Origin of the sequence: Streptomyces sp. NPDC020742 (assembly GCF_040641675.1) — a bacterium.
In the GTDB taxonomy this organism is placed as follows: Bacteria; Actinomycetota; Actinomycetes; order Streptomycetales; family Streptomycetaceae; genus Streptomyces.
Window position 1 is genome coordinate 100,495 of the sequence record NZ_JBFAEA010000015.1, and the last position, 57,671, is coordinate 158,165.

The window sequence follows — 57,671 nt, forward strand, 5'->3', positions numbered from 1 at the left end:
AGCCAGTCGGCCGCCCAAGTGTGCGCGAACCTGGGTGGGATGGGGCGTCGCCACGGCTGACGCCGGTCCGGCCGGCCGGGCGCGTGGGGCCCGTCAGGAAGAGCCCTCGGCCGGCCGGATCGGCTGTTGCGCAAGGAACGTAACACCCTTGCAATGTCTTGCGAAAGGTCTTGCACGGCGGAATCGTCGCGGCTAGAACCATGACCCATGTCCTCCACCCCACGCCGGTCCCCCTGGTCCCGGTCCGCCGCGCGCCGGTTCGCCCCCCGTCGGTCCGGCCGGCGCCTGGCCGCCGCCCTCGCCCTGGTCGTCGGCGCGGCGGGCCTGCTCGTCTCCTCCCCGCTGCCGCCTGCCCAGGCCGCTCCGTCCGCCCCGTCCGCCCCGTCCGCGCCGGGCGGGGCGCTGGCGCAGTGGATCGACCGCGACACGGTGGTCTGGAAGGGCGCCGAACGCAACGCCGCCCAGCTGGAGTTCGGGGACGGGGACGGGGACGGGGGCGGGGACAAGGGTGAGGGTGGCGAGCGGGCCGCGGCGGGGGAGCGGCGGATCCGGCTCACGCCCGGCACCCTCACCCCGGCCGAACGCACCGCCTTCCCGCACCTGACGGGCTACCCGGCCTTCACCGTCGACCCCCGGGACCGCGCCCTGGCTCCGGCGGCGCTGCGCGGACGCCTGCTCGCCGCCCAGCGCACGGCGGACGGCAGCCGCACCACCACCGGCGTACAGATACCCGGCGTGCTGGACGACCTCTACGGCCGCCGCGCCCAACGCGCCCGGCTGGGGCCGGTCTTCGACCACGGCCGCCCCACCCTCTCCGTCTGGGCGCCCACCGCCCGTACCGTCGCGTTGGAACTCGACGGCCGTACGGTCCCGATGCGGCGGGACGACGCAAGCGGCGTCTGGCACGTCCGGGGCGGACGCGACTGGGCCGGAAAGTCCTACCGCTACCTCGTCACCGTCTGGGTGCCCACGGCCGGGCGGACCGTCACCAACAAGGTGACCGACCCCTACTCCACCGCCCTGACCGCCGATTCGGCCCGCAGCCTGGTCACCGACCTCGACGATCCGCGCCTCGCGCCCCGGGGCTGGGGGCGGTTGCGCAAGCCCGCCGCCGTCCCGCTGCGCCGGGCCCGGATCCAGGAGCTGCACGTCCGTGACTTCTCCGCGGAGGACCGCACCTCCCGCCACCCGGGCGGCTACCTCGCCTTCACCGACGACCGTTCCGACGGCATGCGCCACCTGAAAGACCTTGCAGCGGCCGGCACCTCCCACGTCCACCTGCTGCCGGTCTTCGACGGTGCCACCGTCCCGGAGAAACGCACCGACCAGGACCGTCCCGACTGCGACCTCGCCTCGTACGCGCCCGACTCCGACCGCCAGCAGGAGTGCGTCGGCCGGACCGCGGCCCGCGACGCCTACAACTGGGGCTACGACCCCCTGCACTACACCGTCCCCGAGGGCTCCTACGCCTCCGACCCGGAGGGCCCCGCCCGCACCGTCGAGTTCCGCCGCATGGTGCAGGGCCTCAACGGTGCCGGGCTGCGCACCGTCATGGACGTCGTCTACAACCACACCGCGGCCGCCGGCCAGGACCCGCACTCCGTCCTGGACCGCATCGTGCCCGGCTACTACCAGCGGCTACTGGACGACGGCAGCGTGGCCACCTCCACCTGCTGCTCCAACACCGCGCCCGAACACACCATGATGGGCAAGCTCGTGGTGGACTCCGTCGTCACCTGGGCCAAGGAGTACAAGGTCGACGGCTTCCGCTTCGACCTGATGGGGCACCACCCCAAGGCCAACATCCTGGCCGTCCGCAGGGCGCTGGACGCGCTGACCCCGGCCCGGGACGGGGTGGACGGCAAGGCGGTCATCCTCTACGGCGAGGGCTGGAACTTCGGCGAGGCGGCCGATGACGCCCGCTTCGTCCAGGCCACCCAGCGGAACATGGCCCGCACCGGCATCGCCACCTTCAACGACCGGGCCCGGGACGCGGTGCGCGGCGGCGGCCCCTTCGACGCCGACCCCCGCGTCCAGGGCTTCGCCTCCGGTCTGTACACCGACCCCAACTCCTCGCCCGCCAGCGGGAGTCCGGCCGCCCAGCGCGCCCGACTGCTGCACGACCAGGACCTCCTCAAGGTCGGGCTCACTGGCAACCTCGCCGACTACACCTTCACCGACAGCGCCGGCCGCCGCGTCACGGGCTCCCAGGTCGACTACAACGGCGCCCCGGCCGGCTACGCCGCCGCGCCCGGAGACGCCCTCGCCTACGCCGACGCCCACGACAACGAAACCCTCTACGACGCGCTGGCCTACAAGTTGCCGCAAGGGACCGACGCCGCCGACCGCGCCCGCATGCAGGTCCTAGCGCTCGCCACCGCAACCCTTTCGCAAGGGCCTGCGCTCTCCCAGGCCGGCACCGACCTGCTCCGCTCCAAGTCGCTGGACCGCAACTCCTTCGACAGCGGCGACTGGTTCAACGCCGTGCACTGGAACTGCGCCGACGGCAACGGCTTCGGCCGCGGACTGCCCCCGGCCGCCGACAACAAGGACAAGTGGCCCTACGCCAAGCCCCTGTTGGCCGACCCCGCGCTCCGCCCCGACTGCGGCCCGATCCGGCACGCCGCCGCGGCCTACCGCGACCTGCTCCGCATCCACGCCACCGAACCGGCCTTCGACCTGTCCAGCACCGCCGCGGTCCAGTCCCAGCTCTCCTTCCCGCTCTCCGGGGCGGACGAGACCCCGGGCGTGCTCACCATGCGCCTCGCCGACCTGGTGATCGTCTTCAACGCCACCCCGCAGCAACAGCGCCAGACCGTCGGTGACCTCGCCGGCCGGCCGTACGCGCTGCACCCCGTCCAGGCCCACGGCGCCGACCGCACCACCGCCTCCGCCTCTTACGACCGCACCTCGGGCACCTTCACCGTCCCGGCCCGCACGGTGGCGGTCTTCCGCCACCGCTGACACCGGCCCGGCGCCGGCCGAGCCCGGGTGCGGCACCTGCGCCCTCGTCACCTCGACCGCAGGTGCCGCACCGGGAGCCGGTCCCGCCGCGCAGGTGCCGCACCGGGAGCCGGCCCCGGCCCCCTTGGTGTTCCCTTTGCCACTCCATTGCCCGGGTGGCCGCCCCGCCCCCGTACACCCGGGGTGGGTACAGTGCAGCCAAAGCAACCGTCCTGATTGCGTAAAGACTTGGCATGGGGCGGGTGCCGGTCCGGCATTGCCACGGGGAGGACACATGGGCGGTACGGGGTACGACGTCGAGAGCAGCGCCCTGCGGCGCTATGCGAACGCCGCGGACGACGCGGCGGACCAGGTGGAGAAGATCCGCACCCGGATCTCCCGACTCCAGCTGTCCAGCGGGGTGTTCGGGATGCTGGCGGAGTCCGACAGCCTCAAGGCGGACTACGACGCCCAGTCCGAGGAGGCAGTGAAGGACCTCCACGACGTCAAGGAGTCGCTCAACGGGCTGGCCGACGGCGTCCGGCTGAGCGCCGAGGCCTACGACACCAACGAGGACGACCAGGTCCGGTCGTTCGGGGGTGGTCAGGCATGAGCAGCGCCGCGTTGGAGCGCATCGGGTTCGACGTCGACTGGAGCAATCCGCTGGCCGGGGCGCTGGACTCGGTCATCCGGGGCGCCATCAAAGACCTCGGACTCGACGAGTACCTGGAGAAGGTCAGCGGTGACAACGAGAAGCTGAGGGAGACCGCCCGGGAGTGGCGGGCCGCGGCCCGCGACATGGAGGGCGTGGTCGACGACCTGCGGGCCGAGCGCCGGACCCTGCAGGACTCCTGGACCGGTGAGGCCTCCGAGGCCTTCGGCGGCGTGATGTCCGAGTTCGAGAAGGCCCTCAAGGCCGAGGCCGAGGACATGGTCACGGTCGCCGAACTCCTGGAGATGGCCGCGGAATCGTGCACCGAGGCCGAGGAGACCATGGTCGAGCTGATCACCGAGATCGTGGAGGCGCTGCTGGTGGCCGCCGCGACGGCAGCGATCGTGGCGCTCCTGACCGCCGGCATCGGCGCCGCGATCGGCCCGCTCATCGGCGCTGCGGGCGCCGCCCACCGCGCGATGAAGGCGGTACGGATCACCGCCAAGCTGGCCGACAAGCTCAAGGACCTCGCCGACCGGATGCGGGCGGTGCAGAAGCTGCGGCGGGCGCGCATCAAGGCCAAGGCGCTGTGGCGGAACAAGAACGCCCGCAAGAAGATCAACACGAACGTCAAGCGGGTGCTCAAGAAGGCCGCGGGGGCCAAGGCCGTCGGCGCCGTGGTGGGCGCGGGGCCGCTGGCCGGCAGCGTCATCGAGCACGCCACCGGGGTCGACATCGGGGAGAAGGTCGGCGCTGCGGGCGACCGGGCCGAGCGCGTCATCCATGACGCCACGGGCCTCGACTGGGTCAGCGTCGGTGGCAAGAAATGGGACCTGGAGCACCAGACGTCCGGCAAGGACGAGGGCCCGCAGACCGAGCAGCAGAAGCAGTACGCCGAGCGGCCGGAGCCCCAGGGCTTCGACGAGCGCCTGGCCGAGGCCGTTCCGCGGTCGAAGCCGGTCCGGGAGGTCTTCGGATGAGCCTGCGGGTCGCCTGGGGCAGGGTGCCGTACAAGGAGGCCAGGGAGCGGGCGGCGACGGCGCTGCCGGCCGGGGAGCGGCTGGTGGCGAACGAGGTCGCCCTCCCCGGACGGAAGCTGCCCAAGCCGTGGCGGTGGAACCGTCCCCGCGTCCTGGTGGGGCACCGTCTCCCGGGCGACCGCTGGGAGGGCGCCAAACGGTTCTTCTGGCGGATCTACTGGCGGGCCGACGCCATCCTGGAGCCGGTCCCCGAACTCTTCGGCGGCCGGCGCCCCAAGGGCAAGGCGCTGCAGGGCGGCTGGGGCAGTCTGGCGGGCGGGCTCGCCACCGCGCTGTGGCCCCGGGTGCCGACCACCGACGCGCTGCCGGTGCTCCAGCTGACCGAGCGCTCGCTGTACCTCAGCTACGTCCAGCGGGGCCGGCGCCGTGGCGAACTCGGCCACGTCGAGCCGGGCTGGAGCGTGCCGGCGGACCGGGTCGCCCAGGTCCGGCACCGTACCGACATCGACGCCGACACCTTCGAGTTCGGCTTCACCGACGGGTCCTGGGCCCGGGTGGAGCTCCGCAGCCAGCACGCCGGGTACTTCACGGAGTGCTTCCCACGGGCCGAGGCGGGCCGGCCCAGCTGAACGGGCCGCCCGCACGGCGGGAGAGCCGACCACGTGGGGCGGCCGACCACGGCGGAGACCGCCGGCCGGACTGACCGCGGAGACCGCTGGTCGGACCGTCTGCGAAGAGCGCCGGCCGGACCGCCTGCGGAGACCGCCGGCCGGACCGTCTGCGGAACACGCTGGCCGGGCCGCTCACCGAGACCGCCGGTCAGACCGCCTGTGGCAACGTCATCAGCCGGCCCACCAGGTCCGCGAACATCCCGTCGGCCGGTTCGTCGGCCAGCATGCGGCGGACCACCTGCGCCATCCGCTCGTCGTAGGCGGCGCTGACCGCGGCCAGCGCCGCGAAGTCGTGGACCAACTGCCGTTGCAGCTCCGCGCGCGGGATGCCGCGGCCATCCAGCCACAGCAGCGCCGTGGTCTCGGCCAGGGAGATCCAGGAGCGGACCACCAACTCCAGCCGCGGGGGCGGGTCGAGCACGCCGAGGTGGGCGATGATCTGCTCGTAGGCGGCCTGCCGGACCCCGTCGATCATCGCGCCGGCCCGGCTCGAGCCGATGGCCGGACCGCCGCGCATCAGGGCCGAGAAGCCGGGGCCGTGCTCGTCGACGAAGTCGAAGAACCGTTCCATCACCCGCAACAGCCGGGCGCCGAGCGGGCCTTCGTGCGGTTCGAGGAAGCGGGCGGTCAGCTCCTCGGCGGCGCGCCGCAGCGCGGCCTCGTACAACTGCTGCTTGCCGGGGAAGTAGTGGTAGACCAGCGGACGGGAGATCCCCGCCGCCTCCGCGATCTCGTCGATCGACACATCCTCGGGGGAACGGTGGCTGAAGAGGTCGAGGGCGACCGCGATCAGCTGATCACGCCGCTCCTCGACGCCCATCCTGCGGCGCGTCCCGGTCGTCATGCGGACACCCTAACCACCCCGGGCGCGGCGCGAGATCACAGATCAAGAACGAGGCGCTCGCCGCCGTGCGCCCGGGAGACGCAGATCAGGAGGGAGTCGGCGCGTTCGGCGTCGGTCAGCAGGGCGTCGCGGTGGTCCACCGCGCCGGCCAGCACCCGCTGTCGGCAGGTGCCGCAGAACCCCTGCTCGCAGGAGTACGGAAGATCCGGCAGCGCCTGCTCGCGGACCGCCCGCGCCGGGCTCAGCGCAGCGCCCCGATCCGCCCGCCGTTGGCCAGCCGGCCGGCCAGCTCCGCCCGGTCGCCGGCCTTCGCGGGCAGCGACAGCAGACGGCCCGGGGCCTGACCCCGCACCCCGCCGGTCGCGCTGATCGACGTGAGCTGCTCGCTGCCCGCCGCCAGCAGCCACCAGCGGCCCGCGGGCGACTTCCACAGGACCCCGGACAGCGCCTTCGGCGACCGCGGGCCGCAGGCGGTGCCGCCCTCGGCCTGGGCCGTCACCGCCCCGGTCGCATACGGCTGCCCGCTCGGCGCCGGGGTCTGGATCTGCGCCGTCGTCCGGCTGCCCGCGCCCCGCCAGGTCTCGGCGCGGGTGCACAGCCAGGCCGCGGTCCCCGCGCCGCCGGGGAGCGGCTGCCGGGCGAACTCCCAGGAGTTGACCGCCCGGACGCCCCGCCCGCGGACCGCCGCCAGCTGGCAGGCGCTCCGCGCCCACGCCGTCCGGGCCTGCGGGTCGTTCACCTCGCCGGGCCTGCGCGGGGTGCCGTACGTCAGCCGGGTCGGGGTCAGCTCGCCGAGGTCGGTCAGGAGGTGGCCGCCCATCCGCAGCGCCGGCCAGCCGGTGCACTTCTCCGCGGCCTGCGGCGAGGGCACCGGGTCCGTCAGCCCGTTCGCGTCCAGGTGCGCCGGCTGGGCCGCCGCGTCCGGCTTCAGCAGGTCCACCAGGTGCGCCGACGTCACCCAGGGCGCGGTCAGATAGCGGACGTTGCCCTGGGTGCGGGCCACCACCAGTGCGCTCGCCGAGTCGGCCGCCGCACCGTCCGTCCGGGCGAAGTCCAGCGCCGCGCCGGTGTCGTCGGCCTGGCCCTCGCCGTCCGCGGTCTCGGCGTACCGCACCACCCGCAGGCCGTCGTGGAACAGCACCACCACGGCGTGGTCGACCACCCCCGCGAACAGCAACTGGGCCGGGCCGGCGGCCGGCCCGGACGGGGTGCCCGGGGTCGCCGAGACCTGCACCCCGGCACCGGGCCGCGCCCAGACGGCCAGGGCGCGGCGGAGCAGCGCCTTGTCGTGGATCCGGTCGCCGCGGGCCGGCCAGGCGGCGAAGTCCTGCCGGGCCGCGGTCTTCCACGCCGTCGCCGAGGTCACCGTCAACCTGCCCGGCTCCAGGGCCGCTTCGGCCGCCGCATTGCGGGCGTACGGCGGGGCGGCGGCGCCGTCCGGGCCCCAGCCGTCGCCCGGCATGCCCAGCAGCGCCCCGCTCACCAGCAGCGCGACACCCGCCGCCAGCACCGCCCGGCCGTGCTGCCGCCGCCGGATCAGGTCCGTCGGGCGGGCCTGCAGGGCGCACGGGTCGAACTCCGGCGACTCCAGCAGCGAGCGGTCCCGGCTGCCGGCCGGCAGCGCCGCCTGCTCCGCCTCCACCAGCGCCTCCCGGGGATCGGCCACCCCGGCGGCCTCCAGCACCCGGCGCACCTCCGGCACGCTCAGCCGCTCCAGATCCCGCAGCACGAACGCCGCCCGGGCCGGCCCGGACAGCGCCGACAGCGCCTGGTCCAGGGCGAGTTCATCGGCGCCCCCGGAGCGCGGGAACAGCCGCAGCCCCCACACCTGGGGGAACAGCGGCGGCCGGGCAGGCAGCCGGCGCCGGCTGCGCCCGGCGGCCAGGGCGCTGCGCAGCACCCGCATCCGGACGAAGGCGTAACCGGGGTCGATGGCCGCGTCGGTCCCGGACCGCTGGGCGGGCAGCCCGAGCCCGCCGGCGGAGGCGCGCTGGCGCGGCAGGGTGCGCTGCACCACGCCGTGCGCGGCCAACACCCGCCGGCCACGGCTGCGGCCGGCGGGCAGTACGAGGTAGGCCAGCCGGACCAGCCGGGGGTAGTGCTCGACCAGCGCCGCCTCGGCCTGCTCGACGTCGATGACGTCACCGGGAGCGGCGGGGCCGCCGGGGGAGGTGCGGTCCGGACGGTGGGAGGTCGCCTGCTGCTGCTTCACGTTCGGTGAAACGAGTGAATCCTGTGATGGTCACCGGGCCCCGCCGGCCCGCCCGGAGGCGCCGGCACGGTGCCCGCAACGGACCGCGGCCCGCGCGGAAGGGTTCCGCGCGGGCCGCAGGTCCAACGGGCCCACCCCGCCTACCGCTTGGGGCAGGGTCACTGCTGGAGGTCGAACTCACCGTCCCGCGCACCGAGCACGAAGGCCCGCCACTCGGCCTCGGTGTAGCGCAGTACCACATCGGGGTCCGTGGAGTTGCGCATGGCGACCGCACCGCGCTCCAGGAAGGCGATCTCCACGGCCTCCTCGGCGTCGCCGGGCGCGCGCTGCCAGGTGGCGTCGGAGATGTCGAGGGCGTAGAGCCACTCCTTCTCAGCTGCGGCACTCATACCGTGGGTCCCCTCGCTCGTGGTCGTTCCGTGGTCCGTGCCGGTCAGCGTACGCGGCTGCCAGGAGAGCTGCCAGTGACCGCCCAGCGGCGGAACGTGGCCGTACCGCGCTCCCCGGTCCCGGAGTTGGCCGCGCACTGGTGCAGCCCGGTGTCCTGGCGGGCCGCCGCTCCCGGCACGGTCACGGTGCCAACCTCCCGCCAGGTGGCGCCGCCGTCGGTGGAACAGGAACCGGTGTACGTGCCCGAGCCCGCGCCGTCCCGGCCGCGGGCCAGTCGCAGCAGCACCGGGGCGGACCCGCCGGCGAGCCGCCGGTAGGTGTCCAGGGCGCCGTCGCCGTTCGCGTCGTAGGACAGCACCACGCCGTTGCCGGGCGTCACCGAGAGGTTGAGGAAGCCGCGGGCGTCCGGGGAGCCCGGTGCGGGCGGCCCGGCCAGGCGGTTGCGGACGATGATGCCGGCCCGGGCCCAGGGGCCGGTAGCGTCCTGCCCGGTCACCTCGACCGTCACCGAGCCACCGGCGGTCAGCGCGCCGGGCCGGTAGACCGCGCCGAACTCCGCGGTGCCCTTCCACAGGTCCGCGCCCGCACCGTTCACCGCGAAGCGGTCGTCCAACTGCCCGAAGACCGCCGCGTTGGTGGTCACCGTGCGCAGCCCGGCGTCCAGCGGCCCGGCCACGAAGAGCGTGCCGGGCCGCGCGGCCCGCACCCGCGGCTCGCCCCGGGGGCCATAGTCGACGGTCAGGTCGTAGGGCAGCGGGCGCAGCGGAGCGTCCAGGGGGCCGGGCGGGGCGGTGACCCGCCAGCGGGCCGTGCCGCTCCCGCCGGGCGGGACCGAGGGCAGGGAGACCGGGCCCGCGGCGGTGGCGTCCACCCCGCGCAACGCGAAGTCGACCCGGCCGGTGGCGCGCAGGCCGTTGACATTGCGCAGCGTCGCGCCGACGGTCGCCGTCCCGCCCGGCGGTAGCCCGGCCGGGGTGGCAGTGACCGTGACGGTGCCCTGGTAGGGGGCCCCGGCGAGGGTGTCGTGGACGCGCTGCGCGGTGCGGTGCGGATCGACGGTAGGCCGTAGCGGATAGGCCTGGTGCGCGTGGGTCCAGGGCTCTTCCCTGGCGTACCAGTCGAAGGTCTTCGGCGGCCGGTCCGCGGCCAGCGCATCGGCCAGCTCGTCCAAGTACGCCTGCCACTGCGGGAGGTGGACGTCACCGATCAGGCCGTGCCAGTCGCGGTTGGCGTAGTTCGCCAGCGAGCCGCCGTCCGCGGTGGCCCGGTCCGCCCAGGTGGTGATCAGTGCACGGGCGCTGTGCTCTAGTTGGTCCGCCTCCGCGGGGTCGGACGCCATGGCCCGGGCGTCGGCCAGCCAGGGCCCGAGCAGGAACCGCCGGTGCGCGCCGGTGACCTCCTCGCTCAGCCGCATCAGCCGCAGCCACAGCCGGGAGAGCGCGCCGAACGCGGCCCCGTCCTTGCGCCGGTAGGCGTCCTGGAGCTGACCGATCAGCTGCCAGGAGCGGTTGGCCAGGGCCTGCCGGGCGGCGTCGGTGAGGTCGTGGCGGTAGGCGTCGCTGTCGCGCAGCGCCGGGCGGACCGCGAGCAGCGCGGCGAAGGCGGTGTCGAACGCCGCCGGGTCGAACGCCGGGGTGTGGGTGGCGTAGACGGTGCCGGAGCGGGCGGTCAGGTTCGGGCGGGCCGCGAAGATCGAGTCGTGCGGCCGGCCGTCCGCGCTGGAGATCTGGTACGCGCTGGTGCGCAGCGCGGCGAACGCGGCCCGGGCCTGCCCGTCGCGGGCGCCGTAGCGCAGGTCGGCGTAGCCGTCGAACCACGCCGCGCGGTCCACCGGGCGCTCCCGCCACGGCAGTTCGGAGAACAGCTCGAAGGCCGCCGGGTCCCGCTCCGCGGCCTCGGGCATGTACGCCGTGCCCACCAGCCGGCTGCCGGGCTTGTCGCGCCAGGCCCAGAAGCGCTCGGCCCACACGTGGGTCTTGGCACCGACGGTGGTGCGGCCCCCGAAGTTGGGGATGGAACCGAAGGCGTAGGGCACCCCGCCCCAGTCCCGCTCCCGGTCGGTGACCGTCTCCAGATCGCTGAGCCCGTCGACGACCAGCATCCGGTCGTGGTCGACGGCGTCCAGCAGATCGCGCCGCGGGTTGCCCTGCCAGCCCAGGATGACCCAGGTGGCACCGGGGCGGGCGGTGCGCAGCGCCTTCTCCACGGCGCGGGCGGCGGCCGGCACCGGGACGTCACCGGGGTCGCCGCCCTCGTGCAGCAGGTCCATCTTGAAGTGGTCGGCGGGGCCCAGGAGGTGTTCCTGGTGGTGGTAGAAGGCGGCGGCCACCTCGGCGAAGACCGCGGTCCGCGGGTCGAGCCAGTCCGGGCGCTGCAGACCGGACCAGGTGCCCTGGGGGACGGTGCGGGCGCCGGGGTTGCGGGCGGCGAACCCGTCCGGGACGGTGCCGAAGTAGCCGGGCAGCACCGGGTGCATCCCCAACGACCGCAGCCGGTCACAGATCTTCCGTCCCAACGCGGCCCGCTTGTGCAGCAGTTCGGGGCTCATCGGGCCGCCGTAGCCGCTCATGTTCTGCAGTAGCCACCACGGCTGGTGGGAGGGCGCCGGCAGCCAGCCGCGGGCCTCGGCGTCGGAGTAGCCGAAGCCGGTCAGCAGCCGGTGGTAGACGGCCTCGGCGCCCGGGGTGACCAGCACCTCGTTCACGCCGCGCAACGCCAGCACGTCGATCAGCCGCTCCCAGCGTGCCCAGTCGGCGTACGGGGCGGTGTAGCCGTCGTGGGTGTCGTTGAGCGCGAAGCGGTGCCGCAGCGCGGTGGCCCGCTCGACGGGGGTGTGGGGGGCGGGCAGCTCGGCGGGCAGCGCCACCTGGTCGCCGGCCCAGGACAGGTGGGTCCGGCAGGTGTACTTCAGGTACCAGTGGACGCCGGTCAGCAGCACCGCGGGGGTGGTCCCGGCGACCGTGATCCGGCCGGTCCGCCCGGTCACCCGGAAGCGGTCACCGCCGTCCCGCACGGCCAGCGGCACCAGCGTGAACCGGTCGGCGTGGCCGGGCAGCAGCCGGGCCAGCGCCGCCCGCGCGGGCGCGGTGTCCCAGTCCGCACCGGACGCGGGGCCGGCCGCCGCCCGGTGCGCGCCGCGGCCGGGGGAGGCGCCGGCGGTCCCGCCGAGCACCGCCCCGGTACCGATCGCTCCGGCGGTTCCCAACAGTGCACGTCGTGACGGTCGGTTCACCTGTGCCCCCACGGTTCGGTGGTTACGGACGGACCCGTGCGCAGGGCACGCTAACGGCCGCCCCGCCGCGCTCCAAGGGGGCGGGTGGCGCCGGGGCGGGCGGTGCGCAGCGCCTTCCCGACGGCGCCGGCGGCCTCCGGCGCCGCTGCCAGCACCGCTTCCGGCGGCACGGGAGCGCTCCCCGGCCCCGCGGCCCCGCCCGTCCCCGGGCGGCGGCAACCAGTGTTCCGCGGACCCTCATCCGTTCGCTCCCTGGGCTTCACGCGCCCGGCCGTCGGGCCCGGGAACAGTCTGCCGCGTAGGAAAGGGCCAGGTCATGGGGGACGCCCCCGGTCGGGTGTACCCGTACGCGGAGCGGTACCGCACGCCCCGCACAGCCCACCGCAGTGTCCCCCCGCCCGTCGACTCGCACAGCCTCCCCACTCCCCATGGAGGGCTCCCATGAGCATGGCAACGACCGCCTCCGTCGCCGTCCCCGCTCCCACCCCGGCACCCGCTCCCACCCCCGGCGCGGGCGCCGCTCCCGCCCCCGGCTACACGGCGCAGATCGCCGACACCGTCGAGCAGATCCGGGCCGCCCAGCGGCTGCGCCACCAGGTCTTCGCCGGTGAGCTCGGCGCCACTCTGCACACGCCGCTGGCCGGCCACGACATCGACGCCGTCGACGAGCTCGCCGACCACCTCGTCGTCACCCACACCGCCACCGGCGACCTCGTCGGGACCTACCGGCTGTTGCCGCCCGGCCGCAGCCCCCGGCTGTACTCCGACGGCGAGTTCGACCTCGGTGCCCTGGAGGCGCTGCGCCCCTCGCTCATCGAGGCCGGCCGCTCCTGTGTGCACCCCGACCACCGCACCGGTGCGGTGATGACCCAGATGTGGGCCGCGCTCGCCCGGTACACCCTGCTCTCCGGCCACCGCTACCTGGCCGGCTGTGCCTCTGTCCCGCTGGCCGACGGCGGCACCGCTGCCGCCCACGCCTGGGAGCTGGGCCGCACCCGCTACGCCGCCCCGCCCGAGCTCGGGGTCACCCCGCACCACCCCTGGCACCCCACCGTCCCCGCCCCCGCCCGCCCCAGCGCCGCCCAACTGCCCCCGCTGCTCCGCGGCTACCTGCGCATCGGCGCCGTCATCTGTGGCGCGCCCGCCCACGACCCCGAGTTCGACGTCGCCGACTTCTTCGTCGTACTGGACATGGAGCGGCTCGACGACCGCTACCGGCGCTACTTCCTGGGGGAGCGGTGAACGGCCCCTTCGACGTCTGGTCCGACTGCACGCCGGACTGCGCCGCACCCGCCCTGCCCCGCGTCCCGGCGGCCGACGTCGCCCGGCGCTCGGCGGTCTTCGCCCACTGGGTGCGCCGGGCGCTGACGGACGGCGAACGGATGGCCGATCCGCCGCGGCTGCGGGCGCACGCCGGCGCGCTGCTGGACGCCCTGGGCATCGGGCTCGACGGCCCGGAACCGGGCGCCGGCGCGCTCACCGCCGGGGGCGACGGGCCCGGCACCCTCCTGGTCGTCAACCACATCTCCTGGCTCGACATCCCCGCGCTGCTGGCCGTCGAGCCGGTCACCCTGCTCGCCAAGCGGGAGGTCGGCACCTGGCCGGTGGTGGGCGGGCTGGCCCGCCGGGCCGGTACGCACTTCATCGACCGCAGCAGCCCCCGCCGGCTCCGTGCCACCGTGCAGGAGGTGGCCGAACTGCTCGCCGTGGGGCGCTCGGTGGCGGTGTTCCCGCAGGCCACCACCTGGTGCAGCGCCGAGGCGGGCACCTTCCGCCGGGCCGTCTTCCAGGCCGCCCTGGACGCCGGCGCTCCGGTCCGGCCGGTGACCGTCGAGTACACCCAGCAGGGCCGGCCCAGCACGGTCGCCGCCTTCTGCGGCGAGGACACCTTCCTCGCCTCGCTGCGCCGGGTGCTCGCCGCCCGGGCGCTGACCGTCCGCGTCACCGCGCATCCGGTGCTGACGACGGCCGAACCGGGCCTGGACCGGCGGGAGCTGGCGGCCCGCGCGGCCCGGCTGGTGCGCGGCGGGCGGCGGACGGCGGGCGCGGCGACGCAGGCGGTGCCGGCGGTGGCCCTGCCGGCAGCGGCCGTTGCGGCATCGGCCGGGCCGTCAGTGGCCGTTCCGGTAGCAGCCGGGCCGGTAGCAGTGCCGGCGGTGGCCGCGCTGACACGGGCCGTACCGGCGCAGGCGGCTCCGCCGGCCGGGCTCACAGGGGAGCCGGCCGCGGCGCCCGTGGGGCACACGCCCGCCCATGTCTGACGAACTGGACGCCCATGTCTGACGAAGCGGACAGCCATGTGTGACGAGGCGGACGGCCATGTTTGACGAGCTGGACCAGCTGACCGGCTCACTGCAGGGCCTGTTGGGCTCCCCTTGGGTATGGCTGGTCGTGCTGCTGGTGTCGGCGCTCGACGCCCTGCTGCCGTTCATGCCCAGCGAGGCCACCGTCGTCCTGCTCGCCGTGCTGATCGGCCCCGACCCGGCGTTGCTCGGCCTGCTGGCCGGGGTCGCGGCGGCCGGGGCGCTGGCCGGTGACTGCCTCGGCTACGCCGTGGGGCGGTACGCCGGCCCCCGGGCGATCGGCCGGCTGCTGCGCGGGGAGCGCGGCCGGGCCCGGCATGCCAGGGCCCGCGCCATGGTCGAACGGCATGCCGCGCTGCTGGTCATCGCCGGCCGCTTCCTGCCCGGTGGGCGGGTGGTATCCGCCCTGTCCACCGGTAGCGTCCACTTCCCGCTGCGCCGTTTCGTGCTGCTGGACGCGGTGGGCGCGGGCGTCTGGGCGGTCTCCAGCGTCGCCCTCGGGGGCCTGGGCGGCGCGGCGCTCACCGACTCCCCGGCCGAGGGCATGCTGCTGGCCTCCGGCGTCGGACTGCTGGTGGCCTGCGGGGTGGGCGCCCTGCACCGGCGCGCCCCGGGCACCCTCCCGCTCCGCGAGGAACGGGAGGGCACCTGAGGCCGGCCCCCGCGGTGCGGCGCCCGGTCGCGGGGGACCGGCCGGTTCAGGCGCTCGGCACGTACTTGTAGCCGACCCGCCGCACCGTCACGATCGACGACCGGAGCCCGGCGCCCAACTTGCGGCGCAGCCGGGCGACATGGACGTCGACGGTGCGGCCGTCGCCGACGTGCCCGTAGCCCCACACCGTGGTCACCAACTGGTCGCGGGTGTGTACCCGGTGCGGGTGCGCGACCAAATGGGCCAGCAGCTCGAACTCCAGGTACGTCAGGTCCAGCGGCCGGCCCTGGACCACCGCGGTCCGCTGCTCGGGGTCGATCCGCACGGTCGCGTCGCCGGTCGGGGCGGGCGCCGCCGTTCCGGAGGCCGGTGCCGCCGTCCCGGTGGCCGGCACCGGGACCGCGGCGGCGGCCTGCTCGGCCGGCACCAGGACGAGATAGCCGACCATCGGCGGCTGGCCGGGCAGGACGGGCAGGCTGTGCTGGGGCGCCGGAAGCCAGGTCGCGCCGGAGTTCAGCAGCTCGACGACCCGTTCGATGCCGTGCTGCGCGGCGCCGTCGTCGGGGGCGGTGGCCGGTGCGGCGAGCGCCTCGTCGGGAGCCACCGCGCGCAGCCGGTGGCGGTGCGGGGGCGGTGTGGTGCGGGGGGAGGCGGAAGCCGTCGCGGAACCGGCGGTCAGGGTACGGAGGTTCGTCATCGTCAGTCAGCTCTTTCGCGCAGAGGGGGCGTCGGGGGACGTCATGCGCGCGGGCAGGGCTGGGGACACCGGTCAGCGGCGTCGGTGGAGCAGAGGCGGGCCCGCGCTCAGTGCGCGAGGCAACACAGACGGTCGAAGGCATGCGCCTGCCGGGACGGCCAGAACGGCTCCAGGTCGCTGCGACCTGTCGCGGTGTCGGTGAGGCTGGCCATGGCCCCATTGAACCAGACCGCCGGGGATCTGTCCCCGGTGTGGGCGCCCGGGTAGTGGGAATCGGCCGTGCCCGGCAGCACACCCGGCAGCACACCCGGCCGGCCCGGACGCGATCCGGTCGGGACTCGGCGCGGATCTGGCCTGACGGACGGGAGTTGGCGACCGGACGGGCGGCGGACGCCGAAGGGGAACGGGGCGGAAGGGCGGCGGGGCGAGAGGGCGGGGCAGGAAGGGCGGTGGGGCGCTCCTACTCGCTCCCCGATCCCCTGTCCGGCCAGGAGGGGCGGCGGCTCCTGCCCTGCCCGGACAGGGGGCCGGGACTCGGGTTGCGGGATCAGGCCGTCACCGGTCCTTGGCTGCGGGTCAGATGCCGGGCCCGTTGACGTAGGTGAAGCCGCCTGCGACGAAGGCGTTGCCTCCGCTGGTGGTCACGGTGACATTGGAGGGACCGGGAGCGCCGTCAGGGGTGGGCGGGGTGACGACGGACAGGGTGGTGTCGTCGATGACGGTGAACGGCGCGGGCGTGCTGCCGAAGGTGACCGACTGGGTGGTGGTGAAGCCGGTGCCGGAGATGGTCACCACGGTTCCGCCCGAGGGGGGACCGGAGTTGGGGCTGAGTGTGCCGATGGTGGGGGCGTCGACGTAGGTGTAGGTCAGGCCGTTGTTGGTGCCGCCCGCGGTAGTGACGCTGACGCCCACCGGGCCGGCTGCCGTTCCCGCCGGCACCGTGACGGTCAGCTGGCTGTCGTTGACCACGGTCGGGGTCGCGGAGACGGCGCCGAAGTGGACGGCGGTGGCGGTGGACAGGCCGGTGCCGTTGATGGTGACCGTGTTGCCGCCCGCGGTGACGCCGGTGTCGGGGCTCAGGCCGGACTTGAACGGCGCGCCGACGTAGAAGAACGACAGCGGGTTGCTGGTGCCGCCCGGGGTGGTCACGGTCACAGGAACTGTGCCGCTGCCGGAGGGGGAGGTGGCAGTGACCGAGGTAGCCGTGTTGCCGGTGATGGTGGCCAGTTTGGAACCGAAGTGCACGGCGGTGGCGTTGGCGAGGTTGGTACCGGTGATGGTGACCGTGGTGCCGCCACTGGTGGATCCCTGATTGGGTGAGATGGGCATGACTGTCTCCTTTAGTTGGGTCAGTGAGGAACGACGAGTGGAACCGGGCGGGCTGCCGTTCGTCGTTAGCGAGGGAAAGGCCCTTTTCCGCGTCAGAGCCGGCCTGGTCGCCGGGGCCTTCGCCGCCCGCGTTTCGCCATCGTGATCGCGGTCACCCGGATCTGGGTACGGGCGGTGGCCGGGTCTGCAGCCAGTCCCTGGAAAGGGGGACGGCCCAGACGACAGTCACGGAGTACGGACCCCTGCGTAACGCATGTCAGGTTGCGCGAGCCACTGCACCAGCCAGTACCAGGCGCACGGCATCAGCGGGTCCAACTTCCTGGGCAAGGGATCCCATGACGGCGCCATGACCGGCAACTCAGCCTGGCTGGGCACCCAGGACGGTCAGCGGGGCAAGCCGGCTGACGCTCTCCGGAAGAGGATGGGCGGCCCACCGGAATTGGGCATAACCAGTAATCCATGGGGGTGAATACGTCCGCAATGGCGTTGACGCGTATTCGCCCGGACGGAGGAGCGCACGACGACGGCGCAAGCAAGGCTCAGGAAGCCGCCGGTTACTCCTCCGCCATCGCGGCCAGGTCCTGCCCGGTGGGAAGTACCGCCCCGCTACGGCTCCCGCGCCGCTCCCGCCCACTACGCCCCCCGCCCCCGCTACGCCCCCACCCCCGCTACGGCCGTCGCGCCGCGCTGTGTGTCCCGCGCCCGGAGCCCCCGCCTCCCCTTAGCCCGTGGCTCACCGCCACCCCGAGCGCCAGCGCCGCCAGGTGCCCGGCGTCGGTGAAGGTGCGCCCGCGGCGCAGCACCGGACGTGCCGTCAGCGCCAGCAACCCGGCCGTCGCCACCGTCCGTACGGCACGGTGCGGGACCGTCGCGGCGAGGGCGCCCACCATCGCCTGGAAGCCGTAGCTCGCCCCGACGTCGAGGGCGCGCGCGGTCGCGTCCGGGGGATCGGTCCGTACCCGGCCGCGCAGCCCGGCATGGACCAGCAGGCTGGCCCCCAGGTGCCCGGCCGCGAACACCCCTGCCGCACGGGCCGCGCCCCAGCGCACCTCGGCCGTCCCGAGGACGGCGAGCAGCGCCGCGCCGTACGGCACCGGCAGCGGTGCCTCCACGAACGCGGCGCTGGTGACCAGCGTCTCCCACCGACCCGCCCGTAGATTGGCGACGTTGGTGGAGTGCCGGCGCAGCAGCTCGGCACGCCGTCGCTGCGGCAGCCGCGCGGTGGCGTACGCACCGAGTTGTACGGCACCGACGTACAGCGGCGCGGCCCAGGGCAGCCGGGGCGCCACCTCAGCCACCCGCCGGCAGTCGCTTGCGCCAGTCCAGCGGGCTGACCTCGATGACCCGGTCCGGATCGCCGTCCCACTGCACCGGCAGCCCCGCCCCGGTCAGCGCGGCCAGCACCGTCCGCCCCACCGCGGTCCGCCGCTCCGCCGGTGCGCCGTCCTCCCCGGGGCCGGCGTAGGCGCCGTACCGGACCGCCAGCCCGTGGCCCTCCGCCGCCGCCTCGGTGTCCTGGTAGTGGAAGAAGACGAAGCCCCGGTCACCGTCGGCCCGTTCGGCTCCGATCTCGCCGATGCCGCATCCGCTGCAGCAGCTGAAGTTCATCCGGGCGGTCAGCCCCTGCGACCCCAGCGCGGCGAAGGCCTGCGCGACCCGGTCCGGGTCGGTCACCTCGGGCCACCCGGCCTGTTCGGCCAGCCGCTCCTCCCACAGGCCCGCGACGATCCGCCGCGCCGCCTGGACCGATATCTCCACCTCCGCGGGGTCGAAGGCGTCACGGACGCCCTGTACGACGTCGTGGAACCCCCAGAAGCCGGACCGGATGTCCTTGCGGGCCTGCTCCTCGGCGGCCGCGCGGGTGTCGGGAGCCAGCTCCGGCGTGCCGTAGAGGTCCGCCGGCTGCCAGTCCAGCGCGGTACGCCACGCCTCCCCGCCGCGGGCCCAGTCCAGGAAGACCTCGATCACCACTCCGGCCTCGCCGGTTTCGGCGCGGAAGTGGCGCTCCGGCGCACCGTCGCGGTACTGGACCTCGTACGGTCCGTCGCCGTCCCGGTAGGTCTGCACATACACCTGGGGCTCGTCCGACAGCCGGTCGACGACCACGAAGTGGTCGTCCTCGCCGCCGATCCGCCGCAGCACCGCGGCGAGGTCCTCGGCGGCCGGGCGGGTGAGGACCGGCCCGGTCTCGGTGGTGACGCTGATCGCAAGCATGTTCCCAGCCTGCCAGCCGCCACTGACAGCCGTCCCGCCGCTGACCGTCGTCTCCGCCCGCCCTGACCCGCGCCGCGCGGGCGCGCGTCCACGCGCAGGGGCCGGGCCCACCGGCCCGGCCCCTGCGCCGTCCTTCCGCAGCGGTATCCTGCCGCCGCGCCGGGTCTTGGCCCGGCTCAGACCTGCTCGCGCCGCGCCAGCTCCGTGCAGCAGGTGTCCACCATCAGCCGGGTGACCACGTACGGGTCGACGTTGGCGTTCGGCCGACGGTCCTCGATGTAGCCCTTCTTATCGACCTCGACCTGCCAGGGGATCCGCACCGAGGCCCCGCGGTCGGAGGCGCCGTAGCTGAACTCGTGCCAGGGGGCGGTCTCGTGGGCACCGGTGAGCCGGTCCTCGATGCCGGTGCCGTACTGGCGGACGTGCTCCATCGGCTTGTCGTCCGCGCCCAGCGCCTCACAGGCGGTGATGATCGGGTCGTAGCCCTCCCGCATCGCACGGGTGGAGAAGTTGGTGTGTGCGCCCGCGCCGTTCCAGTCGCCCTTGGCCGGCTTGGCGTCCAGCGAAGCGGTGACGCCGTAGTCCTCGGCGACCCGGTGCAGCAGCCAGCGCGCCACCCACATGTGGTCCGAGACCTCCAGCGGCGCCAGCGCGCCGACCTGGAACTCCCACTGACCGGGCATGACCTCGGCGTTGATGCCGGACAGTCCGAGGCCGGCCGCCAGGCACAGGTCCAGGTGCTTCTCGACGATCTCCCGGCCGAAGATGGCGCCGGCGCCCACCCCGCAGTAGTAGTCGGCCTGCGGAGCCGGGTAGCCGCCGCCCTCGGGGAAGCCGAGCGGGCGGTCGCCCTTGAGGAAGGTGTACTCCTGCTCGATGCCGAAGAGCGGCTCCTGGCCGGCGAACTTCTCCGCCACCGGGCGCAGCAGCGCACGGGTGTTGGAGGGGTGCGGGGTCAGGTCGGTGTGGAGCACCTCGCAGAGCACCAGCAGGTGGTCACCGCCGCGGATCGGGTCCGGGCAGCTGAAGACCGGCTCCAGTACGAGGTCCGAGGCGTGGCCTTCGGCCTGGTTGGTGCTGGACCCGTCGAAGCCCCAGCGCGGCAGGGAGCTGCCGTCGCGAAGGATCTTGGTCTTGGAGCGGAGCGTGGCGGTCGGCTGGGTGCCGTCGATCCAGATGTACTCGGCCTTGATGGTCACGGGGGGTCCTCTGGTACGGGGTGCGGGGACGTATGCGGGCGTTGCTTCGCACTCTCGCAAGGGGCGATTTCCCGTCCGTTGCTCATTTGTGAACCGCAGGTTACTCAGTCGGACATCCCGCCGATTCGAAGGTGACGCCTGTCATATGCCAGGGATTACCTGGCCTGAGCTGGTGGGGTGCGCCCCATCGTTACGGTGCGGAGGGGCGCCCGGTGGGCGACCCGGTCGTCCGGGCACCCGATGCGGGCACCCGATGTGGGCGCCGGACGGCTGGGCCACCGGGCGTGTGCCCTGCCGGGCGTACGGCCCGCTGGGCCCCGCCCGCCGCGCCGCCGGCTCCATGCCGCCGGCCCCATGCCCGCCCGCCCTGGGCCGCCCTCCGCGCCCCAGCCGCTGACCGCCTCCGCCCGCGCGCCGCCCCCGCCCCCGCCCGCGCGCCGCCTCCGCGCCGCCCGCCGCCCTCCGCGGCACACTGACCGGCATGACGACCCTGCGCATCGGACTCCTCGGCACCGGCCCCTGGGCGCGCGGTGTCCACGCCCCCGCCCTCGCCGCCCACCCCGGCGTCGAGCTCACCGGTATCTGGGGCCGCCGGGCGGAGGCCGCCGCCGCACTGGCCCAGGCCCACGACAGCCGGCCGTACGCCACGCCGGAGGAGCTGTTCGCCGATTGCGACGCCCTCGCCTTCGCCCTGCCGCCCACCGTCCAGGGCCCGTTGGCGGTACGCGCCGCCGACGCCGGCCGCCACCTCCTGCTGGACAAGCCGGTCGCCACCTCGGTACCCGAGGCCCGCGCGGTCGCCGAGGCGACCGAACGCGCCGGCGTCGCCTCGGTGGTGTTCTTCACCGCCCGCTTCGGCCGGGAGGAGGGCGCGTGGATCGCCGCTCAAGCGGCGCTCGGCGGCTGGTTCACCGCGCACGCCGACTGGCTCTCCCCGGTCTTCTCCGACGGCGCCACCAGCCCGTACGCCCACTCGCCCTGGCGCCGCGACAAGGGCGCCCTGTGGGACCTCGGCCCGCATGCGCTATCCGTCCTGCTCCCGGTGCTCGGCGACGCGGAGTCCGTCACCGCCGCCCGCGGCCCGGCTGACACCGTCCTGCTGACGATGCGTCACAGCAGCGGGGCGGCCAGCTCGGCGACCGTTGGACTGACCGCCCCGCCCGCCGCGGCCGGCGTCGAGGTCACCCTCCGCGGCGCCGCCGGCATCACCGCCCTGCCGCACCGGCAGCACGGGCCGGAAGCGGCCTACCACCACGCCGTGGACGCCCTGCTCGCCGCCGTCGGCAGCGGACTGCCCAACGCCTGCGACGTCCACTTCGGGCTGCGGGTCACCGAGATCCTCGCCGCCGCGGAGCAGACGCTGACCCCGCTGATGCCTCTGCCGTCATGAGCACATGGCGGAATTGGTCATGGAGGGCATCAGCGCGTCGACGTAGCGTCGGGGCCACCAACGGGCCGCCGGCCCGCCGCCACCTCGAAGGAGCCCCGCCATGCCGCCCGCCACCGGATTCACCAGCTACGTCGATGCCATCCTCGCCACCCTCGCCCGCGACCCGTCGCGCACCGTGCTGACCGGCCCGGAAGCCCCGGCCGGCGGCGGCGGTCCCGGCACAGGGAGCCGCCCCGAGGTCACCGCCGGCGAGTTACACGCCACCGTCCACCGCATGGCGGCGGTGTTCGCCGCGCACGGCATCGGCCGCGGCCACACCGTCTCCGTCCTCAGCGGCAACCGCCATGAGGCGCTCGCCGCCCGCTACGCCGCCAACCTCCTCGGCGCGCGGGTCGTGCTGCTCTACGACGGGATGGCCGCCGAGGCCCTGGCCAAGGTCGCCGAGAGCGCCGAGACCGTGCTGCTGCTGGTCGACCCCGACCTGTCCGGCACCGCGGAGGCCCTGCTCGGGCACCTGGCGGGCGCGCGCCCCACGGTCCTGACCCTCGGGCCGACGCCGGGCCGCACCCTCGGTCCCGACCTGCTGGCCGACTGCGCCGCGCTGCCGTCCCCCGAGCGCGAAGGAGCAGGGGGGACCCCCTTCCCCGCCGTCGCGAGCGCCGCCGGCCCCGAGGACGACTGGTGCATCCGGTACACCGGTGGAACCACCGGCATCCCCAAGGGAATCCGGATGGCGCACGGCCCGTACGCCGCCCTGGTCGCCCAGATGGGGTCCGCAGACGGCGCGCCGCCCCGCTTCCTCGCCTGCACCTCGCTCGCCCACCTGGCGGGCATCCTCTCCGACGTCGCACTGGCGGCAGGCGGGAGCGTCGTACTGCACCGCGCCTTCGACCCGGGTGCGGTGCTCGCCGCCATCGACCGCGAGCGGATCACCCACCTCTGGCTGCTGCCCCCGCTGCTCTACCGCCTCCTGGACGACCCGGCCCTGCCCGGCACCGACCTCGGCTCGCTCACCAGCATCAGCTACGGCGGCTGCGCGGCCTCCCCGTCCCGGCTGATGGAGGCCGTCAAGGCCTTCGGCCCGGTGCTCTACGGGATGTACGGGATGTCCGAGGCGCTGGCGATCACCACGGCCCTGCCGGAGGACCATCAGCCGACCGGCCCGGGCGGCCGGATCACCGTCGGCCGCGCCCTGCCCGGCGTCGAACTCACCGTCCGCGACGAGGCGGGGAAGATCCTGCCGACGGGGGAGCAGGGCGAGATCTGGGTGCGCTCCGCCAGCGTGATGACCGGCTACTGGAAGCAGCCGGAGGAGTCCGCGCGGGCGCTGCCCGGCGACGGCTGGCTGCGCACCGGTGACGCCGGGTGCCTCGACGACGAGGGCCGGCTCTACCTCGTCGACCGGTTCAAGGACCTGATCATCGTGGTGGGCGGCCATGTCCACCCGGCGGAGGTCGAGGACCTGCTGCACACCCACCCGGCGGTCTCCGAGTGCGCCGTCTTCGGGGTGCGGACCGCCGACGAGGCGGAGGAGGTGCACGCCGCGGTCGTCCCGCTCCCGGGCCGCGCCGTCGACACCGGTGCCCTCCGCGCCTTCGTCACCGAGCACAAGGGCGCCCTCTACGCCCCGGCCGCGGTCCACCTCGTCGACGAGATCCCGCTCACCCCGGTGGGCAAGCCCGACAAGAACCGCCTGCGGACCCGTACCGCGGCGGGCTGAACCCGGCAGGCCGGCGGTCGCTGCGCGCTCGCGTCAGGGGGCTTACCGGGGCGGGCGCTCCCGGGTTCTCCGGCCGCCCTTCCCGGCCCCCCACTGCCCTCCGACCGCCCTTGGTGGAGCCCCTTCGCGGGGCTCCTCCGTGGGGCCGGTCGGAGCGCCCAAATCCCCGCTGGCCAGGGGCTTTTGTCAGTGGTGCGCCGTAGAATGGGAACCAGTCAGTGAGGGATTTCCCCAGCTCCAGGAGGGCGCCGATGACCGCTGCCGCCACACTCATGACGAAGCCTCTTCCGGCCCACCCGCTGCCCAAGAAGCCGCTGCCCGCCGGATGGCCGCGCGAGCGCTACGAATCGCACAACCGCCGCCTGAAGGCCATGCGGCTGGCCATAGCCCTGCTCGACACCGGGGTCTACCGCCCCGAGCAGGCCCACAACCGCAGGATCCGCAGCACCGCCCAGCAGATCGGCGTGCACACCCCGTCCGACGCGACCTGCCGGATGGTGCGGGCCCTGATCTACGACCAGTGCTGACGCCCCACCGGCCGGCGCCGGCGGTCCGCACCGACCGGTGACGGCACGGGCGGGCGGCCCGGGAGCTACTCCCCGGGCCGCCCGCCCGTTCCCTTGTCCGTGCCGCCCGTTCTCTTGTCCGTGCCGCCCGTTCCCTTGTCCGTGCCGCCCGTTCTCTTGTCCGTGCCGCCCGTTCCCGCGTCCGCGCCGCCCGTCCCCATGTCCTCGACCTCGGCCAGCGCCTCCGCCAGCCAGGCCACCCAGAAGGTCTCCAGCCCGATCCCGGCCCGCAGCACCAGCCGCCGCAGCCGGTCCTCCGGCGCCGAGGCGGCCCCGAAGTCGCGGCCCTCGATCTCCTCGTACTCCGTCAACTGCCGCCGGTGCAGCGCCAGATGGCGGCGCAGCTCCTCGTCGAGCCCGGACCGTCCCACCACCGCCGCGGCCCGCAGCCGCAGCAGTAGCGCATCGCGGATGGGCTTGGACTCCTGCTCCCGCGAGGCCCATGCGGTCAGCTCCGCCCGGCCCGCGGGCAGCACCTCGAACTCTTTCTTCTGGCCCCGGGCCGGCTGGTCGGACGGCAGCGCCCGGATGAACCCGGCCTGCTCCAGCTTCCCCAGCTCGCGGTAGATCTGCTGGTGGGTGGCCGACCAGAAGTAGCCGATCGACCGGTCGAAGCGGCGGGTCAGCCCCAGCCCCGACGACGGTTTCTCTAGCAGGGCGGTGAGGATCGCGTGCGGGAGTGACATGGGGGAATCCTAGAAAGCCCGGCCGGGGAGTGCCCCCGGCCGGGCCCGGCGTCACAGGGCCGCCGCAAGCTCCGTGCCCTGCTTGATCGCCCGCTTGGCGTCCAGCTCGGCGGCCACGTCCGCCCCGCCGATCAGGTGCGCCGCCCGCCCCTGGGCCCGCAGCTCCTCGTACAGGTCCCGCCGCGGCTCCTGGCCGGTGCACAGCACGACCGTGTCCACGGCGAGCGTGGTGGCGGTGCCGTCCACGGTCAGGTGCAGCCCCTCGTCGTCGATCCGCTCGTACGTCGCCCCGGCCACCATCGTCACCCCGCGGTGCCGCAGCTCGGTGCGGTGGATCCAGCCGGTGGTCTTGCCCAGCCCCGCGCCGACCTTCGAGGTCTTGCGCTGCAGCAGGTGCACCTGGCGCGGTGTCTTCGGCCGCTCCGGTGCCCGCAGCCCGCCCCGGTCGCCGTAGGAGGTGTCCACGCCCCAGGCGCGGAAGTAGGTCTCCGGGTCCTGGTTGGCCCCGTCGCCGGCGTCGGTCAGGAACTCCGCGACGTCGAACCCGATGCCGCCGGCCCCGACGACCGCCACCCGCTCGCCGACCGCCGCGCCGTCCCGCAGCACATCGAGGTAGCTGACCACGCTCGGGTGGTCGACGCCCTCGATCTCCGGGATGCGCGGCGTCACACCGGTGGCGACCACCACCTCGTCGTACCCGCCCAGGTCCGCGGCGGTGACGGGGGTGTTCAGCCGCACCTCGACACCGCGCAGCTTCAGCTGGGTGCGGAAGTAGCGCAGCGTCTCGTCGAACTCCTCCTTGCCGGGGATCCGCTTGGCGACGTTCAGCTGCCCGCCGATCTCCGCCGCCGCGTCGAACAAGGTCACCTCGTGCCCCCGCTCGGCGGCGGCGACCGCGCACGCCAGGCCGGCCGGTCCGGCGCCGACCACCGCGAGCCGCTTGCGCAGCCGGGTCGGCGAGAGCACCAGCTCGGTCTCGTGGCAGGCCTGCGGATTGACCAGGCACGAGGTGAGCTTGCCGCTGAAGGTGTGGTCGAGGCAGGCCTGGTTGCAGCCGATGCAGGTGTTGATCTCGTCGGCCCGGCCCTCGCGTGCCTTGCCGACGAACTCCGGGTCGGCCAGGAACGGCCGGGCCAGCGACACCATGTCCGCCCGCCCGTCGGCGAGCACCTCCTCGGCGACCTCGGGGGTGTTGATCCGGTTGCTGGTCACCAGCGGGACTGACACCGACCCCATCAGCCGCTTGGTCACCCAGGTGTACGCGCCGCGCGGCACCGAGGTGGCGATGGTCGGGATGCGAGCCTCGTGCCAGCCGATGCCGGTGTTGATGATCGTGGCGCCGGCCGCCTCGATCTCCTTGGCGAGCGTGATCACTTCCTCCAGCGTCGAGCCGCCGGGGACCAGGTCCAGCATCGACAGCCGGTAGATCAGGATGAAGTCGGGGCCCAGCCGCTCCCGGGTCCGCCGGACGATCTCCAGCGGGAAGCGCACCCGGTTCTCGTACGACCCGCCCCAGCGGTCGGTGCGCTGGTTGGTCGCCCCGGCGATGAACTCGTTGATCAGGTAGCCCTCGGAGCCCATGATCTCGACGCCGTCGTACCCCGCGGAGCGGGCCAGCTCCGCCGCCCGCACATAGTCCTCGATGGTCTGCTCGACCTGCTCGTCGGTGAGCGCGTGCGGGGTGAAGGGGCTGATCGGCGCCTGGAGGGCGCTGGGGGCGACCAGGTCGGCGTGGTACGCGTACCGCCCGAAGTGCAGGATCTGCAGCGCGATCCGCCCGCCCGCGGCGTGCACCGCCTCGGTCACGGTCCGGTGCTGGGCGGCCTCCGCCTCAGTGGTGAGCTTGGCCCCGCCCTCGTACGGCCGGCCCGCGTCGTTGGGGGCGATACCGCCGGTCACCATCAGGCCGACGCCACCGCGCGCCCGGGCGGCGTAGAAGGCGGCCATCCGCTCGAACCCGTTCTCCGCCTCCTCCAGGCCGATGTGCATCGAGCCCATCAGCACCCGGTTGGGGAGCGTGGTGAACCCCAGGTCGAGCGGGCTCATCAGGTGCGGGTACGGGCTCTCGGCGCTCATCGGGGCCTCCTTGCGGGGTGGACGTCCGCACCGTTGTAGACCAGCCGGACGTCCTTATGCAACAAGTTGCACAAACTGTGAGCGAGCCGACGCGGGCGGCGCCCCCGCCCCGCCGTGTGCGCCGGTCGCCGCCGGGCGCGTATCCGGCCCGGTGGAGGGGTACGACGAGGCGGCGGCCCGGAACGCAGGCCGGGGCGCCGAGGCCGCCCGCCCCCCGCACCGTGTGTCGGATCACAGACAACCACCCGGGCCCTGTGGCAGCGTCAAGTCCGGTTCATCACGGGGGAGTTGGAGCGGCATCGGTCGGGTCACGTACGTGGAGAGGAACGCATGAGCACCTTGGAAGCCATGACGCTGGACCAGGTGGTCGACACCGCCCGGTACCCCCTGACGGAGCCGGACGGCCCCGAGGTGCGGGCCGTGGTCTCCCGCGCCCGCCAGGAGCTGGACACCCTCGGCTGCACCGTCCTGCCGGACTTCATCCACCCCGCGCAGCGCGAGACCCTCCGACGGGAGTGCGCCGACCTCGCACCCCGCGCGCACTTCGACGTCGAGACCGTCAACGTCTACAACATCGCCGCCGACCGCTCCCTGCCGGCCGGCCACCCCGGCCGCCGGCTCTTCGAACGCGGCAACGCCTTCGTCGCACGGGACCGCATCCCGGCCGGCTCCCTCATCAGCCGCCTCTACGCGCACCCCGCCTTCCAGCGCTTCCTCGCCCACTGCTTCCAGCTGCCGCAGCTGCACGAGCTGGCCGACCCGCTGTCCGGTTTGGTCCTCAACGTCGTCGAGCCCGGCAAGGAACACCCCTGGCACTTCGACACCAATGAGTTCACCGTCAGCATGCTCACCCAGGACGCGGAGTCCGGCGGCGTCTTCGAGTACTGCCCGAACATCCGGTCCGCGCACGACGAGCACTTCGGCGCCGTCGGCGACGTCCTGGCGGGCCGCGGCGAGCGGCTGATCCGCCGGCTGCCGCTCCGCCCGGGCGATCTGCAACTCTTCAAGGGCCGTTACTCGTTGCACCGGGTGAGTCCGGTCCGGGGCGGCACCGCGCGCCACTCGGCGATCTTCGCCTACAGCGAGCGGCCCGGCGTCATCGGGAGCGTGGCCCGTACCCGTCAGCTCTTCGGCCGGGTACGGCCCGAGCACCTGGCGGCCGAGGGCCGGGCCGTCCGGGGCGACCGGCTGCTCGACTAGGGAGTTTGCTTTTGGATCTTCGTGGATCAGGGCGACCCCGGCCTGGTGGGGCGAGCGCATCCGCGCGTCCACGAAGATCCGAAAGGAGCGCCCCAGCCGCCTCGCCCCCCCGAGAGGAGGCCGTCCCGTCCCGGCCGGTGGACCGGCGCCCGCACGGGCCGGCCCACGGAGCACCCGACCTGCCTGCCTGCCTGCCTGCCCGCCCCGTTCCGCACCGCCCGTTCCGCACCCGACGAGCCGAAACGAGAGACCCGACGTGACCCACAGCCAGGGCACCCCCACCACTTCGCCGGCGGCCGCCGCTCCCGGCACCTCCGCGACCTTCGCGCTGGAGGACACCCTCCCGCGGGTACCGCTGCCCTCCCTGGAGGAGAGCTGTACGCGGTTCCTCGCATGGTGCGCACCGCTGCTCACCGACGAGCAGCGGGCGGCGACCGAGGCGGAGGTGGCCGCCTACCAGCGGCCCGGCGGCCCCGGCCGGGTGCTCCAGGCGGCCCTGGAGGAGTACGACGCGACCGACGGCGTGCACAGCTGGCTCGACACGTTCTGGCCCTACCGCTACCTCGGCCGCCGCGACCGGATCGCCCTCAACGCCAACTTCTTCTTCCTCTTCCAGGACACCGGGCAGTCCCAACTGGCCCGCGCCGCCGGCCTGATCGCCGCCTCCCTGCACTACAAGCACCGGCTCGACGAGGAACGGATCCCCCCGGTCCTGCTGCGCGACCGCCCCCAGACCATGGAGCAGAACAAGTTCCTCTTCTCCACCACCCGGATCCCCGGCGCCGAACAGGACACCGTCCGCGCCCCGTACACCAAGGAGTGGCCCGGCCCGTCCGACGCCCGGCACATCGTGGTCTTCTTCCGGGGCGGGATGTTCACCCTGGACGTCCTCGGCCCGGACGGCGTCCCGCACAGCCTGGACGAGTTGGAGGCCGGGCTGCACGCCGTCGTCAGCGCCGGCACCCAGGCGCCGCCGGCCGGCGCGGACGCCCCGGTCGGCCACCTCACCACCATGGCCCGCGCCGAGTGGGCCGCCGCCCGGGAGTCCCTGCTGGCCCACCACCCGGACAACGCCGCCGCCCTCGACGCCGTGGAGACCGCGCTGTTCTGCGTCTGCCTGGAGGACTTCGCGCCCGTCGACACCCAGCAGACCTGTGACGAGCTGCTGTACGGCGACCGGGGCAACCGCTGGTTCGACAAGGCCGTCTCGTTCGTCGTCTTCGCCGACGGACGGGCCGGTATCAACGTCGAACACTGCGACCTGGACGGCACCACCATCCTCAGCTTCGTCGACGACCTGTTGGCCACCCCCGCCGAGGAACACTCCCGCCGGTCCGGCGCCCGCCCCCAGGGCCTGCCCGCCCTGAAGCCGCTCACCTTCCACCTGGACGACGCCCTGCGCGAGAAGGTGCACTCCGCCGCCGAGGCGTTCGCCCGCTACGGGGCCGACACCGCCACCCGCACCGTCGCCTTCGACGACTTCGGCGCCGACACCGCCAAGTCCCTGGGCCTCTCCCCGGACGCCTTCGTCCAGCTCGCCTACCAACTGGCCCACCAGCGCGCCAAGGGCCACCTGGGCGCCACCTACGAGTCGATCGCCACCCGCCAGTGGCGCCGCGGCCGCACCGAGGCGATGCGGGTGGTCACCCCCGAGATCGCCGCGTTCGTCGCCGCCATGCAGGACCCGGCCGCGGACGCCGAGGCCCGCCGCACGGCCCTGCGCGCCGCCGCGGACGCCCATGTCGCCCGCGCCCGGCAGTGCCAGGCCGGCGACGCCCCCGAACAGCACCTGTGGGAACTCGAACTCATCCAGCGCCGCCGCGGGCCCGCTCTGGGCGTCCCCGAGCAGCCCGCCCTCTACCGCAGCCCCGGCTGGCAGATCATGCGCGACGACTACCTGAGCACCAGCTCCGCCCCCTCCCGGCACATCCAGTACTTCGGCTTCGGCTCCACCAGCAGCCGCTGCATCGGCGTCGCCTACGTCCTGCTCCCCGACCGCTTCCACCTCTACCTCAGCACGCCCCGCGCGGTCGCCGCCCCCATGCACACCTTCGCCGAGCACCTGCGCGAGGCCGTGCACGAGCTGCGCGAGCTGCTGTCCACCGCCCACCCGGCGTCCTGACACCCGCCCCCGCCGCGCTCCACCCCGCCGCGCTGCGCCCGCCCCGCCCCGCCACCGGCCGCCCGGCCGGCGGCGGGGCACCCCTCCGCTCCGCCGGCGCCCGCCTACTTCAACAACCGCGACAGCCGCCGGTCGGCCAACGGCTTGCCGCCCGTCTGACAGGTGGGGCAGTACTGCAGCGAGGAGTCGCTGAAGGACACCTCACGGACGGTGTCCCCGCAGACCGGACACGCCTCGCCGGTCCGCCCGTGCACCCGCATCCCGCTCCGCTTCCCCGTCTTGAGCTCCGCCGGCGCCAGCCCACGGGCGCGCTCCACCGCCTCGCCCAGCGTGCTGCCCATCGCCTCGTACAGCCGCGACACCTCCGCCTCGGACAGCGCGTCGGCCAGCTTGAACGGCGACAGGCGCGCCGCATGCAGAATCTCGTCCGCGTACGCGTTGCCGATCCCGGCCAGCACGCTCTGGTCCCGCAGGACGCCCTTGATCTGCCGCCGTTCCCCCGCCAGCAGCCCCGCGAACGCCTCCGGACCCACCTCCCCGGACAACGGGTCCGGCCCCAGCCGCGCGATCCCCGGCACCTCCTGTGGATCCCGCACGACATACACCGCCAGATGCTTCTGGCTCCCGGCCTCCGTCACCTCGAACCCCGCCTCACCGGGGGAGACCCGCACCCGGAGCGCCAGCGGCCCCTTGCCCGGCCGCGGCGGCGCCGCCGGCAGCCGCTCGTTCCACCGCACCCACCCCGCCCGCGCCAGATGCATCACCAGACACAGCTCCCCGGCCCGCACCACCAGGAACTTCCCGTACCGGTCCACCCCACCGCACGCCTGCCCCTCCAGCGCACTCAACGGCGGCTCATACGTCTTGAGCGCCGCCACGGACACCGCATCCACCCGCGCCACACTCCGCCCCGCCAACTGCTCCCCCAAGAACCCCCGCAACCCCTCCACTTCCGGCATCTCAGGCATACCCCCCCCAGTCTGCCCTGCCCCACGCCGTCCCGCCCCGCGGCCGGCCCCACCGGGCGGTGGTGGAAGCCGTCCCGTCCCCGCGGCCGGCCCCACCGGGCGGCAGCCAAAGCCATCCCGGCACCACCGGGCCGGGCCTCGACCGCCTTGCGGCTCACGAACCGCCACAAGCTCCCCCCCTCAGACCCGATCGACGGCCTCCGGGGCTCCGGCACCGGCGAGCTCGCTCCCGCGGACGCTCTCGCGGCGCGGGAGAAGCAGCGGGGTGGCCAGGAGCAGGATCCCGGCGGCGGCGATCGCGGTGCGGGGACCGGTGACGGCGGCCAGCAGACCCCACAGGGCCGTCAGGGCCGCGATGGCGACGCTGGTACTGATCGACCACGCGGCCAGGGTGCGCGCGACCCGGTCGGACTCGGTGTGGTCGAGCCGATAGGTCGCCAGCACCGGGTTGAACAGGCCGCAGCAGGTCACCACGCCGAATTGGACGGCGATGACCAGGACGATCCCGGGGACACCGGGCCGGACGAACGCCAGCCCGAGGGGCCAGCACACGCGCAGCACTCCGGCGGTGCGCAGGACCCGGTGCCGGCCGAACCGCGCCGCGAGCCGGCCCGCCAGACGGGAGCCGACCAGGCCGCCGACGCAGGGGGCCGCGAACGCCAGGCCGTACTGCCAGGGCGCGAACCCGAGGTGGCCCACCAGGAGCACGGCGAGCAGCGGCTCGGTGGCCATGAGCAGGCCGTTGACCACGAGCACGTTGAGGAACAGCGGACGCAGCGTGGGGTGGGTGAGGAGGTGGCGCCAGCCGTCGAGCAGGTCGCCCGCCCGCAGCCGCGGTGCACCGGTGCGTACGGGGCGCGCCTCCGTCCCGCCGATGGCCCGGATGCCCAGCGCCGAGAGCAGGTAGCTGACCGCGTCGGCCAGCACGGTCGTCACCGGCCCGAACAGCCCGATCGCGGCCCCGCCGAGCGGCGGTCCGAGCGTGGTCGAGGCCCATGTCGTGGACTCGAAGCGGCTGTTCGCGACGAGCAGGTCCGCCGGCGGCACCAGCGCCTTCAGGTACGCGCCGCTGGCCGCCTTGAAGGCGATGTCGGCCGCCGCGGTGACGACGGAGACCAGCAGGAGCTGGCCGAAGCTGAGCCGGCCGAGCGCGAACGCGGCGGGGACGCTCAGCAACGCCGCGCACCGGGTCAGGTCCATCGCCACCATGACCGGCCGCTTACGACGGAACTCCACCCAGGGCCCGAGCGGCACCGCGACCAGGGCCCCCACGGCCCGCCCCGTGGCAGCCAGCGCCGCCACCTGGGCCGGCCCGCAGTGCAGCACCAGGACCGCGAGCAGCGGAAACGCGCCGAAGCCGAGCCCCGTGCCGTACGAGCTGACCGCAAACGCCGCCCACAACCACCCGAACCGCCGCCCCAGCGCCCGCCTGCCCGACACGCCCACCGTCCCCCTCGCCGAACCGAACCACCGCGCACCGACCACTGCGCCGACCACTGCGCCGACCACCGGCATCAAAGCGAGCGGCGGACGGCAAGCGCAAACAACCCATCGGACCGCCAGCACAACCACAGGTTGTAAGGACAACAAGACCGGCATGAACAGCGCCCCGGCACGCACCGCTACAGCCCCCGCTGCCGCCCACCACGACCGGCAGGAACAGGCCGGGCTCACGCCCGGTCGATTCCCCGACCGTCCGCCGGTGGTTCACCGCACGCGCGAGGGCCGCCCCCTCCTTCCGGAGGCGGCGGCCCTCGAAGCACACCTGACGGCTATTCAGATCTCAGTGCGACCAGTGCACACCCACTGCACAGGCCCCTGGGAACCAGCCGGGCACGGCAGGAGCCACCCGGCTCGGCCTGGACGTCACGATCAGGCGAGGTCGAACCGGTCCAGGTTCATCACCTTGTCCCATGCCGCGACGAAGTCGCGCACGAACTTCTCCTTGGCGTCATCGCTCGCGTAGACCTCCGCGAGGGCGCGTAGCTCGGAGTTCGAGCCGAAGACGAGGTCGGCACGAGTGCCGGTCCACTTGACGGCCCCGGTGGCGTCGCGGCCCTCGAACTCGTCCTGCGCCTCGGACGTCGACTTCCACGTCGTGCCCAGGTCGAGCAGGTTGACGAAGAAGTCGTTCGTCAGCGTGCCCGGCTTGTCGGTGAGGACGCCGTGCTTCGCCTGGGCGTGGGTGGCGCCCAGGACGCGCAGACCACCGACGAGGACCGTCATCTCGGGCGCGCTCAGGGTCAGCAGGTTCGCCTTGTCGAGCAGCAGGTACTCGGCCGGCAGGCGGTTGCCCTTGCCGACGTAGTTGCGGAAGCCGTCGGCGGCCGGCTCCAGCGCGGCGAACGACTCCACGTCCGTCTGCTCCTGCGCGGCGTCCACCCGGCCCGGCGTGAAGGGCACCTCGATGTCGAGGCCGGCGTCCTTGGCCGCCTTCTCGACGGCCGCGCCGCCCGCGAGCACGATCAGGTCGGCCAGCGAGACCTGCTTGCCGCCGGTCTGCACGGAGTGGAAGGACTCCTGGATGCCTTCGAGCGTACGCAGCACCTGCGCGAGGTCGTCCGGGTTGTTGACCTCCCAGGTGCGCTGCGGCTCCAGGCGGATGCGGGCACCGTTGGCGCCGCCGCGCATGTCGCTGCCGCGGAAGGAGGAGGCCGACGCCCACGCCGCGGACACGAGCTGCGCGACCGTGAGGCCCGAGCCGAGGATCCGCTCCTTGAGGGAGGCGATGTCCGCGGCGTCGACCAGCTCGTAGGCGCGCTCCGGCAGCGGGTCCTGCCACAGCAGCGTCTCGGACGGGACCTCCGGGCCGAGGTAACGCACGACCGGGCCCATGTCGCGGTGGGTCAGCTTGAACCAGGCACGGGCGAAGGCGTCCGCGAACTCCTCGGGGTTCTCGTAGAAGCGCCGCGAGATCGGCTCGTAGACCGGGTCGAAGCGCAGCGCGAGGTCGGTGGTGAGCATCGTCGGCGCATGGCTCTTCGACGGGTCGTGGGCGTCGGGGATGCTGCCCGCGCCCGCCCCGTCCTTGGCCACCCACTGGTGGGCGCCGGCCGGGCTCTTGGTGAGCTCCCACTCGTAGCCGAACAGGTTCTGGAAGAACCCGTTGCCCCACTGCGTCGGCGTGCTGGTCCAGGTCACCTCAAGACCACTGGTGATGGCGTCGGCGCCCACGCCCGTGCCGTGCGTGCTCTTCCAGCCCAGGCCCAGCTGCTCCATCGGGGCGTCCTCGGGGTCGGCGCCGACGCGATCCGCCGGGCCCGCGCCGTGGGTCTTGCCGAAGGTGTGGCCACCGGCGATGAGGGCGACGGTCTCCTCGTCGTTCATCGCCATGCGGCGGAACGTCTCACGGATGTCGCGGGCCGCGGCGATCGGGTCCGGGTTGCCGTTGGGACCCTCGGGGTTGACGTAGATGAGGCCCATCTGCACCGCTCCGAGCGGGTTCTCCAGCTCGCGGTCGCCGGTGTAGCGGGCATCGCCGAGCCACTCGGTCTCCGGACCCCAGTACACGTCCTCCTCGGGCTCCCACACGTCCTCGCGACCGCCGGCGAAGCCGAAGGTCTGGAAGCCCATCGTCTCCAGCGCCACGTTGCCGGTGAGGATCATGAGGTCGGCCCAGGAGATGTTCTGGCCGTACTTCTTCTTGACCGGCCACAGCAGGCGGCGGGCCTTGTCGAGGCTGGCGTTGTCCGGCCAGCTGTTGAGCGGCGCGAAGCGCTGCTGACCGGCACCGGCGCCACCGCGGCCGTCGCTGATCCGGTACGTACCGGCGCTGTGCCAGGCCATACGGATCATGAGCGGGCCGTAGTTGCCGAAGTCGGCCGGCCACCAGTCCTGCGAGGTGGTCAGCACCTCCGCGATGTCCCGCTTCACGGCGGCGAGGTCGAGGGAGTTGAACGCCTCGGCGTAGTCGAACCCCTCACCCAGCGGGTTCGCCACCGCCGGGTTCTTGGCGAGGATCTTCAGGTTGAGCCGATCCGGCCACCACTGGCGGTTTCCGCCGCCCTGGGTCGGGTGCGGGGAGCGCCCGTGCGCGACCGGGCAGCCACCTCCACCCTCTGCCTTTGCGTCAACGGCGGCTGCATCATGGTTCTCAGGCATGGGAATCCTTCCGGGCCAGGCGGATCACGTTGCTCAGGAACTGCGGGCGGTGGAACGGTCGGGACACAGGCTCCAGTGGATGACCTCGGCCGCGTCGTCCGGTAGGCCGGGGTCGTTGGCGCACTCGGGCAGGGGCCTCGCCGACCACGCAGTCGACGTCAGCGACGACACAACGCGTCCCTCGAACCCCGAGCGGATGCGCCACCTGAACCGTCACGTGCTCTTTCCCGCTGTTGTCCTGTCCCTTGGCTCTCGCTGGAGCCGATCCTACGATGGACCCAATCCAAGTCAATACGACAACCAGGTCCGTACGGATTCTTTGTCAGGCGATGAACGGTTAGGGCTGGTGGCCATGAGTGACCTGCTGGAACGGCTTCGCGGACGTGGCTGGCGGATGACCGCACAGCGCCGGGTGGTCGCCGAGGTACTCGACGGCGAGCATGTCCACCTCACCGCGGACGAGGTGCTCACGCGAGCCGCCGTCCGGCTGCCGGAGATCTCTCGCGCGACCGTCTACAACACCCTCGGTGAACTCGTCTCGCTCGGCGAGGTGAGCGAGGTGGCCACCGACGGCCGTGCCAAGCGCTACGACCCGAACGCCCACCGCCCACACCACCACTTGGTGTGCTCGCGCTGCGACGCGATCCGCGACGTCCACCCCGCCGGCGACCTCCTGGCCGATCTGCCCGCCACCGAGCGGTTCGGCTTCACCGTCCACGAGGCCGAGGTGACCTACCGGGGCCTGTGCCCCGACTGCACCCGCACCTGACACTCTTGCGCTCTCATGCGTTAGCTGCTGCTCTCGTCGATCGCGCCAGAATCCTTTTTGTGCTGCTTCCCGTTTGATTTCGCAGAAAGTTTTGACGATACGAGGCGGGAAGCATGCATCTTGAATCCGCCGGCGGGGATCTCCTTCTTGCCTCTCGTGTATTCATGAAGGTCGGAGGGTACGGTGGTGAAGGAATTGTGAGAACCTATGCTAGCCGGATACACCGCAATCGAAGTTCCGACTTCAGTGAGTTCAGACCATTCGATGCCGCGGATCCTGTGTGTCCACTTCTCTACTGCGATCCACTTCGTTGATCTATCGGTGAGAATTTCGAGAGTGAACTCGATCTCGTCCTGAATCACCGGGTCGTCCCAGCGGGTATCGAACACGATGTGTTTGCTGGTGCTTGACCGTGGCAGGAGCACAAACGGCGCAGCGTCGCCCAGGCTAGCCTTATCGATCCACGTGAACCGGTTGGCCGCATGCTTCTTGTAGAGAGCAGAGTCGACTTCGCAATGGGCCGAGAATATTTCGTGAGCGCCGGGGATCGGTAGCAGCGGATAGCGAGCGACCATTCGAATCCCGAGCACCTTGCCTACTCGTGCTCCAGTGTTCGATATCGTCACTTGGCAGTCAACCTGCGGTAGGTACCAGCTGCTCTCGGATGACTCGATCTGTGAGATCCGGAACGTTAGGAGGCCTGCGACGGCCGTGGTCTTGAATTTCGCCAAGTGGCTTTGCCAGAGAGTGGCCAGCGATATGACAAGCGCCAACGAAGAGATGACTGCGAGAATGGTTTGTGCCTTCACTTCCCAACTCCCCGGAGTGGGTACGCCCACGAAGTGGTCGACAGCGTTCCGCGATTCTCGCAGGCGAGGGGGCGAGCGTGCAGGGAAATGGGCGAGTCGGCGCCAACATGGGCGACGCGTGTGGGCGGTGCTCGGCTCCACTGTGCGCCAGTGAAGAAGGGCCGTCGGGCGTGCCCTTCCACTGAGGAAAGAGCACGCCCGACGGCCCACAGACGGCCCAGGAGAGCAGAAACCCGCTCTGACCTGCGGCGATCTTAGATGTCGTAGTGCAGCACGGAAGCCATTCTGACCTGCGAATATGTGACCTGGATGACGGGCCTGGTGCACAACGGGTGCACACTGTGCACCCGCCGGGGGCTGCGGACCGGAGGGGCACCATCCGAGCAGCAGTCCGCCTACCGGGAGACCCCTGGGCGCCCATGCGCACTTGCGTGCGCCCGCTCCCCCCTCCATACCGTGACACACCATGTCAGTACCTGCGGAAAGCATCCTCGCACTACTGCGTCATCAGATCCCCTTACGCGTCAATTCGACAGCCTCGCTGGTGATGGACACCGACAAGGCAGCCACAGCCATCGCCCGCAAACGTGCACGCGAGCGAGGCAAGGAGGAACGAGTTCCTCGTAAGCCCGGGCTGGAACCGCTACAGACGGCCGAACAGAACGATCTCGCTACCACGCCTTGGGAGTTGCTCGGCGTCTTCGCGCGAGCCGCCACCTTGGCTCGTCATGGGCGCGGAAGAGGCTTGGCCGAGCACTGGCAGGCCCTGAAGTACTGCCAGGCCCTGGGAGTCGGTGCCAGTGGCTACCTGGCTCTCACCGAGGAGGGGCAGAACCCAGAACTCTCCTACAGGGGGATGCAGGCCCGAGAGTTGGGACGAGCGCTGGGGTTGGCGATCGCAGAGCGCACAGTGCGGGCCCGCTTCCCGGATCACCTGGTCTCGACTGTCGACGCCGAGTCGGTGCTGCTTGCTGGATTCGCGCGCTCCGGACCGCGGCCTTCCCTGGGCGCTCGACCACGGCCTGACTTCTTCATCGAAGCATGGAAGCCCGGCGAACCGTCCCGGCTCTTCGTGGTGACGGCCAACGGAAATCACCAGAAGACGACCAAGCGCACGGGGAAGACCGACCGCTCAGCCTTCAAGCAACTGGCCAGGGCCAGTGAGCGCGCTGAACATTTCCACCTCGCCGAGTGGAACACCACGCCCTGCCTCTTGATGTCCACCGAGCTGCTGGCCAAGGAGGGCACCACAGTCCACGCTCTGCAGGCACCGGGCCAGGGGCTGTTACCTGTGCGATCGGTCACAGGAAGCGATAGTGCGGACGTCGTGCCGTCGAAGAGGAACCCTCCGTATGCCAACGCTGTGAGGGTGCCTGCCCGCGCTGGCGAGGAAGGCTTCCACGACGGCTTCCTCATTCCACGAAAAGATCGCGCGTGGTTCGGTCAGATACTTGCCCGAACCGGTGCCGCGGGCCAACTGGCGTTTGCCGGCGCTGGCATGGAGATCGCTCAGTACTTGACCAGCGATCAGGGGCGCAAGCACTACGAACAGCGAACATTCGCAGGATCATCCAGCGTCCGGGACGCAGAGCACTGCTTCGGCGCGACCCGCTTCTTCGGTACTGACCAGGTCTTCAGGTTGAACAGGACGCGCGTCGAGGCGTTCTCAGGGGTGGCAGAAGACCTGTATCAGCTTCTGGTCGAAGGGAAGGTCGAGGCATACCGGCGCCGCGCATACGAGCTCCGCCCCACGCTGCCGAATGATGCGACCGCTCCGAAGTGGGGCGCGGTCTCCTTCGGTGAGGACGGCACTGTCATGGCTTTGCGTATTCTCCCGGAAAAAGACAAACGATGTGCTCCGTGAACCAGACCCGGCATGTCCGCGCACTGGTGACCACGCCGGAGACTGACTCAAAGCCCTGTCAGAGGTCGCTCGTAAGCTCTGGAGCATGGGGAGCACTGGAATCACTGAAGCCGATGTCGACAAGGCGATGGCCGTCGTCGAAAGCAGCAGGCAGTCACTTCGGCGGGATGATCCCGCCGTCCAAGCACTCGCCGCAGCGGTATCCGTGCGGCGCCGCTTACAGGGAGAAGAGGCGGTCACGGACGACGAACTGCTTGCGGCGCATGACCAGTTGCACGCAAAGATGCCTCACAGGAACGGCGGCAGCCTGGAGGCACTTGCCGACGCGCTACTGGGCCGCGGGATGGTGCCCTCGCCCGGCGACTACGACGGCGACTGGTGGCTGTGGTGGCCCAAGAAGGGCTATGGGCCGTGTCGTGACTGCCGACAGAGTCGCTCACTGACGCGCTACTCCGCCAAGTGGGGCAAGCCGTACAGATACTTGTGCGCACGCTGCCGCAAGCAGGAACTGGCAGACGATACGGCGTATCTCAACAGCGTCACCGGTGTCACCCCGGAGGAAGGTGAGTCGGCCGAATCGCTCTTCAGCAGACGTACGGCCGCTCTCATTGGCCAGCTGGGCAGCCAGGCGGCAGCAGCACCCGAGAGGCGTGCGGGTCGCCCGGACACCGAACAGTGGGGCGAGTACGTAGACCGGCTCATGGAAGTGCTCGGCCCGCTCGACTGGGCTGGCTGGGAGGTCCCGGACGAATACGATTCGGACTGGGATGCCGAAACTGGCCCGATGCTCTTCGCTACGCTGTGGCGTACCAGCGCCGCGCTGGACATCGAGTACTTCCCGCGTGAAAGCCGGCTCCGATTTCTTCCCTACGAAGACGTATGCGGCGATTTCCCGGAATCCTTTTCCGCACTCGACGAAGAGGTCGAACTCACGGTCACCCTCCAGGGCGACGAGGCGGTCACGGTGGTCCAACATCGAGCCGGCGCGTTGGGATTGCTCGATGCAACTCGCGTCCGTGTGGTGGAGGGGGCTGATCGAGAAGCCGCGGAGGCGTTCGAAGCGGAAGCGCTACTCTCCCTCTTCAGCCCGGCAGCCTCCTACCGGAAGATCCCGGTTGCAGACATCGTCAAGGAAGCTGTACAGCACCCCGATCTCAGCACCTATCTGCGCTGGGTTGTCGGTATGGCGGGCCGCAACGTGCACCCGGATCCGGTGCCCGATGCGGCGGCTCTGGGTATCGCGGCCTGGTGCTGGCGCAATGAAACGGCTGTGGAGGCTCACCATCTTCCCTCGGACGTGCTGATGGCCCGAGTGAACATTGCGGTGACTCGCGCGGTGCTGCCTCATGTCTGCCCGTACGAAGGTATCGACTGGGACGGGATCGAGCAGTCACTGACTGATACAGACTGGAAACTCCCCAACGGTCGGAATGTCTCCTCCCTGTTCGGCGACGGATGGCCGGAGGTGCAGTCGACGGTGCGTGAGCAGATCCGTAAATGGCAACGCCTCGACAGCGAACTTCTTGGTCCGGATACCACTTTGAGGCTGATGACGATCGGGGGCTCGACAAGCTATACGTGTCATTGGTGGGGCCAGGGACGGTGGCGCGCGATCTGCGAAGAGATTGTCCGCGATGCGCTCGAAGCTGGTTTCACGCTGCCACAGCCGTACGACTGCCGTGGTTCTGATGCCTTGATCGACGACTTGGAACACCCGGACATGCAGTCCGATGCCGTGCTGGAATGGCTCATCGACATGCCCGAAGCCCCCGTTTCAGGGCCTCACGGATTGCGCCACCATCCAGCTACCCAGCCGCTCGTGCGCGAATACGATCCGTGGTGGGCAACGCCGGAGGGAGACTGACTCCGCAGCCGTCGGCAGTCCAGTGCCCCTACGAGCAGACGCTCGGGGAGTCCTTCGGCCAACTACTCGCCGCGTTCGAGCTCTATTTCTAGATGTCGTAGTAGAGCACGAGAAGTACTCTGACCTGTACAGATTCCGTCTGAAGGCTGCGTGGGTGCACGACCGGTGCACATAGTGGGCGAAGCGGAGCGCCTGGTGGGCGTTCGACCACGACCGGGATACACACGACTGGGCGATGGCGTTCGCGGGAATCGCGCCACCTGACGGCTCATAGGACTCTTGAGAAGCCGTTCGCCCAGCTGGAAGTATTTGATCATCTGAGGAATGGTCAACGGGGGAGTTCTTACGTGGGTGTGGTGCTGCCTGGTTGGGCGGACGAAGTACTCGACATCATCGGTGTCTCATGGCCGAACGTTGACGAGGACGACTACCGGGACATGGCCGATGCCATGCGGGAGTTCGCCGATGACATCGACCACGGTGCCAACGAAGCTCACACGGCCATCCAGGGGTTGGTGGGGTCAGCGGGTGGCTCGTTGGCTGTCGATGCGCTCAACGCTCACTGGAGCAAGATCAATGGCACTCACCTCAAGAATCTGGGGGAGTGCGGCCGCATGGCGGCCACTGCCATGGATGGTGTGGCGCTCCTCATCGAGGGCGCGAAGATCGGCGCGATTGTCCAGCTGGGTATTCTCGCCGCAGAAGTGATCGCCGCGCAGGCGGCGGCACCGTTCACGCTGGGTCTTTCCGAAGTCGGTGCGCTGGCTGCGACCCAGGCGACCCGCGTAATCGTCAAGCGCCTCTTCAAGGAGGTGTGCCAGCAGGTCGCTGAACAGGTCATCAGCATCGCCCTGACGCCCGTCGAGGAGGCCCTGGGCGCAATGGTCGGCGACCTGGTCGTCCAGATCGGCGCCGACGCCCTCGGAGCCAAGGACGGAGTGGACCTGGGGCAGACCGCCAAGGCCGGCAAGGACGGCTTCCGTCAAGGTGTGCAGGACGCCAAGGACTCCGCGAAGTCGGCCGCGGCCAACCCGATGGAACTCCTCAGTGCCGGCGGCGGCAGTGGGGGCGGAGGTGGCGGAGGGTTCAGTTTCGACCTGGATGAGCACGACCGCGTAGTGACGGGCCTGCAGAGCGCCGGTGGCACCTTCCGCAACAAGGCCGGCGGCAAGATCGGCCGGGCCAGAAATCACCACGGGCGTACGCGTGGCAAGGACGCCATTGCTGATGCGGCTAACGCGATGTTGGACAAGGTCATCGACGGTATCGAGGATGGCGTCAAGAAGACCGCCAAGCATCTTGACGACAACATGACCCGTGGTGTGAAGCAGATGGCCAAGAACCATCAGGACAACGACCGTAGGTTGGCTGACCACTTCACAGGCATCGGCAAGGGCGACAAGAAAGACCCCAAGGCGCCGGGGGGTGGCATCGGCGGGACGGGTAGCCGCGCCGGCGGCAAGAATCCGGGAAGGGGCGCACCGAAATCGCCCCTGCGGAACGGGGCAGCAGAGCCGCACAAGACCAGCACCCCAGCGGACGACCGCAACTGTCGAAGCGATCCGATCGACATCGCCTCGGGTGAGATGGTCCTGGCTCAAGAGGACGTCAGCCTGCCGGCTGTTCTGCCGCTATTGCTCGAGCGAACCCATGTGTCCTCGTACCGCTGCGGTGGATGGTTCGGCCCGTCGTGGTCCTCGACCCTCGACCAGCGCCTCGAAGTCGATGGCGAAGGTGTCGTCTTCGCTGCTGAGGACGGCATGATCTTGGTCTACCCGATGCCCGGGCATGATGATGCGGTCCTCCCGGTCGAGGGCCCCCGATGGCCGCTCACCTGGGATCCGGAAACGCCCGGTGGACTCCGCATCAGCGACCCGCAGGAGGGACGCTCCTGGCACTTTGCCAAGCCGGCCAACGTTACGGGTGAGCGGAGAGGACTGAGCGCTTCACAGCTCCCGCTGACGGCCATCACCGACCGGCACGGGAATCAGATCGACATTGACTACTCCGACGACGGCACCCCCAACGAGGTCTGGCACAGCGGCGGATACCGGATCCGAGTCGAGACCGCAGGGCTACGGATCACCGGGCTGCGCCTGCTGGGTGCGAGGAGTTCGGATGCGGTGGCACTGGCTGCCGAGCCAACTGGTAGCGCGGAGGCCGAAGGCGACTCCGCGGTGGGACTGCTGCTGACTGCATTCGCCTATGACGGCAACGGGAATCTCACCGAGGTCACCAACTCGTCCGGTGTACCGATGCGCTTCACGTATGACCAGGACGGCCGGATCACCTCCTGGACCGACCGCAATCGGCACCGGTACGACTACCTCTACGACGCGGCTGGGCGCTGTGTCGAGACCCGCGGCGAGGGTGGTTTCCTCGATGCCGTCTTCGTGTACGACGACGAGGCGCGCTGCACCCGGGTGACCGATGCGCTGGGGCAGGTCACTGTCTACCAGCTCAACGAGCGCGGCCAGACGACAAGGGAGACCGATCCCTCGGGCGCGGTCACCACCTTCGAATGGGACCGGTATCGCCGATTGCTGCGGCGTACGGACCCGCTGGGCCGTACGGTCACGATGGAGTACGACGCGGCGGGCAACGCCACCGCGGTCACCCGCCCCGATGGCTCGCGGATGACCGCTGTCTACAACGAGTTCCACCAGCCCTTGCTCATGGTCGGTGCGGACGGTGCGGGCTGGCAGTACGCGTACGACGATTGCGGAAACCTGCTGCAGATCACCGATCCCGTCGGAGCCACCACCAGTTATGAGTACGGCTCTTTCGGTCGTCTCACAGCCGTCACCGACGCAATCGGTCAGACCACCCGGCTCACCACCAACGCCGCCGGATTGCCGGTAACCGTCACCGACCCTCTGGGAGCCGTGAGCAGATGCGAGCGGGACGCCTTCGGCCGACCCCGGCTGGTGACCGATCCGATGGGCGCGGTGACGGCGTTCGGCTGGACGGTGGAAGGACAGCCAGCCTGGTGCACTCGACCTGACGGTCACACCGAGCGGTGGTCCTACGACGCCGAGGAGAACCTGCTCCAGCACGTCGATGCGGCTGGCGGAACCACGTCCTTCGAATACACGTTGTTTGACCGAGTCTCTGCCCGTACGGGCCCCGACGGTGCCAGGTTCACCTTCGCCTATGACGCTGAGCTGCGGCTCGTCGCCGTCACCAACCCTCAGGGACAACTGTGGCGCTACACCTATGACTCGCTGGGCCGGGTCGTGCAGGAGACCGACTTCAACGGACGGCACATCAGCTACACACACGATGTGGCCGGCAGGCTGACGTCGCGAACCAACGGTGCAGGCCAGACCGTGCGCTACACCCGCGATCTGCTCGACCGTGTGGTTCGAGAATCCACGCAGGCCGGCGGAGCGCGATTCCACTACGACGCCGAAGGCCGTCTGCTGTACGCGGCGAACGGCGCCACGGACCTGGCTTTCACATACGACCCGGCAGGTCATTTGCTGACGGAACAACAGGACTTGGCGGTCATCGAGTTCGGCTATGACGACCTGGGCCGGCGCACCCTGCGCCGTACCCCCAGCGGTGTAGAGAGCCGGTGGACCTACGATGCGGCCGGTCGACCGGCAACGCTGGTCAGCGCTGGGCGAGAGGTCAGGTTCGGCCACGACCTCGCCGGTCGGGAGATCCGCCGCAATCTCGGTGCGGCGGTCCTCTCCCAGACCTGGGATCCGGCCAACCGTATGACGGCCCAGACCCTCTCAAGTGTGTCGGCGCCGCCTGGTGCCGGCAGACCTGAGACTGCGCTACGACACCGCACCTTCGCCTACCGCCCGGACGATCAGCTGCTCGGCTTCACGGACACCATGCTGGGGACGCGAGCCCTCGACCTGGATCCGGTGGGGCGGGTCACCAGCGTCTCGGGACACAACTGGTCCGAGACGTATGCCTATGACACTGCGGGCAACCTGGCCTACACGGGAGGCCAGACCGCCGGGCAGGCGAACCTGAACGACACCGCGGGGACGAGGTCGTACGACGGCACTCTGCTCCGCCGGGCAGGCCGCACCAGTTACGAGTACGACGGCCAGGGACGGGTCATCAAGCAATGCCGCAGGCTGCTCTCCGGCGGCACCCGCAGCTGGCACTATTCCTGGGACGCAGACGACCGCCTCACCACGGTCACACTCCCGGACGGAACCCTCTGGCGCTATGACTACGACCCCCTCGGCCGCCGCATCGCCAAGCAGCGGCTGAGCGGCGACACCACCACTGTGGTGGAGCAGACCACGTTCACCTGGGACGGCACCGTTCTTGCCGAGGAACTGCGCAGCGGTGCAGGGCCGGCCGGTGTCCAGGTCACCAGCTGGGAGTGGGATCCGGTCGGCTACCGCGTCCTGACCCAAGTGGACCGAACCGCCGGCGTATCCGAGCCGGCGCAAGAGGAATTCGACGAGCGGTTCTACTCCATCATCACTGACCTGGTCGGCACACCCACGGAACTTGTCGATGAAGACGGTGCGATTGCCTGGCATTCCAGGTCCACGCTGTGGGGAACACCGCATCCCGCTGATCCCCGCGAGGCCGTGGTGGAATGCAGCCTCGGCTTCCCAGGTCAGTACCACGACCGTGAGAGCGGCCTGCACTACAACCTGTTCCGCTATTACGACTCACTCACCGCCCGATATCTCAGCCCCGATCCGCTCGGCCTCGGGCCCGCCCCCGACCCACACGGCTACGTCGATAATCCCTTCGCCGAGATCGACCCACTCGGCTTGGCGAAGAAGAAGTGCCCGGTCATCATCGAACGGTACGGCAGCGAGGCGGAAGCGAAGGCGAGCGCCGCAGTGAAGCCGAACGGGGGCCTTGTCCCGAGGCCCGGCCACGAACGGCAGCCAAAGTGGATCGCCCAGACCGGCAAGGTCAACCCCGGCACGCTGGGCAAGAGCAAGAATTACACCCACAAAATGGAGTTCCACTGCAAGCCAGAGGTGTTGGCCTGGTTGAAACAGTACGAGATCAAGCCGACCAATGAGCCAGGCCGCTATGCGGTACCGGCGGACAAGATCGATGAGTTCAACAAGTACGTGGAGAAGACGACCGTCCAGCCCCTCGACTCAGGCGGCGGCCGTAGGAGGAGACGATGAATCAGTCATCGCCGCGCGGACGCCTGCGTCAGGCCCTGTTGTGTGTCGGCGAAAGGGGTGACGTAAACGAGGCCGGCCTCAGTGCGGCAGTCACCACCGCGCTGCGCGAACTGGCTTCGCAGGCGCTGGACGAGCGATCGCGCGTCGAACTGGTCACCGTTGGTGCTGAGGACCGCCCCTGGGGACGAAGCCTCGGTCTTCGGCTTGCGGACTATGACGTAGAACTGCCGGACGTGCTCCTGTACGCAGACCAGAGCGACCTTCCGCCCCAGGTGCAGAAGAGTTTCCCGACTCTGAGCCAGGAGGAGTGGGAGGCCGTACTGCTGGTCTCCAAGCTCATTTTCATGGGGCTTCAATCGGAGCCCGAGCCTGTAAGCGACCTTGCCGGCCAACATCCGCAGGTCACCCCGAGGCCGCCCCGGTCGGTAGCGAGAGAGCAGTTCTGCCAGGCGCTGGCTGCCATTTCGGAACGCGCTGACCTGCACCAGGACGAACTTACTGCGCAATTGCGGACCGCGCTCCTGAACTTCGCGTCGGAAACACCCGACAACAAGGACGCCGCTCAGCGCATCGCGGTGCTGCACTCCGAGGAGCCCCACCAAGGGCCGCGCTTGTGCCTCAGCCGCTCGGGGGTGGCCCTCGCGAAGGTAGTGCTAAGCGCTGGTGGCTGTCCTGTCCCCAGCTGTGTACTGGAGGAATTCCCGGACTTGACCCAGGACGAGTGGAACGCAGTCATCCACGTCACAGGCCTGACGCTCATGGCGTTCGAGCCCGAGCCGGCCCGCGACGTGGGATAGCGTCCGTGTCGCGTTGACGGTCCAGGTTCGGCAAAAGACAGTCGGTCGCCGACAGAGGGGTCGCGAGAGACGACGAGCGGTTGCCTCCACCTGAGTGGAGGCAACCGCTCTGAGCATTCCTTCGGCTGCCGAGTTCGAGCTCTACTTTTTAGATGTCGTAGTACAGCTCGAACTCGTGCGGGTGCGGCCGGAGCTGGATCGGGGCGATCTCGTTGGTGCGCTTGTAGTCGATCCAGGTCTCGATCAGGTCGGCGGTGAAGACGCCGCCCTGCTGGAGGTACTCGTTGTCGGCCTCGAGGGCGTCGAGGACGGCCGGGAGCGAGGTGGGCACCTGGGGGACGCCCGCGTGCTCCTCGGGGGCCAGCTCGTAGAGGTCCTTGTCGATCGGCTCGGCCGGCTCGATCTTGTTCTTGACGCCGTCCAGGCCGGCCAGCAGCAGGGCGGAGAAGGCCAGGTACGGGTTGGAGGACGGGTCCGGGGCGCGGAACTCGACGCGCTTGGCCTTCGGGTTCGAGCCGGTGATCGGGATGCGCATGGCCGCGGAGCGGTTGCGCTGCGAGTAGACCAGGTTGACCGGGGCCTCGAAGCCGGGGACCAGGCGGTGGTAGGAGTTCACCGTCGGGTTGGTGAAGGCGAGGAGGGAGGGTGCGTGCTTGAGGATGCCGCCGATGTAGTAGCGGGCGGTGTCCGAGAGGCCCGCGTAGCCCTGCTCGTCGTAGAAGAGGGGCGCGCCGCCCTGCCACAGCGACTGGTGGACGTGCATGCCGGAGCCGTTGTCACCGAAGATCGGCTTGGGCATGAAGGTCGCGGTCTTGCCGTTGCGCCAGGCGACGTTCTTGACGATGTACTTGAACAGCATCAGGTCGTCGGCGGCGGCGAGCAGGGTGTTGAACTTGTAGTTGATCTCCGCCTGGCCGGCCGTGCCGACCTCGTGGTGCTGGCGCTCGACCTGCAGGCCGGCCTTGTCCAGCTCCAGGGAGATCTCGGCGCGCAGGTCGGCGAAGTGGTCGACCGGCGGGGCCGGGAAGTAACCGCCCTTGTAGCGGACCTTGTACCCGCGGTTGTTCTCCTCGGAACCGGTGTTCCAGGCGCCGGCCTCGGAGTCGATGTGGTAGAAGGACTCGTTCGACTTCGTCTCGAAACGGACGTTGTCGAAGACGTAGAACTCGGCCTCGGGACCGAAGAACGCGGTGTCAGCGATGCCGGTGGAGGCGAGGTAGGCCTCGGCCTTCTTGGCGATGTTCCGCGGGTCACGGCTGTACTGCTCGCCGGTGATCGGGTCGTGGATGAAGAAGTTGACGTTGACCGTCTTGTCGCGGCGGAACGGGTCCACACGGGCGGTGGACAGGTCGGCGCGCAGGGCCATGTCGGACTCGTGAATGGCCTGGAAACCACGGATCGAGGAGCCGTCGAACGCCAGCTCTTCGGCCGGGTCGAAGGACGCTGCCGGGATCGTGAAGTGCTGCATCACACCGGGCAGGTCGCAGAAGCGGACATCGATGAACTTGACGTCCTCGTCCGCGATGAACTTCTTGGCCTCGTCGGCGTTCTGGAACATCCAACTCCTCCTAGCCCGGTCACCGGTCGGCGGACGCGGGATTGCTACTCGGAACGCGACCAGCGGTGGCGCGCTCGCCCGACCATAGGCAGGCGGGATTTCCCGAGCATGACCCATTTGTTTCGCCGAGGTTAACCGCCGTGCGGGCGCTCTTACCCCCCAGTGTGCGTCAAAGCCATACATTTCGACCCGACCGGTGCGGCCCCTGTACCGCACCGCGTCGGTCCGTGGCGACCTCGGGGAATCGAACGTATGCGGTCGCAGTACCGTGGTCGGGTGGACAATAGGCAAGCAATCGGATCGTGGATCTCCGGGCCCCGCGCGGCAGCCGAGGACATGGGCGTCGAGTTCGGTTACCGCGGGCAGCGGCTCGGGCTGCCGGAGGAGGGGCCGGGCGCGCTCGCCCGCCCCGGACGCCGTTTCGCGGCCCTCTTCATCGACTGGGCGATGTGCCTGCTCATCGCGTACGGGCTGCTCAGCGGCGGCAAGGCGCAGGCGGCGAGCAACTGGGCGCTGGTGGTCTTCGCCGTGCTCAGCGTGCTGACGGTCGGCACCGTGGGCTTCACGCCGGGCAAGCGGCTGCTGGGTCTGCGGGTGCTCGCCGAGGGCGGTGGCCGGATCTCGGTGCTGAGGGTCGTCCTGCGTACGGTCCTGCTGGTCCTGGTCATCCCGGCAGTGGTCTGGGACCGCGACGGACGCGGGCTGCACGACCGCCTGGCGCGCGCCGTCCAGGTCCGGATGTAGCACGACGGCCCGGCCGGAGGCCCCGGCCGGTCACCCCGGTCGGGCGCCATGCCCCTGATCGGACCTCCAATGCCTCCCGGTCGGGCGGCATGCCCCTGATCGGACCTCCAATGCCTCCCGGTCGGGCGGCATGCCCCTGATCGGACCTCCAATGCCTCCCGGTCGGGCGCCATGCCCCTGATCGGACCTCCAGTGCCTCCCTGCCGGACGCCCGCGCCCCGATCGGATGCAATGTCCCCGGCCGCGGATGTCCTTTCCGTGATCGGATACGACGACGGGGATCGGATACGCGGTGGATACATGGGGGACACGGGCGGGCCGGGAGCCCCTCCCGCGGTCGGATCCGGGCCGGGCCCGCCTTACCGGTCATGCCGTCACGCCGTCACGCGAGACATACGGGGGCAAGACATGAGGGTGGGCCCGGGACCGTAACGGTCCCGGGCCCACCCTCATGTGCACGAGCCGGACAGGCGCTGGCTCAGCGCGCCTTGCCGCCGCCCTTCGGCATCCGCATGCCCTTCGGCATCGGGCCCTTCGGCACCGGCATGTTGCTCATCAGGTCACCCAGCGCACGCAGTCGGTCGTTCACCGCGGTCACCTGGGCGCCGGGCAGCACCCGCGGCAGCTTCAGCAGGGTGGTGCGCAGCTTCTTCAGCGGCACCTCACCCTCGCCGTCGCCCACCACGATGTCGTGCACCGGGGCGTCCGCGACCGTGCGGGCCATTCGCTTCTTCTCGGCGGCCAGCAGGCTGCGCAGCCGGTTCGGGTTGCCCTCGCCGACCAGCACGATGCCGGCCTTGCCGACGGCGCGGTGCACCACGTCCTGGTTGCGGTTCATGGCCACCGCGGGGGTGACCGTCCAGCCGCGGCCGACGTTGTCCAGCACGGCCGCCGCCGCACCGGGCTGGCCCTCCATCTGCCCGAAGGCCGCACGCTCGGCGCGCCGTCCGAAGACGATCGCCATCGCGAGGAAGGCCAGGACGAAGCCCAGGATCCCTGCGTAGATGGGGTGGCCGATCACGAAGCCGATGGCAAGGAGAACGCCGAATACGACGATGCCTACGCCAGCGACGACAAGACCGACCTTGGAGTCGACCCGACGGGTCATCTTGTAGGTCAGGGCGATCTGCTTCAGCCGCCCGGAGTTCTCAGCGCCGGCAGCGCCGTCTGAGTTTGCCTTCCTCGCCATACAGCGAAGTTTACGTGGCCTGGGGGCGACGGGTCGCCGCGGCCTCCAGTACGTACTCGGCCTCGTACCGGTCCTTGGCGCGGGCGCGGTCCTCCAGGACCGACGTCCAGGCGTTGCGGCGGGCGGTGCGCTGTCCGCCGCTCATCAGGACGGCCTCGACGGCGCGCAGGGCACCGGCGACGGACGGCAGGGGGCGGGCGGGGGTGGCGCGAAGCGGCGCGGCCTGCATGGTGGGTGACTCCCTCGGGTCGATCGACGATGCATGGACAAGTGCGGGAGCGGTGCGTGCATCCATCGTCACGGAAAGGTGTTACCAACGGATGACCTGCCGGTCAAACACCTATGAAACGTTGACGCGGACCGCGCCCCGCACATTGACGCGGCCCGCCACGCCCCCCGTCCTGGGGGAGTGCGGGCCGCGATTCCCAGCATGTGGCACGCTTCACGCCGTGGCGCGCCGAGGAGCTCAAACCGCCTGACTGGAGGCCTCGACCTCGCGCTTCTCGATGGCCTGCTGGTAGAGGCGGCCGGCGCGGTAGGAGGACCGGACCAGCGGGCCGGACATGACGCCGGCGTAGCCGATCTCCTCGGCCTCCTCCTTGAGCTCGACGAACTCGGCGGGCTTGACCCAGCGCTCGATCGGGTGGTGGCGGACCGACGGGCGCAGGTACTGGGTGATGGTGATCAGCTCGCAGCCCGCGTCGTAGAGGTCCTGCAGCGCCTGGCTGATCTCCTCGCGCTCCTCGCCCATGCCCAGGATGAGGTTGGACTTGGTCACCAGACCGGCCTCGCGGGACTTGGAGATGACCTCCAGCGAGCGCTCGTAGCGGAAGCCGGGGCGGATCCGCTTGAAGATCCGCGGGACGGTCTCGACGTTGTGGGCGAGCACCTGCGGCCGGGAGGAGAAGACCTCGGCCAGCTGCTCGGGGACCGCGTTGAAGTCGGGGATCAGCAGCTCGACGCCGGTGTCGGGCATCGCGGCGTGGATCTGCCGGACGGTCTCGGCGTAGAGCCAGGCACCGCCGTCCTCCAGGTCGTCACGGGCGACGCCGGTGATCGTGGCGTACTTCAGGCCCATGGTCTGCACCGACTCGGCGACCCGGCGGGGCTCGTCGCGGTCCAGCTCCTGCGGCTTACCGGTGTCGATCTGGCAGAAGTCGCAGCGGCGGGTGCACTGGTCACCGCCGATGAGGAAGGTGGCCTCGCGGTCCTCCCAGCACTCGAAGATGTTGGGACAGCCCGCCTCCTGGCAGACCGTGTGCAGGCCCTCGCTCTTGACCAGGCCCTGGAGGTGGTTGTACTCGGGACCCATTTTCGCCCGGGTCTTGATCCACTCGGGCTTGCGCTCGATGGGGGTCTGGCTGTTCCGGACCTCCAGGCGGAGCATCTTGCGTCCGTCGGGTGCGACAGCGGACACGTCGGCGCCCCTTTCTGCAGTACGCGGCATTCGATTCGGCGGCGTACACCAGGGTACGCCCGATAATTCGCACGCTTTTACGTGCTCACAACCCCGGGCGGTGAGGGTGCATTCCCGCGCCGCCCCGGCGGTCAGACCGCCCGGGGAAGCAGCTCGGCATTCTCCAGGACTTCCCGCAGGTGCTTCTCGACGACCGGCAGCACCTCGGCGATGGTGACCTCGCGGCCCAGCTCCCCGGCGAGCGAGGCGACGCCGGCGTCCCGGATGCCGCACGGCACGATCTTGTCGAACGAGGTGTTGTCCGGGTTCACGTTCAGCGCGAAGCCGTGCATGGTCACGCCCTTGGCGACGCGGATGCCGATCGCGGCGAGCTTGCGGTCCTCACGGCGCTGGCCGGCGTTGGACGGTGCGTACTCGGGGCCGTTGAGCCGGGGGTCGAACAGCTCGTCCGTCATCCGCGGGTCGAAGTCGAGGTTCAGCCCGCCCAGGGCCTGCCGCTCCTCCACCGGGTCGCCCAGCACCCACACACCGCTGCGGCCCTCGACCCGGGTGCCCTCCACGCCGAACTCGGCACAGACCCGGATCAGCGCCTCTTCGAGCCGCCGGACGTGGGCGACGACGTCAACCGGACGCGGCAGCTTCTGGATGGGGTAACCCACCAGCTGGCCGGGGCCGTGCCAGGTGATCTTCCCGCCGCGGTCGACGTCGATGACCGGGGTCCCGTCCAGAGGGCGCTCGTCGTCGGTGGTGCGCCGGCCCGCCGTGTATACGGGCGGGTGCTCCAGCAGCAGACAGGTGTCGGGCACCTCGTCCGCGAACCGGGCGGCGTGCACCCGACGCTGCTCCTCCCACGCCGACCCGTACTCCACGGCATCGGCGCCGAAGCCCAGATGCACAAAGCGCAGCCCCTCGGGTACGGGGGTCTCCCCCCGAGAGATCGCAGTCACGGCAGCTCCTCTTCGAACCTCTGTGGCGCTTCGCCGCACGGTCGATGCCCGTCCGGTGCCAAGACGCCCCTGCCACTGTACGGCGGCCGCTTCCGGGCCCTTCAAGCGGCCGGTCATCGGGCCGTCCATCAGCGCCCCACCCCTGCTCACACGATCGGATGAACGCGTGGCGCAGGCGGCGAGAACGGCTCCGAAGGCCGTTACATTCACGCCGTTCCAAGAGGGCGATGAGCATGCCGGACAGGGTCCGCCGAACCCGGCAGCCCGGCCCGGAAGGCAGGAGACCGGTAAAGCTGATGACGGAACGTCCCCCGCACCACACACCCAACCGCCAGCTCGCCGCCCTCATCTCCGAGGCGGGATTTTCCAATGCCGGCCTGGCCAGACGGGTCGACCAGCTCGGCCTGGAGCACGGACTCGACCTGCGTTACGACAAGACCTCGGTGACCCGCTGGCTGCGCGGCCAGCAGCCGCGGGGTACCACGCCCGCACTGATCGCCGAGGTGTTCACCCGACGGCTGGGGCGTCGGCTGTCCGCCCAGGACCTCGGCCTGGACGCCTGTGCGCCGGTGTATGCCGGGCTCGAATTCGCCTCGACGCCCAGTGAGGCGGTCGACATCGTCAGTGGCCTGTGGCGCAAGGACTCCGGCAGCCACGCCGAGCTCCGCAAGATCGCGTTCACCCCGGCCGGGCTGGTGGTGCCCAGCCGGGACTGGCTGATCGGCCGCCCCGACGACCGGGTCGCACGCGGGGAGCCGGCCGTCGGGGAGGCGCCCGGCCGGGTACCCGCCCAGGGGGGCCGGGCCGCGGTGCCGCGGCAGCGCCGCACCGACCGCGTCGACCGCGCCGAGGGCTCCCGGGTCACCTCCGGGGACATCGCCGCGCTGCGCTCGGTCGGGGAACTGTTCCGGGCGCTGGACCACGCCTACGGCGGCGGCCACGCCCGGCAGGCGCTGGTGCGCTACCTGGAGCACGAGGCCGAGCCGATGCTGCGCGGCAGCTACGGGGAGGCCACCGGGCGCCGGCTCTTCGCGGCCGCCGCCGACCTGACCCGGCTGGCGGGCTGGACGTCGTACGACATCGCGGCCCACGGCCTGGCACAGCGGTACTTCGTCCAGTCGCTGCGGCTGGCACAGGCCGCCGGCGACCGGGCGTACGGCGGCTACGTCCTGGTGACGATGAGCCGGCAGGCCGTCTATCTGGGGCACGGCAGGGAGGCCGTCCAGTTGGCGCGCGTCGCCCAGCAGGGCATCGGCAGTAGTGCCCCGCCCGCCGTCCAGGCGCTGCTGCACTCCGCGGAGGCGCGCGGCCACAGCGTGCTGGGCGAGGTCCGGGCCTGCACCACGGCGCTGTCCCGCGCCGAGCGGGCCCTGGAGTCCGCCCGGCCCGGTGACGACACCCCGTACTGGGCACGCTTCTTCGACGAGGCGCAGCTCGCCGACGAGCTGGCGCACTGCCACCGCGATCTCCAGCAGTACCGTGCGGCCTCCCAGCACGCCGAGCGCTCCCTGCAGCTGCGGGCCGCCGGCTTCGCCCGCAGCCGGCTGTTCTGCCGGGTGGTGCTGGCCACCGCGCGGCTGGGCCTGGGGGAGCTGGAGCAGGCCTGCACGCTGGGCGCGGAGGCGGCGCTCCAGGCCTCCGAGATGCGGTCGGCGCGGGCCCATGAGTACGTCAGGGAGTTCGAGCGCCGGCTGGAGCCGTACCGCGATGCGGCGGCGGTGCGCGGCTACCGCGAGCGGGTGGCGGCGCTGGGCTGAGCGCGGCGCGGCAGGGGCCCGGCCCGCGGCTTGGCAGGGGCCCGGCCCGCCGCGGCCCACGGCCCCTGCCGTACCCGCCCCGTGGGGGGCCGAGGGTCGGCGGTCAGGCCGCCGTGCGCAGCGGGTCCGGCTCGGTCGTCAGGGCCGGCAGCCCGAAGTCCTGCAGCAGCGCCCGGGCGGCCCGGCGGCCGGAGTTGAGCGCACCCTGCAGGGTGCTGGTGTCGCGGTGGTCGCCGCAGACGTAGAGGCCGGCGAGCACCCGGACGGTGCGCGCCGGGTCGTGCGGCACCGGCATCGCGGGCACCGCGTACGGATCGTGATGGGCGGTCAGCAGCTCCCAGTCGTCGGCCCGCGCCCCGTAGATCCGCTCCAGCTGGGGCCGGACGGTCTTGTCCAGGACGGACGCCGGCAGCGCCGCCGCGGCGCCCAGCACGGCCGTGGTGATCAGCGACCGGCCGGGCGGCGTACGGGAGGGATCGATGGCGCCCGCCAGGTAGCTGTAGGCCACCGGGCCGTCCGACGGGAGGACCAGCGCGGTCTCGCGGGACACCGCGGCACGGAGCCCGGACGCCGCCCCCGCGGTGTGGTGCAGCACCGCCATGCCGTGGAAGGCGGGCACCCGCAGCCCCGGCAGGAGCTCGGCGGCGTCCCGGGCTCCGGTGGCCACCAGCACCGCCCGGCAGGGGATGGGGCCGTGGTGGGCGGTGCTGACGCCGGTCACGGAGACCGAGGTGACCCGGACCGAGGTGCGGACCGTGCCGGGCGGCAGCGCCGCGGCGAGCAGCTCGGGCACGGCCGCGGCGCCGCCGCCCGGCAGGCTCAGTCGCCCCTCGGCGTACGCACGCAGCGCGGCTGCCGCGCCCCGACTGGACCCGCGCAGCTGGGGGTCGCCCAGCAGCGCGCTCAGCAGCGGTCGCAGGAAGGCGTCATGGGCGCGGGGCGGGAACGCCGGGCGGCTCGCCAGCACGTCGCGGATGGGGCGGTCCGGGGGCGGGAGGGCGGCGGGGGTGGTGCGGTCGGTGCGGTGATCGGGGTGCGGATGGGGCCAGCGGACGGCGCGCGAGAGGGCGCGCGCTGCGGAAAGTGCGCCCCTCGTGCTCCGGGGAGCGCCGATGCGCTGCGCCCGCTGGCCGTTGTGGAGGCTCAGGCCGGATGCGAACGGACGCAGCGTCAGCCCTTCGAGCCCCGGCGTACGGCGCAGCTCGGCGCCGGAGACCGCCAGTGGCCGGGCGCAGCGGTCCAGCCGGAAGCCATCGATCCGGTCGGTGACGGACCTGCCGCCGACCCGCTCCGAGGCCTCCAGGACGGTGACCGACACTCCCGCGCCGGTCAGATGGCGGGCGGCGGCGAGACCGGCCGGGCCGGCTCCCACGATGACGACGTCCACGGTCGATGCGGTGCGCAGCACATGCCCCTCCCGGAGGTCGGTTCCAGCGGTGGCGCACCGGAGTCATGCCCGGTGCCGGCACGCGGGATGCCGAGTGGTGTGTGCGAGGACGGTAGGAAGGAGGGGGCGCCTGCGACAGGGGGCGTCCGGGGCGCGTCGAAGCGCCGCCGGCCGCCCCGGTGCCGGGGGCCGGCGTCTACCCGGCGTGGACGGCTCCCGGCCCGCGCGCCGGCGGCTCCCCGGTCGCCTTCGCCACCGCAGCCGCCAGTGCCGCCCGTACCACCGCAGCCGCCCGTACCGCTGCAGTCGCCAGTGCCGCCCGTACCGCGGCTCAGGCCGCCCGTACCGCCTCCGCGATCCGCGGATGGTCGTAGGCGAACCCGGAGTCCAGCAGCCGCCGCGGGATGACCCGCTGACTGCCCAGCACATCGCCGGCGAACTCCCCGAGGGCGATCCGCAGCACCGGCGCCGGGACGGTGCACAGCGTGGGGCGGTTGAGCACCCGGCCCATCACGGCCGTCACCTCGCGGTTGGTGACCGGCTCCGGGGCGGTGAGGTTGACCGGGCCGGTCAGCTCCCCGTCGTCGACCAGGTGGCGCAGCGCCCGGACGTGGTCGTGCAGGGAGATGAAGCTCCAGTACTGGCTGCCGTCGCCCAGCCGCCCGCCCAGGCCCAGCCGGAAGAGCGGGAAGAGCCGGCCCCAGGCGCCGCCGGAGCGGGCCACCACCAGCCCGGTGCGGGCGAAGACCGTACGGATCCCCGCGTCCTGCGCCGGCTTCGCGGCCTGCTCCCAGGCCACACAGACCTCCGGCAGGAACCCGGAGCCGGCCGGCGAGGTCTCGTCCACCCGCCGGGCACCGGTGTCGCCGTAGTAGCCGATCGCGCTGCCGCAGACGAAGACCCGCGGCGGGGTGTCCATCGAGGCGAGCGCCGTGGCGAGGGTCCGGGTCCCCAGCACCCGGCTGTCGCGGATCTCCTGCTTGTATGCCGCCGTCCAGCGGTGGTCGCCGACCCCGGCGCCGGCCAGGTGCACCACCGCTTCGCAGCCGGCCAGCCCGGCCGTGTCGACCCGCTGGGCCCTGGGGTCCCAGCGCACCTCGTCGGCGGCCGTGGGGGCGCGCCGCACGAGCCGTACGACGTCATGGCCTTCGGCGTGCAGGGAGCGTACGAGTTCCGCGCCGATGAGTCCGGTCGAGCCGGTGATCGCGATCCGCATGGGCCCATACTGCCCGCAGTGCCGGTCCGGTGGCGGCATCCCCCGGCCCGCTCGGCCCGCCGGCCTGAATCGGCCTTCGGGCGGGGCCCGGCCGCGGCCCCGCAAGGACACTCCCCGAGGGACGAGGGGACGGCCCTCAGCGCCGGAAGCGGTCCCACAGGAGGGGGAAGCGTTCCGCGAGGGTCGCGTCGTCGTCGAAGTCGAGGTAGCTGCCGAGCGGTTCGCGGGGCGGCGGGGACAGGCCCAGGTCCGGCATCACCCCGCCGGTCATCTGCTCGTACGCCTCGTCGGCCGCGTAACCCAGCTCCTCGGCGTCGCCGTCCACCGCCTCGTCGAAGTCCTCCAGCAGCTCGGCCAGATGGTCCACGCCGTGCAGGGCGCCCTCGAAGACCTCCCGGCCCTGGCCGATCAGCCAGCAGCGGAAGAAATCGAAGGCGTCGTCGCTGGCGCCGTCCAGCAGCAGCGCGGCCGCCGCCCACAGGTCCCAGGTGTACGCCCGGTTGTAACGGGATTCGAAGTGGCGGGCGAAGTCCACGACGGCGTCCGGGTCGAGCGCGAGCAGCCGCTCGACCAGCGCGTCGGCCTGCTCCTGCGGGTCGCCCTCGGCGGCCTCGCGGGATCCGTCGATCAGCTCCCAGAACTCCGTCTCGTCCATCACCGCTCCAGCATCTGCCCTGGCGCGGCGCGCCGCATGCGGAATGCCCCGGATGCGACGGTCTCGTTATCAGGACGGCGGATGTCCGGACCGGTGGCGTGGTGCCCCGATCGTGGGTGCCGTTTCCGGCCGGTCACCCGCGGCCGGTGATCCGCCGCGGGTGACCGGCCCCGGCATCACTCGTTGGACGGCGTGCAACGACCGAACGAGGGCCGCGCAACGACCGTACGACGGCATTGACGGCACCTCCGCACCTTTGTTGAAGGGCTGTTTCAGGCCATGCCCATGGACGAACGCACCCGGGCCGATGTCGAGCGGGCCGAGGCGGTCATCGTCGAGCACTACCCCCGGCTCGTGCGCCTCGCCTACCTCGTACTGCCCCCGTCGATGGGCCGCCACCACCGGGTCCTGACCGCGCACGGCCT

At 71.9% G+C, this 57,671-nt stretch carries 42 protein-coding genes and 2 pseudogenes (1 of these 44 running past the window's edge); 20 read left to right on the forward strand and 24 right to left on the reverse strand.

Annotation, left to right across the window (positions count from 1 at the left end; all coding sequences use genetic code 11):
• The first annotated feature begins 207 nt into the window (after positions 1-207).
• The 4 genes from pulA (at position 208) to AB0G84_RS24250 (ending at position 5,204) form a co-directional block, all read left to right on the forward strand.
• The gene (pulA, locus tag AB0G84_RS24235; protein WP_361324391.1) at positions 208-2,964 is read left to right on the forward strand and encodes a pullulanase-type alpha-1,6-glucosidase; all 2,757 of its coding nucleotides are present in this window, start codon (positions 208-210) and stop codon (positions 2,962-2,964) included.
• 274 nt (positions 2,965-3,238) lie between these two features.
• Entirely contained in the window at positions 3,239-3,556 is a 318-nt protein-coding gene (locus AB0G84_RS24240; protein ID WP_361324394.1) for a DUF2563 family protein, read from the forward strand.
• Positions 3,553-4,575 (forward strand): WXG100 family type VII secretion target, encoded by a 1,023-nt coding sequence (locus AB0G84_RS24245; protein ID WP_361324397.1) that lies wholly within the window; start codon positions 3,553-3,555, stop codon positions 4,573-4,575. Before AB0G84_RS24240 ends, AB0G84_RS24245 begins: the two co-directional genes overlap by 4 nt.
• A complete protein-coding gene (locus AB0G84_RS24250) occupies positions 4,572-5,204 on the forward strand; it encodes a hypothetical protein (protein WP_361324400.1) in 633 nt (210 codons plus the stop codon). The genes AB0G84_RS24245 and AB0G84_RS24250 overlap by 4 nt, the downstream gene beginning before the upstream one ends.
• A gap of 190 nt (positions 5,205-5,394) precedes the next feature.
• Here the strand turns inward: AB0G84_RS24250 and AB0G84_RS24255 are convergent, their stop codons facing one another.
• The 5 genes and pseudogenes from AB0G84_RS24255 to AB0G84_RS24275 form a co-directional block, all read right to left on the reverse strand.
• Positions 5,395-6,090, reverse strand: a complete 696-nt coding sequence (locus AB0G84_RS24255; RefSeq protein WP_361324403.1) for a TetR/AcrR family transcriptional regulator — start codon at positions 6,088-6,090, stop codon at positions 5,395-5,397.
• A 35-nt stretch (positions 6,091-6,125) separates the two neighbouring features.
• Positions 6,126-6,320 (reverse strand): annotated as a pseudogene (locus AB0G84_RS24260) (2Fe-2S iron-sulfur cluster binding domain-containing protein); the annotation flags it as partial.
• 11 nt (positions 6,321-6,331) lie between these two features.
• Complete coding sequence (locus tag AB0G84_RS24265; protein ID WP_361324406.1) at positions 6,332-8,302, reverse strand: hypothetical protein; 1,971 nt, start codon at positions 8,300-8,302, stop codon at positions 6,332-6,334.
• A 158-nt stretch (positions 8,303-8,460) separates the two neighbouring features.
• Complete coding sequence (locus AB0G84_RS24270) at positions 8,461-8,691, reverse strand: DUF397 domain-containing protein (protein WP_361324409.1); 231 nt, start codon at positions 8,689-8,691, stop codon at positions 8,461-8,463.
• Between the two features lie 44 nt (positions 8,692-8,735).
• Entirely contained in the window at positions 8,736-11,924 is a 3,189-nt protein-coding gene (locus tag AB0G84_RS24275; RefSeq protein WP_361324412.1) for an alpha-N-acetylglucosaminidase TIM-barrel domain-containing protein, read from the reverse strand.
• A 441-nt stretch (positions 11,925-12,365) separates the two neighbouring features.
• Between AB0G84_RS24275 and AB0G84_RS24280 the strand changes: the two genes are divergently transcribed.
• From AB0G84_RS24280 to AB0G84_RS24290, 3 genes are read left to right on the forward strand one after another with little or no spacing between them, the layout of a single operon-like run.
• Entirely contained in the window at positions 12,366-13,166 is an 801-nt protein-coding gene (locus AB0G84_RS24280) for a GNAT family N-acyltransferase (RefSeq protein WP_361324415.1), read from the forward strand.
• On the forward strand, positions 13,163-14,185 hold the full coding sequence (locus tag AB0G84_RS24285) for a lysophospholipid acyltransferase family protein (protein ID WP_361324417.1): 1,023 nt from the start codon (positions 13,163-13,165) through the stop codon (positions 14,183-14,185). Before AB0G84_RS24280 ends, AB0G84_RS24285 begins: the two co-directional genes overlap by 4 nt.
• Before the next feature lie 58 nt (positions 14,186-14,243).
• On the forward strand, positions 14,244-14,879 hold the full coding sequence (locus AB0G84_RS24290; RefSeq protein WP_361324420.1) for a VTT domain-containing protein: 636 nt from the start codon (positions 14,244-14,246) through the stop codon (positions 14,877-14,879).
• Positions 14,880-14,925: 46 nt separating this feature from the next.
• Here the strand turns inward: AB0G84_RS24290 and AB0G84_RS24295 are convergent, their stop codons facing one another.
• The 5 genes from AB0G84_RS24295 to glnII all read right to left on the reverse strand — a co-directional run bounded on the left by AB0G84_RS24295 (position 14,926) and on the right by glnII (position 20,318).
• Positions 14,926-15,576, reverse strand: coding sequence for a winged helix-turn-helix domain-containing protein (locus AB0G84_RS24295; protein ID WP_361324423.1), 651 nt, complete (start codon positions 15,574-15,576; stop codon positions 14,926-14,928).
• Between the two features lie 576 nt (positions 15,577-16,152).
• Positions 16,153-16,905, reverse strand: a complete 753-nt coding sequence (locus tag AB0G84_RS24300) for an IPT/TIG domain-containing protein (protein WP_361324426.1) — start codon at positions 16,903-16,905, stop codon at positions 16,153-16,155.
• Positions 16,906-17,573: 668 nt separating this feature from the next.
• Complete coding sequence (locus AB0G84_RS24305) at positions 17,574-18,203, reverse strand: rhomboid-like protein (protein WP_361324429.1); 630 nt, start codon at positions 18,201-18,203, stop codon at positions 17,574-17,576.
• A complete protein-coding gene (locus AB0G84_RS24310; protein WP_361324432.1) occupies positions 18,196-19,119 on the reverse strand; it encodes a hypothetical protein in 924 nt (307 codons plus the stop codon). Before AB0G84_RS24310 ends, AB0G84_RS24305 begins: the two co-directional genes overlap by 8 nt.
• 176 nt (positions 19,120-19,295) lie before the next feature.
• Complete coding sequence (glnII, locus tag AB0G84_RS24315; protein ID WP_361324435.1) at positions 19,296-20,318, reverse strand: glutamine synthetase GlnII; 1,023 nt, start codon at positions 20,316-20,318, stop codon at positions 19,296-19,298.
• Between the two features lie 481 nt (positions 20,319-20,799).
• Here glnII and AB0G84_RS24320 point away from each other — a divergent pair, with 481 nt between their 5' ends.
• From AB0G84_RS24320 to AB0G84_RS24330, 3 genes are all read left to right on the forward strand, one after another.
• The gene (locus AB0G84_RS24320) at positions 20,800-21,708 is read left to right on the forward strand and encodes a Gfo/Idh/MocA family oxidoreductase (protein ID WP_361324438.1); all 909 of its coding nucleotides are present in this window, start codon (positions 20,800-20,802) and stop codon (positions 21,706-21,708) included.
• Positions 21,709-21,808: 100 nt separating this feature from the next.
• Positions 21,809-23,428, forward strand: a complete 1,620-nt coding sequence (locus tag AB0G84_RS24325) for an AMP-binding protein (protein ID WP_361324441.1) — start codon at positions 21,809-21,811, stop codon at positions 23,426-23,428.
• A gap of 272 nt (positions 23,429-23,700) precedes the next feature.
• Complete coding sequence (locus AB0G84_RS24330) at positions 23,701-23,955, forward strand: hypothetical protein (protein WP_361324444.1); 255 nt, start codon at positions 23,701-23,703, stop codon at positions 23,953-23,955.
• A gap of 197 nt (positions 23,956-24,152) precedes the next feature.
• Here the strand turns inward: AB0G84_RS24330 and AB0G84_RS24335 are convergent.
• Positions 24,153-24,680 (reverse strand): annotated as a pseudogene (locus AB0G84_RS24335) (PadR family transcriptional regulator); the annotation flags it as partial.
• Positions 24,681-24,731: 51 nt separating this feature from the next.
• Positions 24,732-26,756, reverse strand: a complete 2,025-nt coding sequence (locus AB0G84_RS24340; RefSeq protein WP_361324447.1) for an NADPH-dependent 2,4-dienoyl-CoA reductase — start codon at positions 26,754-26,756, stop codon at positions 24,732-24,734.
• Between the two features lie 330 nt (positions 26,757-27,086).
• Here AB0G84_RS24340 and AB0G84_RS24345 point away from each other — a divergent pair, with 330 nt between their 5' ends.
• Together AB0G84_RS24345 and AB0G84_RS24350 are read left to right on the forward strand one after the other, a co-directional pair.
• Positions 27,087-27,956 carry an arpA protein gene (locus AB0G84_RS24345; RefSeq protein WP_361324450.1) on the forward strand — a complete coding sequence of 290 codons (870 nt, stop codon included), beginning with the start codon at positions 27,087-27,089 and terminating at the stop codon, positions 27,954-27,956.
• A 328-nt stretch (positions 27,957-28,284) separates the two neighbouring features.
• On the forward strand, positions 28,285-30,078 hold the full coding sequence (locus AB0G84_RS24350) for a choline/carnitine O-acyltransferase (RefSeq protein ID WP_361324609.1): 1,794 nt from the start codon (positions 28,285-28,287) through the stop codon (positions 30,076-30,078).
• A gap of 104 nt (positions 30,079-30,182) precedes the next feature.
• On the opposite strand, the gene AB0G84_RS24355 is transcribed toward AB0G84_RS24350, so the two are convergent.
• From AB0G84_RS24355 to katG, 3 genes are all read right to left on the reverse strand, one after another.
• Positions 30,183-31,046: a DNA-formamidopyrimidine glycosylase family protein gene (locus AB0G84_RS24355; protein WP_361324453.1), complete on the reverse strand. Its 864-nt coding sequence runs from the start codon at positions 31,044-31,046 to the stop codon at positions 30,183-30,185.
• A 180-nt stretch (positions 31,047-31,226) separates the two neighbouring features.
• On the reverse strand, positions 31,227-32,486 hold the full coding sequence (locus AB0G84_RS24360; protein WP_361324456.1) for an MFS transporter: 1,260 nt from the start codon (positions 32,484-32,486) through the stop codon (positions 31,227-31,229).
• Positions 32,487-32,918: 432 nt separating this feature from the next.
• Positions 32,919-35,147 (reverse strand): catalase/peroxidase HPI, encoded by a 2,229-nt coding sequence (gene katG, locus AB0G84_RS24365; protein WP_361324459.1) that lies wholly within the window; start codon positions 35,145-35,147, stop codon positions 32,919-32,921.
• 352 nt (positions 35,148-35,499) lie between these two features.
• Here katG and AB0G84_RS24370 point away from each other — a divergent pair, with 352 nt between their 5' ends.
• Positions 35,500-35,916 (forward strand): transcriptional repressor, encoded by a 417-nt coding sequence (locus AB0G84_RS24370; RefSeq protein WP_361324462.1) that lies wholly within the window; start codon positions 35,500-35,502, stop codon positions 35,914-35,916.
• A 20-nt stretch (positions 35,917-35,936) separates the two neighbouring features.
• Here AB0G84_RS24370 and AB0G84_RS24375 read toward each other — a convergent pair whose 3' ends face one another.
• Positions 35,937-36,725 (reverse strand): hypothetical protein, encoded by a 789-nt coding sequence (locus tag AB0G84_RS24375; RefSeq protein ID WP_361324465.1) that lies wholly within the window; start codon positions 36,723-36,725, stop codon positions 35,937-35,939.
• A 547-nt stretch (positions 36,726-37,272) separates the two neighbouring features.
• Between AB0G84_RS24375 and AB0G84_RS24380 the strand changes: the two genes are divergently transcribed.
• The 4 genes from AB0G84_RS24380 (at position 37,273) to AB0G84_RS24395 (ending at position 46,376) form a co-directional block, all read left to right on the forward strand.
• A complete protein-coding gene (locus AB0G84_RS24380; RefSeq protein WP_361324468.1) occupies positions 37,273-38,589 on the forward strand; it encodes a hypothetical protein in 1,317 nt (438 codons plus the stop codon).
• 85 nt (positions 38,590-38,674) lie between these two features.
• Positions 38,675-40,453, forward strand: a complete 1,779-nt coding sequence (locus tag AB0G84_RS24385; protein ID WP_361324471.1) for a hypothetical protein — start codon at positions 38,675-38,677, stop codon at positions 40,451-40,453.
• A 347-nt stretch (positions 40,454-40,800) separates the two neighbouring features.
• Positions 40,801-45,579 (forward strand): DUF6531 domain-containing protein, encoded by a 4,779-nt coding sequence (locus AB0G84_RS24390; protein ID WP_361324474.1) that lies wholly within the window; start codon positions 40,801-40,803, stop codon positions 45,577-45,579.
• Positions 45,576-46,376 carry a hypothetical protein gene (locus AB0G84_RS24395; RefSeq protein WP_361324477.1) on the forward strand — a complete coding sequence of 267 codons (801 nt, stop codon included), beginning with the start codon at positions 45,576-45,578 and terminating at the stop codon, positions 46,374-46,376. The genes AB0G84_RS24390 and AB0G84_RS24395 overlap by 4 nt, the downstream gene beginning before the upstream one ends.
• A 148-nt stretch (positions 46,377-46,524) precedes the next feature.
• Here the strand turns inward: AB0G84_RS24395 and glnA are convergent, their stop codons facing one another.
• A complete protein-coding gene (gene glnA / locus AB0G84_RS24400) occupies positions 46,525-47,934 on the reverse strand; it encodes a type I glutamate--ammonia ligase (RefSeq protein ID WP_361324480.1) in 1,410 nt (469 codons plus the stop codon).
• A 276-nt stretch (positions 47,935-48,210) separates the two neighbouring features.
• On the opposite strand from glnA, the gene AB0G84_RS24405 reads away from it, so the two are divergent.
• A complete protein-coding gene (locus tag AB0G84_RS24405; RefSeq protein WP_361324483.1) occupies positions 48,211-48,678 on the forward strand; it encodes an RDD family protein in 468 nt (155 codons plus the stop codon).
• Between the two features lie 478 nt (positions 48,679-49,156).
• On the opposite strand, the gene AB0G84_RS24410 is transcribed toward AB0G84_RS24405, so the two are convergent.
• The 4 genes from AB0G84_RS24410 to lipB all read right to left on the reverse strand — a co-directional run bounded on the left by AB0G84_RS24410 (position 49,157) and on the right by lipB (position 52,231).
• Positions 49,157-49,867, reverse strand: a complete 711-nt coding sequence (locus AB0G84_RS24410) for a DUF4191 domain-containing protein (protein WP_361324486.1) — start codon at positions 49,865-49,867, stop codon at positions 49,157-49,159.
• 10 nt (positions 49,868-49,877) lie between these two features.
• Positions 49,878-50,096 (reverse strand): hypothetical protein, encoded by a 219-nt coding sequence (locus AB0G84_RS24415; protein WP_361324612.1) that lies wholly within the window; start codon positions 50,094-50,096, stop codon positions 49,878-49,880.
• Between the two features lie 237 nt (positions 50,097-50,333).
• Positions 50,334-51,284: a lipoyl synthase gene (gene lipA, locus AB0G84_RS24420; protein WP_361324489.1), complete on the reverse strand. Its 951-nt coding sequence runs from the start codon at positions 51,282-51,284 to the stop codon at positions 50,334-50,336.
• A 131-nt stretch (positions 51,285-51,415) separates the two neighbouring features.
• The gene (gene lipB, locus AB0G84_RS24425) at positions 51,416-52,231 is read right to left on the reverse strand and encodes a lipoyl(octanoyl) transferase LipB (protein WP_361324492.1); all 816 of its coding nucleotides are present in this window, start codon (positions 52,229-52,231) and stop codon (positions 51,416-51,418) included.
• Between the two features lie 296 nt (positions 52,232-52,527).
• Between lipB and AB0G84_RS24430 the strand changes: the two genes are divergently transcribed.
• Positions 52,528-53,988: a regulator gene (locus AB0G84_RS24430; RefSeq protein ID WP_361324495.1), complete on the forward strand. Its 1,461-nt coding sequence runs from the start codon at positions 52,528-52,530 to the stop codon at positions 53,986-53,988.
• A gap of 103 nt (positions 53,989-54,091) precedes the next feature.
• On the opposite strand, the gene AB0G84_RS24435 is transcribed toward AB0G84_RS24430, so the two are convergent.
• The 3 genes from AB0G84_RS24435 to AB0G84_RS24445 form a co-directional block, all read right to left on the reverse strand.
• Positions 54,092-55,396: an NAD(P)/FAD-dependent oxidoreductase gene (locus AB0G84_RS24435; RefSeq protein ID WP_361324498.1), complete on the reverse strand. Its 1,305-nt coding sequence runs from the start codon at positions 55,394-55,396 to the stop codon at positions 54,092-54,094.
• A 310-nt stretch (positions 55,397-55,706) separates the two neighbouring features.
• Positions 55,707-56,591, reverse strand: a complete 885-nt coding sequence (locus AB0G84_RS24440) for a TIGR01777 family oxidoreductase (protein ID WP_361324501.1) — start codon at positions 56,589-56,591, stop codon at positions 55,707-55,709.
• 136 nt (positions 56,592-56,727) lie between these two features.
• Positions 56,728-57,246, reverse strand: coding sequence for a DUF4240 domain-containing protein (locus AB0G84_RS24445; protein ID WP_361324504.1), 519 nt, complete (start codon positions 57,244-57,246; stop codon positions 56,728-56,730).
• 285 nt (positions 57,247-57,531) lie between these two features.
• On the opposite strand from AB0G84_RS24445, the gene AB0G84_RS24450 reads away from it, so the two are divergent.
• A protein-coding gene (locus AB0G84_RS24450; RefSeq protein WP_361324507.1) for a hypothetical protein crosses the window boundary here: on the forward strand, positions 57,532-57,671 show its beginning. Its footprint extends 1,765 nt past the window's final position; only the first 140 of its 1,905 coding nucleotides appear in the window; it begins with the start codon at positions 57,532-57,534; the stop codon falls past the right edge of the window.

Bases quoted from the DNA above. Each gene is read 5' to 3' on its own strand.
- pulA (WP_361324391.1), top strand. From the start codon at position 208: ATGTCCTCCACCCCACGCCGGTCCCCCTGGTCCCGGTCCGCCGCGCGC.
- AB0G84_RS24240 (WP_361324394.1), top strand. From the start codon at position 3,239: ATGGGCGGTACGGGGTACGACGTCGAGAGCAGCGCCCTGCGGCGCTAT.
- AB0G84_RS24245 (WP_361324397.1), top strand. From the start codon at position 3,553: ATGAGCAGCGCCGCGTTGGAGCGCATCGGGTTCGACGTCGACTGGAGC.
- AB0G84_RS24250 (WP_361324400.1), top strand. From the start codon at position 4,572: ATGAGCCTGCGGGTCGCCTGGGGCAGGGTGCCGTACAAGGAGGCCAGG.
- AB0G84_RS24255 (WP_361324403.1), bottom strand. From the start codon at position 6,090: ATGACGACCGGGACGCGCCGCAGGATGGGCGTCGAGGAGCGGCGTGAT.
- AB0G84_RS24270 (WP_361324409.1), bottom strand. From the start codon at position 8,691: ATGAGTGCCGCAGCTGAGAAGGAGTGGCTCTACGCCCTCGACATCTCC.
- AB0G84_RS24280 (WP_361324415.1), top strand. From the start codon at position 12,366: ATGAGCATGGCAACGACCGCCTCCGTCGCCGTCCCCGCTCCCACCCCG.
- AB0G84_RS24290 (WP_361324420.1), top strand. From the start codon at position 14,244: ATGTTTGACGAGCTGGACCAGCTGACCGGCTCACTGCAGGGCCTGTTG.
- AB0G84_RS24295 (WP_361324423.1), bottom strand. From the start codon at position 15,576: ATGACGAACCTCCGTACCCTGACCGCCGGTTCCGCGACGGCTTCCGCC.
- AB0G84_RS24300 (WP_361324426.1), bottom strand. From the start codon at position 16,905: ATGCCCATCTCACCCAATCAGGGATCCACCAGTGGCGGCACCACGGTC.
- AB0G84_RS24310 (WP_361324432.1), bottom strand. From the start codon at position 19,119: ATGCTTGCGATCAGCGTCACCACCGAGACCGGGCCGGTCCTCACCCGC.
- AB0G84_RS24320 (WP_361324438.1), top strand. From the start codon at position 20,800: ATGACGACCCTGCGCATCGGACTCCTCGGCACCGGCCCCTGGGCGCGC.
- AB0G84_RS24325 (WP_361324441.1), top strand. From the start codon at position 21,809: ATGCCGCCCGCCACCGGATTCACCAGCTACGTCGATGCCATCCTCGCC.
- AB0G84_RS24330 (WP_361324444.1), top strand. From the start codon at position 23,701: ATGACGAAGCCTCTTCCGGCCCACCCGCTGCCCAAGAAGCCGCTGCCC.
- AB0G84_RS24340 (WP_361324447.1), bottom strand. From the start codon at position 26,756: ATGAGCGCCGAGAGCCCGTACCCGCACCTGATGAGCCCGCTCGACCTG.
- AB0G84_RS24345 (WP_361324450.1), top strand. From the start codon at position 27,087: ATGAGCACCTTGGAAGCCATGACGCTGGACCAGGTGGTCGACACCGCC.
- AB0G84_RS24355 (WP_361324453.1), bottom strand. From the start codon at position 31,046: ATGCCTGAGATGCCGGAAGTGGAGGGGTTGCGGGGGTTCTTGGGGGAG.
- katG (WP_361324459.1), bottom strand. From the start codon at position 35,147: ATGCCTGAGAACCATGATGCAGCCGCCGTTGACGCAAAGGCAGAGGGT.
- AB0G84_RS24370 (WP_361324462.1), top strand. From the start codon at position 35,500: ATGAGTGACCTGCTGGAACGGCTTCGCGGACGTGGCTGGCGGATGACC.
- AB0G84_RS24380 (WP_361324468.1), top strand. From the start codon at position 37,273: ATGGACACCGACAAGGCAGCCACAGCCATCGCCCGCAAACGTGCACGC.
- AB0G84_RS24385 (WP_361324471.1), top strand. From the start codon at position 38,675: ATGGGGAGCACTGGAATCACTGAAGCCGATGTCGACAAGGCGATGGCC.
- AB0G84_RS24395 (WP_361324477.1), top strand. From the start codon at position 45,576: ATGAATCAGTCATCGCCGCGCGGACGCCTGCGTCAGGCCCTGTTGTGT.
- glnA (WP_361324480.1), bottom strand. From the start codon at position 47,934: ATGTTCCAGAACGCCGACGAGGCCAAGAAGTTCATCGCGGACGAGGAC.
- AB0G84_RS24410 (WP_361324486.1), bottom strand. From the start codon at position 49,867: ATGGCGAGGAAGGCAAACTCAGACGGCGCTGCCGGCGCTGAGAACTCC.
- AB0G84_RS24415 (WP_361324612.1), bottom strand. From the start codon at position 50,096: ATGCAGGCCGCGCCGCTTCGCGCCACCCCCGCCCGCCCCCTGCCGTCC.
- AB0G84_RS24430 (WP_361324495.1), top strand. From the start codon at position 52,528: ATGACGGAACGTCCCCCGCACCACACACCCAACCGCCAGCTCGCCGCC.
- AB0G84_RS24440 (WP_361324501.1), bottom strand. From the start codon at position 56,591: ATGCGGATCGCGATCACCGGCTCGACCGGACTCATCGGCGCGGAACTC.
- AB0G84_RS24445 (WP_361324504.1), bottom strand. From the start codon at position 57,246: ATGGACGAGACGGAGTTCTGGGAGCTGATCGACGGATCCCGCGAGGCC.